Source organism: Agrococcus terreus (assembly GCF_014645235.1).
Lineage (GTDB): Bacteria > Actinomycetota > Actinomycetes > Actinomycetales > Microbacteriaceae > Agrococcus > Agrococcus terreus.
Window position 1 is genome coordinate 1231384 of the sequence record NZ_BMLM01000001.1, and the last position, 56145, is coordinate 1287528.

Annotated in this window: 58 protein-coding genes (2 of these 58 cut by a window edge); 40 read left to right on the top strand and 18 right to left on the bottom strand. The window is 72.6% G+C overall.

Going from position 1 to position 56145, the window contains the following annotated elements; genetic code table 11:
• A protein-coding gene (locus IEW90_RS05945; protein WP_188717023.1) for a class I SAM-dependent methyltransferase crosses the window boundary here: on the top strand, window positions 1-196 show its 3' portion. It extends 938 nt beyond the left edge of the window; only the last 196 of its 1134 coding nucleotides appear in the window; its start codon lies off the left edge, out of view; the stop codon is at window positions 194-196.
• 14 nt (window positions 197-210) lie between these two features.
• Here the strand turns inward: IEW90_RS05945 and IEW90_RS05950 are convergent, their stop codons facing one another.
• Window positions 211-1050: a DNA-3-methyladenine glycosylase family protein gene (locus IEW90_RS05950; protein ID WP_188717025.1), complete on the bottom strand. Its 840-nt coding sequence runs from the start codon at window positions 1048-1050 to the stop codon at window positions 211-213.
• A 4-nt stretch (window positions 1051-1054) separates the two neighbouring features.
• Window positions 1055-2341 (bottom strand): TerC family protein, encoded by a 1287-nt coding sequence (locus tag IEW90_RS05955; RefSeq protein WP_308421860.1) that lies wholly within the window; start codon window positions 2339-2341, stop codon window positions 1055-1057.
• A 175-nt stretch (window positions 2342-2516) separates the two neighbouring features.
• Between IEW90_RS05955 and ftsY the strand changes: the two genes are divergently transcribed.
• Window positions 2517-3386, top strand: a complete 870-nt coding sequence (gene ftsY / locus IEW90_RS05960) for a signal recognition particle-docking protein FtsY (protein ID WP_188717029.1) — start codon at window positions 2517-2519, stop codon at window positions 3384-3386.
• A 198-nt stretch (window positions 3387-3584) separates the two neighbouring features.
• Here the strand turns inward: ftsY and IEW90_RS05965 are convergent, their stop codons facing one another.
• The gene (locus IEW90_RS05965; protein WP_188717031.1) at window positions 3585-4751 is read right to left on the bottom strand and encodes an AMP-binding protein; all 1167 of its coding nucleotides are present in this window, start codon (window positions 4749-4751) and stop codon (window positions 3585-3587) included.
• Window positions 4752-4839: 88 nt separating this feature from the next.
• Here IEW90_RS05965 and ffh point away from each other — a divergent pair, with 88 nt between their 5' ends.
• The 6 genes from ffh to IEW90_RS05995 all read left to right on the top strand — a co-directional run bounded on the left by ffh (window position 4840) and on the right by IEW90_RS05995 (window position 11151).
• Window positions 4840-6381: a signal recognition particle protein gene (gene ffh, locus IEW90_RS05970; RefSeq protein WP_188717033.1), complete on the top strand. Its 1542-nt coding sequence runs from the start codon at window positions 4840-4842 to the stop codon at window positions 6379-6381.
• Window positions 6382-6553: 172 nt separating this feature from the next.
• On the top strand, window positions 6554-7534 hold the full coding sequence (locus tag IEW90_RS05975) for a siderophore ABC transporter substrate-binding protein (RefSeq protein WP_188717035.1): 981 nt from the start codon (window positions 6554-6556) through the stop codon (window positions 7532-7534).
• 132 nt (window positions 7535-7666) lie between these two features.
• Window positions 7667-8650 carry an ABC transporter permease gene (locus tag IEW90_RS05980; protein ID WP_188717037.1) on the top strand — a complete coding sequence of 328 codons (984 nt, stop codon included), beginning with the start codon at window positions 7667-7669 and terminating at the stop codon, window positions 8648-8650.
• Window positions 8643-9707, top strand: a complete 1065-nt coding sequence (locus tag IEW90_RS05985; protein ID WP_373284724.1) for an iron chelate uptake ABC transporter family permease subunit — start codon at window positions 8643-8645, stop codon at window positions 9705-9707. Before IEW90_RS05980 ends, IEW90_RS05985 begins: the two co-directional genes overlap by 8 nt.
• Window positions 9704-10459 (top strand): iron ABC transporter ATP-binding protein, encoded by a 756-nt coding sequence (locus IEW90_RS05990; RefSeq protein ID WP_188717039.1) that lies wholly within the window; start codon window positions 9704-9706, stop codon window positions 10457-10459. Before IEW90_RS05985 ends, IEW90_RS05990 begins: the two co-directional genes overlap by 4 nt.
• Before the next feature lie 26 nt (window positions 10460-10485).
• A complete protein-coding gene (locus tag IEW90_RS05995) occupies window positions 10486-11151 on the top strand; it encodes an NAD(P)H-binding protein (RefSeq protein ID WP_188717042.1) in 666 nt (221 codons plus the stop codon).
• 19 nt (window positions 11152-11170) lie between these two features.
• Here IEW90_RS05995 and IEW90_RS06000 read toward each other — a convergent pair whose 3' ends face one another.
• Entirely contained in the window at window positions 11171-12274 is a 1104-nt protein-coding gene (locus IEW90_RS06000; protein ID WP_188717044.1) for a GNAT family N-acetyltransferase, read from the bottom strand.
• A gap of 38 nt (window positions 12275-12312) precedes the next feature.
• Here IEW90_RS06000 and IEW90_RS06005 point away from each other — a divergent pair, with 38 nt between their 5' ends.
• Complete coding sequence (locus IEW90_RS06005; protein WP_188717046.1) at window positions 12313-13122, top strand: LLM class F420-dependent oxidoreductase; 810 nt, start codon at window positions 12313-12315, stop codon at window positions 13120-13122.
• 90 nt (window positions 13123-13212) lie between these two features.
• Here the strand turns inward: IEW90_RS06005 and IEW90_RS06010 are convergent, their stop codons facing one another.
• Window positions 13213-14307, bottom strand: coding sequence for a carboxylate-amine ligase (locus tag IEW90_RS06010; protein ID WP_188717048.1), 1095 nt, complete (start codon window positions 14305-14307; stop codon window positions 13213-13215).
• 180 nt (window positions 14308-14487) lie between these two features.
• Here IEW90_RS06010 and rpsP point away from each other — a divergent pair, with 180 nt between their 5' ends.
• The 9 genes from rpsP to IEW90_RS06055 all read left to right on the top strand — a co-directional run bounded on the left by rpsP (window position 14488) and on the right by IEW90_RS06055 (window position 19690).
• Complete coding sequence (rpsP, locus tag IEW90_RS06015) at window positions 14488-14919, top strand: 30S ribosomal protein S16 (protein WP_188717050.1); 432 nt, start codon at window positions 14488-14490, stop codon at window positions 14917-14919.
• 2 nt (window positions 14920-14921) lie between these two features.
• Window positions 14922-15158, top strand: a complete 237-nt coding sequence (locus IEW90_RS06020; protein ID WP_229679509.1) for an RNA-binding protein — start codon at window positions 14922-14924, stop codon at window positions 15156-15158.
• A 7-nt stretch (window positions 15159-15165) separates the two neighbouring features.
• Complete coding sequence (gene rimM / locus IEW90_RS06025; RefSeq protein WP_229679510.1) at window positions 15166-15792, top strand: ribosome maturation factor RimM; 627 nt, start codon at window positions 15166-15168, stop codon at window positions 15790-15792.
• A gap of 1 nt (window position 15793) precedes the next feature.
• Window positions 15794-16501, top strand: coding sequence for a tRNA (guanosine(37)-N1)-methyltransferase TrmD (gene trmD, locus IEW90_RS06030; protein WP_188717052.1), 708 nt, complete (start codon window positions 15794-15796; stop codon window positions 16499-16501).
• Window positions 16502-16584: 83 nt separating this feature from the next.
• Window positions 16585-17232 carry a hypothetical protein gene (locus IEW90_RS06035; RefSeq protein WP_188717055.1) on the top strand — a complete coding sequence of 216 codons (648 nt, stop codon included), beginning with the start codon at window positions 16585-16587 and terminating at the stop codon, window positions 17230-17232.
• Window positions 17233-17405: 173 nt separating this feature from the next.
• The gene (gene rplS / locus IEW90_RS06040; RefSeq protein WP_188717058.1) at window positions 17406-17756 is read left to right on the top strand and encodes a 50S ribosomal protein L19; all 351 of its coding nucleotides are present in this window, start codon (window positions 17406-17408) and stop codon (window positions 17754-17756) included.
• Between the two features lie 129 nt (window positions 17757-17885).
• A complete protein-coding gene (lepB, locus tag IEW90_RS06045; protein WP_188717060.1) occupies window positions 17886-18650 on the top strand; it encodes a signal peptidase I in 765 nt (254 codons plus the stop codon).
• Complete coding sequence (gene rnhB, locus IEW90_RS06050) at window positions 18650-19357, top strand: ribonuclease HII (protein WP_188717062.1); 708 nt, start codon at window positions 18650-18652, stop codon at window positions 19355-19357. Before lepB ends, rnhB begins: the two co-directional genes overlap by 1 nt.
• 9 nt (window positions 19358-19366) lie before the next feature.
• Window positions 19367-19690, top strand: coding sequence for a DUF2469 domain-containing protein (locus IEW90_RS06055; protein ID WP_188717063.1), 324 nt, complete (start codon window positions 19367-19369; stop codon window positions 19688-19690).
• A gap of 39 nt (window positions 19691-19729) precedes the next feature.
• On the opposite strand, the gene IEW90_RS06060 is transcribed toward IEW90_RS06055, so the two are convergent.
• Entirely contained in the window at window positions 19730-21946 is a 2217-nt protein-coding gene (locus IEW90_RS06060) for an LLM class flavin-dependent oxidoreductase (protein ID WP_188717065.1), read from the bottom strand.
• Window positions 21947-22019: 73 nt separating this feature from the next.
• Here IEW90_RS06060 and IEW90_RS06065 point away from each other — a divergent pair, with 73 nt between their 5' ends.
• The 5 genes from IEW90_RS06065 (at window position 22020) to IEW90_RS06085 (ending at window position 26549) form a co-directional block, all read left to right on the top strand.
• Window positions 22020-22559 (top strand): MarR family winged helix-turn-helix transcriptional regulator, encoded by a 540-nt coding sequence (locus IEW90_RS06065; protein WP_188717067.1) that lies wholly within the window; start codon window positions 22020-22022, stop codon window positions 22557-22559.
• A gap of 72 nt (window positions 22560-22631) precedes the next feature.
• Entirely contained in the window at window positions 22632-23000 is a 369-nt protein-coding gene (locus IEW90_RS06070; RefSeq protein WP_373284725.1) for a YraN family protein, read from the top strand.
• The gene (locus tag IEW90_RS06075) at window positions 22997-24511 is read left to right on the top strand and encodes a YifB family Mg chelatase-like AAA ATPase (protein ID WP_188717069.1); all 1515 of its coding nucleotides are present in this window, start codon (window positions 22997-22999) and stop codon (window positions 24509-24511) included. The genes IEW90_RS06070 and IEW90_RS06075 overlap by 4 nt, the downstream gene beginning before the upstream one ends.
• Entirely contained in the window at window positions 24508-25590 is a 1083-nt protein-coding gene (locus tag IEW90_RS06080) for a DNA-processing protein DprA (protein WP_188717071.1), read from the top strand. The genes IEW90_RS06075 and IEW90_RS06080 overlap by 4 nt, the downstream gene beginning before the upstream one ends.
• A 443-nt stretch (window positions 25591-26033) precedes the next feature.
• The gene (locus tag IEW90_RS06085; protein WP_188717074.1) at window positions 26034-26549 is read left to right on the top strand and encodes a hypothetical protein; all 516 of its coding nucleotides are present in this window, start codon (window positions 26034-26036) and stop codon (window positions 26547-26549) included.
• Between the two features lie 334 nt (window positions 26550-26883).
• Here the strand turns inward: IEW90_RS06085 and IEW90_RS06090 are convergent, their stop codons facing one another.
• Window positions 26884-27471 (bottom strand): recombinase family protein, encoded by a 588-nt coding sequence (locus IEW90_RS06090; protein ID WP_188717076.1) that lies wholly within the window; start codon window positions 27469-27471, stop codon window positions 26884-26886.
• Between the two features lie 306 nt (window positions 27472-27777).
• On the opposite strand from IEW90_RS06090, the gene IEW90_RS06095 reads away from it, so the two are divergent.
• The 3 genes from IEW90_RS06095 to IEW90_RS06105 all read left to right on the top strand — a co-directional run bounded on the left by IEW90_RS06095 (window position 27778) and on the right by IEW90_RS06105 (window position 29627).
• Window positions 27778-28206, top strand: coding sequence for a Panacea domain-containing protein (locus IEW90_RS06095; protein WP_229679511.1), 429 nt, complete (start codon window positions 27778-27780; stop codon window positions 28204-28206).
• A gap of 116 nt (window positions 28207-28322) precedes the next feature.
• On the top strand, window positions 28323-28718 hold the full coding sequence (locus IEW90_RS06100; RefSeq protein ID WP_188717079.1) for a hypothetical protein: 396 nt from the start codon (window positions 28323-28325) through the stop codon (window positions 28716-28718).
• A 9-nt stretch (window positions 28719-28727) separates the two neighbouring features.
• Window positions 28728-29627, top strand: coding sequence for a hypothetical protein (locus tag IEW90_RS06105; RefSeq protein WP_188717081.1), 900 nt, complete (start codon window positions 28728-28730; stop codon window positions 29625-29627).
• Here IEW90_RS06105 and IEW90_RS06110 read toward each other — a convergent pair.
• The 6 genes from IEW90_RS06110 to IEW90_RS06135 form a co-directional block, all read right to left on the bottom strand.
• A complete protein-coding gene (locus IEW90_RS06110; RefSeq protein WP_188717084.1) occupies window positions 29624-29809 on the bottom strand; it encodes a hypothetical protein in 186 nt (61 codons plus the stop codon). The two genes, IEW90_RS06105 and IEW90_RS06110, sit on opposite strands and share 4 nt — an antisense overlap.
• Before the next feature lie 243 nt (window positions 29810-30052).
• On the bottom strand, window positions 30053-30439 hold the full coding sequence (locus IEW90_RS06115) for a hypothetical protein (protein WP_188717086.1): 387 nt from the start codon (window positions 30437-30439) through the stop codon (window positions 30053-30055).
• Window positions 30436-31029, bottom strand: a complete 594-nt coding sequence (locus IEW90_RS06120; RefSeq protein ID WP_188717088.1) for a hypothetical protein — start codon at window positions 31027-31029, stop codon at window positions 30436-30438. The genes IEW90_RS06115 and IEW90_RS06120 overlap by 4 nt, the downstream gene beginning before the upstream one ends.
• Before the next feature lie 13 nt (window positions 31030-31042).
• Window positions 31043-31603 carry a hypothetical protein gene (locus IEW90_RS06125; RefSeq protein ID WP_188717090.1) on the bottom strand — a complete coding sequence of 187 codons (561 nt, stop codon included), beginning with the start codon at window positions 31601-31603 and terminating at the stop codon, window positions 31043-31045.
• A gap of 263 nt (window positions 31604-31866) precedes the next feature.
• Complete coding sequence (locus IEW90_RS06130) at window positions 31867-32862, bottom strand: protein rep (protein ID WP_188717092.1); 996 nt, start codon at window positions 32860-32862, stop codon at window positions 31867-31869.
• A gap of 158 nt (window positions 32863-33020) precedes the next feature.
• Window positions 33021-34415, bottom strand: a complete 1395-nt coding sequence (locus IEW90_RS06135; protein ID WP_188717093.1) for a recombinase family protein — start codon at window positions 34413-34415, stop codon at window positions 33021-33023.
• Window positions 34416-34442: 27 nt separating this feature from the next.
• Here IEW90_RS06135 and IEW90_RS06140 point away from each other — a divergent pair, with 27 nt between their 5' ends.
• From IEW90_RS06140 to IEW90_RS06150, 3 genes are all read left to right on the top strand, one after another.
• Window positions 34443-34907 carry a DNA-processing protein DprA gene (locus IEW90_RS06140; protein ID WP_188717095.1) on the top strand — a complete coding sequence of 155 codons (465 nt, stop codon included), beginning with the start codon at window positions 34443-34445 and terminating at the stop codon, window positions 34905-34907.
• Window positions 34908-34976: 69 nt separating this feature from the next.
• Window positions 34977-35867, top strand: coding sequence for a metallophosphoesterase (locus IEW90_RS06145; RefSeq protein WP_188717098.1), 891 nt, complete (start codon window positions 34977-34979; stop codon window positions 35865-35867).
• Between the two features lie 29 nt (window positions 35868-35896).
• Window positions 35897-36796 (top strand): tyrosine recombinase XerC, encoded by a 900-nt coding sequence (locus IEW90_RS06150; protein ID WP_188718042.1) that lies wholly within the window; start codon window positions 35897-35899, stop codon window positions 36794-36796.
• 29 nt (window positions 36797-36825) lie between these two features.
• Here the strand turns inward: IEW90_RS06150 and IEW90_RS06155 are convergent, their stop codons facing one another.
• A complete protein-coding gene (locus IEW90_RS06155) occupies window positions 36826-37296 on the bottom strand; it encodes a murein hydrolase activator EnvC family protein (RefSeq protein ID WP_229679512.1) in 471 nt (156 codons plus the stop codon).
• Window positions 37297-37561: 265 nt separating this feature from the next.
• On the opposite strand from IEW90_RS06155, the gene rpsB reads away from it, so the two are divergent.
• The 8 genes from rpsB (at window position 37562) to IEW90_RS06195 (ending at window position 43296) form a co-directional block, all read left to right on the top strand.
• Window positions 37562-38449 carry a 30S ribosomal protein S2 gene (gene rpsB, locus IEW90_RS06160; RefSeq protein WP_188717102.1) on the top strand — a complete coding sequence of 296 codons (888 nt, stop codon included), beginning with the start codon at window positions 37562-37564 and terminating at the stop codon, window positions 38447-38449.
• A gap of 11 nt (window positions 38450-38460) precedes the next feature.
• On the top strand, window positions 38461-39288 hold the full coding sequence (gene tsf / locus IEW90_RS06165) for a translation elongation factor Ts (RefSeq protein WP_188717104.1): 828 nt from the start codon (window positions 38461-38463) through the stop codon (window positions 39286-39288).
• Between the two features lie 172 nt (window positions 39289-39460).
• The gene (gene pyrH / locus IEW90_RS06170) at window positions 39461-40174 is read left to right on the top strand and encodes a UMP kinase (protein WP_188717106.1); all 714 of its coding nucleotides are present in this window, start codon (window positions 39461-39463) and stop codon (window positions 40172-40174) included.
• Between the two features lie 40 nt (window positions 40175-40214).
• Window positions 40215-40769, top strand: coding sequence for a ribosome recycling factor (gene frr / locus IEW90_RS06175; RefSeq protein WP_188717108.1), 555 nt, complete (start codon window positions 40215-40217; stop codon window positions 40767-40769).
• Window positions 40770-40794: 25 nt separating this feature from the next.
• Window positions 40795-41724, top strand: a complete 930-nt coding sequence (locus IEW90_RS06180) for a phosphatidate cytidylyltransferase (RefSeq protein ID WP_188717110.1) — start codon at window positions 40795-40797, stop codon at window positions 41722-41724.
• A gap of 30 nt (window positions 41725-41754) precedes the next feature.
• Window positions 41755-42303 (top strand): DivIVA domain-containing protein, encoded by a 549-nt coding sequence (locus tag IEW90_RS06185; RefSeq protein ID WP_188717113.1) that lies wholly within the window; start codon window positions 41755-41757, stop codon window positions 42301-42303.
• A 70-nt stretch (window positions 42304-42373) separates the two neighbouring features.
• The gene (locus IEW90_RS06190; protein ID WP_229679513.1) at window positions 42374-43012 is read left to right on the top strand and encodes an aggregation-promoting factor C-terminal-like domain-containing protein; all 639 of its coding nucleotides are present in this window, start codon (window positions 42374-42376) and stop codon (window positions 43010-43012) included.
• A gap of 38 nt (window positions 43013-43050) precedes the next feature.
• Complete coding sequence (locus IEW90_RS06195; protein WP_308421862.1) at window positions 43051-43296, top strand: Rv1322 family protein; 246 nt, start codon at window positions 43051-43053, stop codon at window positions 43294-43296.
• A 43-nt stretch (window positions 43297-43339) separates the two neighbouring features.
• On the opposite strand, the gene IEW90_RS06200 is transcribed toward IEW90_RS06195, so the two are convergent.
• Window positions 43340-44407, bottom strand: a complete 1068-nt coding sequence (locus IEW90_RS06200) for an AI-2E family transporter (protein ID WP_188717119.1) — start codon at window positions 44405-44407, stop codon at window positions 43340-43342.
• A 164-nt stretch (window positions 44408-44571) separates the two neighbouring features.
• On the opposite strand from IEW90_RS06200, the gene IEW90_RS06205 reads away from it, so the two are divergent.
• A complete protein-coding gene (locus IEW90_RS06205) occupies window positions 44572-46506 on the top strand; it encodes a DUF8094 domain-containing protein (RefSeq protein ID WP_229679514.1) in 1935 nt (644 codons plus the stop codon).
• Entirely contained in the window at window positions 46506-47489 is a 984-nt protein-coding gene (locus tag IEW90_RS06210) for a tetratricopeptide repeat protein (protein WP_188717122.1), read from the top strand. The genes IEW90_RS06205 and IEW90_RS06210 overlap by 1 nt, the downstream gene beginning before the upstream one ends.
• A gap of 85 nt (window positions 47490-47574) precedes the next feature.
• Here IEW90_RS06210 and glgB read toward each other — a convergent pair whose 3' ends face one another.
• Both glgB and IEW90_RS06220 read right to left on the bottom strand, forming a co-directional pair.
• Complete coding sequence (gene glgB, locus IEW90_RS06215) at window positions 47575-49731, bottom strand: 1,4-alpha-glucan branching protein GlgB (protein WP_188717124.1); 2157 nt, start codon at window positions 49729-49731, stop codon at window positions 47575-47577.
• Complete coding sequence (locus tag IEW90_RS06220; protein ID WP_373284726.1) at window positions 49728-51863, bottom strand: alpha-1,4-glucan--maltose-1-phosphate maltosyltransferase; 2136 nt, start codon at window positions 51861-51863, stop codon at window positions 49728-49730. Before IEW90_RS06220 ends, glgB begins: the two co-directional genes overlap by 4 nt.
• A gap of 60 nt (window positions 51864-51923) precedes the next feature.
• Between IEW90_RS06220 and glgP the strand changes: the two genes are divergently transcribed.
• Window positions 51924-54467 carry an alpha-glucan family phosphorylase gene (glgP, locus tag IEW90_RS06225; RefSeq protein WP_188717126.1) on the top strand — a complete coding sequence of 848 codons (2544 nt, stop codon included), beginning with the start codon at window positions 51924-51926 and terminating at the stop codon, window positions 54465-54467.
• Window positions 54468-54480: 13 nt separating this feature from the next.
• On the opposite strand, the gene glgX is transcribed toward glgP, so the two are convergent.
• Window positions 54481-56145, bottom strand: partial view of a glycogen debranching protein GlgX gene (glgX, locus tag IEW90_RS06230; protein WP_229679515.1) — the 3' portion only. The gene runs 477 nt beyond the window's last position; 1665 of the gene's 2142 nt are visible here — the last part of the coding sequence; the start codon falls outside the window, past its right edge; its stop codon occupies window positions 54481-54483.

Here is a 56145-nt window from a genome sequence, read left to right on the forward strand (position 1 = left end):
CATCGGCGCGGCGGTCCACACGGGCGCCGCCGAGCGCCTCATCGCCGACGCCGGCGGCGCGCTCGCGCCGGGCGGCGAGCTGTGGTGTGTGTGGAACGCGCACCTCGGCTACCGCCCGCTGCTGACGCGGATCGGCGAGACGCGGCAGCTGTCTCGCGACGCGAAGTTCATCGTCACGGCGACCCGCCGCCGCTGATTGGCGGCTGACCGTCAGTCGGTGCCAGGCCCAGCCGCGGCCGCCCAGCACCGCAGCATGAGGGCGGAGCGGTGGCCCGCGCAGCTCGCTGCGACCGCCGGCAGGTCGTCGACCCCGAGGCGCCGAGCGCCCTTCCGGACCGCGACGTCGCCGAGCAGCAGCACGTCCGGATCGCCGAGCCGGAGCGAGAGGTAGCCGACCGTCCACGGGCCGATGCCCTTGAGCGCCAGCAGCTCGGCGCGCATGCGCTCGAGGTCGCCGCCGGGGGCGACCTCGATCTCGCCGGAGGCGACCGCCTCCGAGGCGCGACGCACCGCCGCCGTCTTCGCCGCCGGACCCCGCAGCAGGTCGGCGCCCTCGACCACCTGCGCCATCGTCGGGAAGAGCCGGTGCACCGCGTCGTCGGCGAGCGCCGCGGGCAGCGGGTCGCCGGCCGCGGCAAGGAGGCCCAGCTGCAGCGTGGCCGCCGCGACGCTGATCTGCTGCCCGACGATCGCCCGCACGAGCATCTCGTGCGCGTCGGCGCAGCCGGGCTGCGCGAGCGCGGGGGAGGCGGCGATCGCGTCGGCCAGGGCCGGCGCGTCGTGGTCGGCGGCGGCGCGCAGGAGCACCGCGTCCGCCTCCAGCCGGGCCGCGCGGCCGCCGAGGTCGAAGGCGCGGGCGAGATCCGGATCCGTCGTCGTCGCGACGTCGTCGACGACCTCGGCGATCGCGACGCGAGGCCCGTCCGGCGCGCGCAGCGAGCGCCGGTACGCGACGAGGCCGCCCCGCTGCTGCGGGGCGGCCTCGATCGTCTCGATGCCCGGGACCGCTCGGGGCGCGAGCCAGGCGAGGATGCCGCTCGCGCCCGTCACGGCGTCAGGACTGGTGGCCGTCGCGGTCCGTGAGGTCGTGGCGCGCGTTCGCCTCGCCCTCGCGGATGCGGCGCCGCAGCTCCTCGAGCGCGGCCTCGTCCATGTCCTCGCGGGCGGCCTCGCGGAGGACGTCCTCCGAGAAGTCGCTCGCGGGCGCCTCCTTGCCCTCGGCGTCGACCACCGTCACCGTGCCGGTGTGGGAGGCCTCGACCGTGAGCGGGCGGCGGAACGTGTTGCCCGTCGCGTCGACGATGTGGAAGTGGCCGTCGGCACCCATCTCGGCCTCCGACGGTCCGAGGTGCAGCGAGGGGTCGCCGCCCTTGCGCGCGTCGATGCGGATCTTGATGAGCGAGGCGACGACCGCGATGACCATCGAGGCGAGGATGACGACGAGCGAGTGCCAGACCTCGATGTGGGGGACCCACTCGATCGGCTGGCCGCCGTTGATGAACGGCAGCTCGTTGGCCTCCATGGCGTGGAAGACGAGCTTGACGCCGATGAAGCCGAGGATCGCCGCGATGCCGTAGTGCAGGTAGACGAGGCGGTCGAGCAGGCCGCCGAGCAGGAAGTACAGCTGGCGGAGGCCCATGAGGGCGAAGATGTTGCACGCGAAGACGAGGAACGGATCCGTCGTCACCGAGAAGATCGCGGGGATCGAGTCGATCGCGAAGAGCAGGTCGGTCGTGCCGAGCGCGAGGATCACCATGAGGAACGGCGTCACGTACTTCACGCCGTCCTCGGTGAGCGTGGCCTTGCCGCCGTTCCAGCGGTCGGTCACGTTGACGCGCTTCTTCAGCATCCGGACGAGGAGGTTGTCCTTCTCGCCCGCGTCGTCCTCGCCGCCGAACGCCTGCTTGTAGGCGACGTAGACGAGGTAGGCGCCGAAGATGTAGAAGACCCACGAGAGCTGCTCGACGAGCTGCACGCCGACGAGGATGAAGATGCCTCGCAGCACGATCGCGATGAGGATGCCGATCATGAGCACCCGCTGCTGCATCTCCTTCGGCACCGCGAAGCGGCTCAGGATGATGATGAAGACGAACAGGTTGTCGATCGAGAGCGAGTACTCGAGGAGCCAGCCGGTGACGAACTCGCCCGCGTGCTGGGCATCGCCCATGAGCAGCAGGACGCCGGCGAACACGAGCGCGAGCGAGACGTAGAAGACGACCCAGCCGGTCGCCTCCTTCATCGACGGCACGTGCGGCCGCTTCACGACGATGAGCAAATCGAAGATCAGGATGGCGACGAGGATCGCGAGGGATGCGATCTCGAAGATCTGGTACGGGGTCAAGCGAGGAGCCTTCCGAGAGGTGCGCGAACGGGCGCGAACGTCTCTCCCGCGCGGATCACGCGCCGCCGCGACCGGGAGCCCAGCGCTGCGCTCCGTGATGACGATCGCGGCGAGATCGGGATACTCCCCTTCGCCAGGGGACGATCCTACCGCGCGCCCGCCTAGGCTGGGACGCATGGCAGCGAAGTGGTCCCTCACCGGCGCCCTCCGGGGCATGTTCACCAGGGAGACGATCACCGAGGAGACCTGGGACGACCTCGAGGCGGCGCTCATCACCGCCGACTTCGGCCCCGACATCACCGAGCAGCTCGTCGACGCGCTCCGCGCCGACGTCGAGCGCCTCGGCGTCGACGACCCGCAGGACCTGCGGCGGATGCTGCGGGAGCGGCTCGAGGAGCGCTTCGCCGCGTACGACCCGACCCTGTCGCTGCAGGAGCGGCCAGCGGTCATCCTCGTCGTCGGCGTCAACGGCGTCGGCAAGACGACCACGATCGGCAAGCTCGCCCGCTTCCTCGTGCGCAACGGCCAGTCGGTCGTCGTCGGCGCCGCCGACACGTTCCGCGCCGCCGCCGTCGAGCAGCTCGCGACGTGGGCGCAGCGCGCCGGCAGCGCGATCGTGCGACCGGAGCGCGAGGGGCAGGACCCCGCATCCGTCGCCTATCAGACCGTCGAGGCCGCGAAGGCGCACCAGCACTCGATGTGCATCATCGACACCGCCGGCCGGCTCCACACCAAGGGCGGGCTCATGGACGAGCTCGGCAAGATCAAGCGCGTCATCGAGAAGCAGTCGCCCGTCGCCGAGGTGCTGCTCGTGCTCGACGCGACCACAGGCCAGAACGGCGTCAACCAGGCGATGGCGTTCATCGAGCACGCCGGCATCACGGGGCTCGTCGTGACGAAGCTCGACGGCAGCGCCAAGGGCGGCTTCATCCTCGCGGTGCAGGAGCGTACGGGCATCCCCATCAAGCTCATCGGCCAGGGCGAGGGCATCGACGACCTGACGGGCTTCACGGCGCACGTCTTCGTACAGCAGCTCGTCGGCTAGGTTCACCGCCGCCGTCCAGCACTGCGCGGAGGTCCACTGGACCTCCGCGTCGAGCAGCTCGTCGGCTGAGGCTCGCTTCGCCCCCGAGTGGCGGCAGGTGGCGTCGAGTGGCGCCGATCGGCTGCCACTGGCGCCGAATGACGACCGAATCCCGCCACTCAGCGCCGGAACCCGCCGCTCAGGGCCGGATGTCGGGCGCTATTCCGCGCGGTCCGGCCGCGTGAGCGCGCCCGTGAGCGTCAGCCGCCCGTCGTGCACGCGGGCGCTGTCCTCGGTGATGACCGTGGCGTGCGCGCCGCGCACCCACAGCAGCCCGCGCGCGTCCCCGCGGCCGCGGTGGCCCACGATGCCGAAGTCGGTGCCGGGCAGCGGATGCCCGACGGTGCCCGGGTGCGAGGCGAGCACCTCGGGGGTCGCGACGGCCACGGTGCCCGTCTGCACCGTCCCGTAGGCGCTCAGCACGATCGGACCCCAGGTGTCCTGCACGCGCCGCACGAGCTCGGCGTCGAGGTCCTGGCCCGCGAGCAGGATGCGGCGCAGGCGCGGCGGCTCCTCGCCCGTGCGGTCGAGCTCGTCGAGGAGCGCGGCGAGCTGGCTGGGGGAGGCGGAGAGCACCGAGACGAAGCGGTGGCGGATGATCGCCAGCCGCTCGGCGGCCGGCGTGTGCGCGGCGCTCACGAGCGTCGCGCCGGTGAGCAGCGCCATGCCGAGCAGCTGCAGCCCCGTGCCGCGGTGGAGCGGCGCGCAGGCGAGCACGACGTCGGTGCCCACGACGCCGAGGCGGTCGTGCAGGCCCGCGAGCTGCCGCAGTCCCTGCACGCCCATCGCGCCCTGCACGTGGGTCGTGACGGTGCCGGAGGAGGTGATCGAGGGGAGCACGATGCGGGCGCGCCGGCGCGTGCGGCCGAGCCGGGCGCCGTCGGTCGCCGACCACTCGAGGATGCGCTCGGCCGGCACGGCGGGCCCGCGGTGCCACGCCGGGCGCTCGCGGTCGTGCACGAGCAGCGCCTCGCGCGGCACCGCGCGGGCGAGGTCGTCGCCGAGCGAGCGCGGGCTCAGCGGCATGACGTCGAGGCCGAGCCGGGAGGCGGCGAGCAGCGAGATGGGCATCGCGGGGCCGTCGCACGCGATGACGATCGGCCGGGGGCTCCGCCGCAGCGGCTCGAGGTAGAGCACGGCCGCCACGGACTCCGCCGCGCGCCAGAGCTCGCAGTAGGTGGCGCTCCAGCCGTCGACGACGAGGCCCGGCCGCTCGCCGTGCACGGTCGCCGCGTGCCGCGCGAGGGCGGTGATCGTGAAGCCGTGCGCGCGCACGCTGCGCCACAGCGACCTCGCCTCGGTCGGCGACATGCCGCGCAGTGCCATGCGAGCCCCCCTCGTGCGTCGGACGCCCCCAGCATGCCAGGCCCGTGCATCCGGCTCGCCGCGCCCCGGCGGTAGGATCGACCCCACCATGGCTGCGTTCGGATCCCTCTCCACCCGTCTCACCGAGACCCTCGCCAAGCTGCGCTCGAAGGGCAAGCTCACGGCGTCGGACGTCGACGGGACCGTCCGCGAGATCCGCCGCGCGCTGCTCGACGCCGACGTCGCCCTCGAGGTCGTGAAGTCGTTCACCGCGGCGATCCGCGAGCGCGCGCTCGGCGCGGAGGTGTCGGAGGCGCTCAACCCCGCGCAGCAGGTCGTGAAGATCGTCAACGACGAGCTCGTCGGCATCCTCGGCGGCGAGACGCGCCGCCTCGAGCTCGCGAAGCAGCCGCCGACCGTCATCATGCTCGCCGGCCTCCAGGGCGCCGGCAAGACGACGCTCGCCGGCAAGCTCGCGAAGCACCTCGCCGGCCAGGGCCACACGCCGCTGCTCGTCGCGAGCGACCTCCAGCGCCCGAACGCCGTCACGCAGCTCCAGGTCGTCGGCGGCCAGGCGGGCGTGCCCGTGTTCGCGCCCGAGCCCGGCAACGGCGTCGGCGATCCCGTGCGGGTCGCGCGCGACGGCGTCGCCGAGGCGCGCCGCCGCCAGCACGACGTCGTCATCGTCGACACCGCCGGACGCCTCGGCGTCGACGCCGAGATGATGCAGCAGGCGGCGAGCATCCGGAAGGCGGTGCAGCCCGACGAGGTGCTGTTCGTCATCGACGCGATGATCGGCCAGGACGCCGTCGCCACGGCGCGCGCCTTCCAGGAGGGCGTCGACTTCACCGGCGTCGTGCTCACGAAGCTCGACGGCGACGCGCGCGGCGGCGCCGCGCTCTCGATCCGCGGCGTCACGGGCAAGCCCATCCTCTTCGCCTCCACGGGCGAGGGCCTCGACGACTTCGAGGCGTTCCACCCCGACCGCATGGCGAGCCGCATCCTCGACCTCGGCGACATCCTCACCCTCATCGAGCAGGCGCAGAAGGCCTTCGACGAGGACGAGGCGATGCGCCTCGCCGAGGCGATGGCGACCGACCAGTTCACGCTCGAGGACTTCCTCAAGCAGATGCAGCAGCTGCGGAAGGCCGGCAACTTCAAGCAGATGCTCGGCATGCTGCCGGGCGCGAAGGGCATGCGTGAGGCGATCGACGGCTTCGACGAGAAGGAGCTCGTGCGCACGGAGGCGATCATCCAGTCGATGACGCCGCAGGAGCGCAAGCAGTCGAAGATCCTCAACGGCTCGCGGCGGCTCCGCATCGCGCGCGGCGCGGGCGTCACCGTGACCGACGTCAACCAGCTCGTCGCGCGCTTCGAGCAGGCGGCGAAGATGATGAAGACGGTCGCGAAGGGCGGCGTGCCGCAGATGCCCGGCATGGGCCCGATGCCCGGCATGCGCCCCAAGAAGCAGCAGAAGCCGCAGGGCAAGCAGCAGCGGCGCTCCGGCAACCCCGCGAAGCGCTCGGCGGAGCCCGCGCCGCAGCTGCAGCAGGGGGGCGTCTTCGGCCAGCCGCAGCAGCAGGGCGGCGCGTTCGGCGACCTGTCGGGCGACGACCAGGCGGCCCTGCAGCGCATGCTCGGCAACCGCTGACGCCGCTCGTCCCGAGAGGTCGGCCGGCCCGCGTTTGGCGTGCCCTCCGCGACCCACGGACGAGCGCGCGCACCCCTCCGATGTCAGATTGCGGACTCCGCAGAAGTAAGGTTAGGCTCACCTAAGTAGGCGTGACGCAGCGCCGAGCCTTCCCCCCTTCGAACGGAGCCCCATGTCCCGTGCCGTCCGCACCTCCCTGGCCGCCGCAGCCGCGGTCGTCCTCCTCGCCGGCTGCAGCGCCACGAGCGCCGCCCCCGAGGAGCCGACCGAGACCGCCTCGACCGTGACCGTCGAGGACAACGCCGGCTCGCAGACGATCGCGACGCCGCCGCAGTCGGTCGTCGCCCTCGACAACCGCACCTTCGAGACGCTCTCGGACTGGGGCGTCGAGCTCTCGGCCGCCGCCGTCGCGCTCATGCCCGACACGATCGCCTACACGGAGGACGCCTCGATCGTCGACATCGGCAACCACCGCGAGCCGAACCTCGAGCTCATCGTGGCGGCCGAGCCCGACCTCGTCATCAGCGGCCAGCGCTTCTCGGACCGCGACGCCGACATCGCGGCGCTCGTGCCCGACGCCACGATCCTCCAGCTCGAGCCGCGCGACGGCGAGCCCTTCGACGAGGAGCTCCGCCGCCAGGTGACGGTGCTCGGCGCGGTCTTCGGCAAGCAGGCCGAGGCGGAGCAGCTCGTCGCCGACCTCGACGCCGCCATCGAGCGCGCCGCGGCCGCGTACGACGAGTCGCAGGGCGTCATGGCCGTCACCACCACGGGCGGCGAGATCGGCTACCTCGCACCCTCGGTCGGCCGCACCCTCGGCCCGGTGTTCGACCTGCTCGGCCTCACGCCCGCGCTCGAGGTCGAGGGATCGACCGACGACCACCAGGGCGACGACATCTCCGTCGAGGCGATCGCCGACTCGAACCCCGACTGGATCCTCGTGATGGACCGCGACGCGGCGGTCGCGGCCGACGACCCCGCGTACGCGCCGGCCGCCGACATCCTCGAGGGCTCGGAGGCGCTCGCCGGCGTCACCGCGGTGCAGGAGGACCAGATCGTCTACATGCCCGCCGACACGTACACGAACGAGTCGATCCAGACGTACACCGAGTTCCTGAACGACCTGGCCGACGCCCTCGAGGCGCAGGCCTGATCCAGGCGCACCGCACCGCTGCGGCGGCGGAGGCCCCGGCCGGCAGGCCGGCAGCCCTCCGTCGCCGCGGCGCGCGGCCCCGCCACCGACGTCGATCCCACGCGACGACGCCCACCACCTGACGACGGCAGCATGACCACCACCGCCCCCACCGCCCGCCCCCCGCGCGGCCGGCTCCTCGACCCCCGGCTCGCCATCGGCGTCGCGATCGTGCTCGCGCTGCTCGCGGCGTCGCTCATGACCGGTGTCTACGACGTCGTCGGCGCCGCCGACGGCGCCGAGATGTTCGCCATCACCCGCATCCCGCGCACGGTCGCACTCGTGCTCGCCGGCGCGGCGATGGCGATGTCGGGCCTCGTGATGCAGCTGCTCACGCAGAACCGATTCGTCGAGCCGACGACCACCGGCACCACCGAGTGGGCCGGGCTCGGCCTCATGCTCGTCATGATCGCCGTGCCGACCGCCGGCATTCTGCCCCGGATGCTCGGGGCGATCGTCGCCGCCTTCGTCGGCACGATGCTCTTCTTCCTGCTGCTGCGACGGATCTCGTTGCGATCGTCGCTCGTCGTGCCGATCGTCGGCATCATGCTCGGCGCCGTCGTCTCGGCCGTCACGACGTTCATCGCCCTGCAGACCGACATGCTGCAGAGCCTCGGCGTGTGGTTCGCCGGCAGCTTCACGTCGGTGCTCCGCGGCCAGTACGAGCCGCTCTGGATCGTCGCGGTCGTCGCGGTGGCGATCTTCCTCGTGGCCGACCGCTTCACGATCGCGGGCCTCGGCGAGGAGGTCGCGACGAACGTCGGCCTCGACCACCGGAAGGTGGTGCTGCTCGGGGCGGGCCTCGTCGCGGTCGCGACGGGCGTCGTCACCGTCGTCGTCGGCAACCTGCCGTTCCTCGGCCTCGTCGTGCCGAACGTCGTCTCGATGCTCCGCGGCGACGACCTGCGCAGCAACCTGCCGTGGGTGTGCCTCGTGGGCATCGGCGTCGTCACGGCCTGCGACCTCCTGGGCCGCACGATCATCGCCCCGTTCGAGGTGCCCGTCTCGCTCATCCTGGGCGTGCTCGGCGCCATCGGCTTCGTGCTCCTCATCCTCCGGCAGCGCCGCCGTGGCTGAGCGCGCCGTGCTCGCCGGGACCACGGCGACCGGGGCCGCGGCGACCGAGGCCGAGGGACGCGCCTCCGGCCCGTTCCCCACCGCCCGCGCCCGCCGGCGCTACCGGCTCGTGGTGGCGGGGCTCGTCGCCGTCGCCGCGCTCATCGCCCTCGGCCTGCTCGCCTGGGACAACCCCATGCCGCTCGGCTCGGACGGCTTCTGGCGCATCGCCGAGCTGCGCATCACGAGCCTCGTCGTGATGGCGGTCGTGGCGGTCGCCCAGGGCGTCGCGACGGTGGCGTTCCAGACGGCCGCCGGCAACCGCATCCTCACGCCCTCGATCCTCGGCTTCGAGGCGCTCTACGTCGCCGTGCAGACCTCGGCGGTCTACTTCCTCGGCGCCGCCGGCATCTCGGCGGTGCAGGGCGTGCCGCAGTTCCTGCTGCAGGTCGCGCTCATGATGGGCCTCGCGACCGCGCTCTTCGGCTGGCTGCTGCGGGGCCGGCGGGGGAGCGTGCACGTGATGCTGCTCGTCGGCATCGTCATCGGCGGCGGGCTCGGCTCCGTCTCGGCGTTCATGCAGCGGCTGCTCACGCCCTCCGAGTTCGACGTGCTCTCGGCACGGCTCTTCGGCAGCGTCGCGAACGCCGACGCCGCCTACCTGCCCTTCGCGGTCCCGCTCGTCGCGCTCGGCGCGGTCGTGCTGTGGCTGCGCTCGCGCCGCCTCGACGCCCTCGCGCTCGGCCGCGACGTCGCGACGGGCCTCGGCGTCGACCACCGCCGCGAGACGATGCTCGTGCTGCTGCTCGTGTCGCTGCTCATCGCGGTCTCCACCGCGCTCGTGGGACCCATGGTGTTCCTCGGCTTCCTCGTCGCGACCCTCGCGTACCAGCTGAGCGGCACCTACGACCACCGGCGCATCCTCCCCGTCGCGGCGCTGCTCGGCTTCGTCGTGCTCGGCGGCGCGTCCTTCGTCATGCGCCACGTCTTCTCCGCGGAGGGCGTGGTGTCGATCATCATCGAGCTGGTCGGCGGCACCGTCTTCCTGCTCGTGCTCCTCAGGAAGGGCCGGCTGTGATCCAGCTCCAGGACGTCCGCAAGGACTACGGCGACGAGGTCTCGATCGGGCCCGTCGACCTCGCGATCCCGCGCGGCGGCATCACCGCGCTCGTCGGGCCCAACGGCGCCGGCAAGTCGACGCTGCTCACGATGGTCGGGCGCCTGCTCGGCCTCGACGGGGGCACGATCTCGATCGGCGGCCACGACGTCGCCCGCACGCCGTCGAAGGCGCTCGCCAAGGTCGTCTCGGTGCTGCGGCAGGAGAACCACTTCGTCACGCGGCTCACGGTGCGGCAGCTCGTCGGCTTCGGCCGCTTCCCGCACTCGAAGGGGCGGCTGACCGTCGACGACGAGGCGCGCATCAGCGAGGCGATCGACTTCCTCGACCTCGGCGCGCTCGAGGGCCGCTACCTCGACGAGCTCTCCGGTGGCCAGCGGCAGCGCGCCTACGTGGCCATGGTGCTCGCGCAGGAGACCGACTACGTGCTGCTCGACGAACCGCTCAACAACCTCGACATGCGGCACTCGGTGCAGATGATGCAGCACCTGCGGCGGGCGGCGGAGGAGCTCGACCGCACGATCGTGGTCGTGCTCCACGACATCAACTTCGCCGGCCGCTACGCCGACCGCATCTGCGCGGTGAAGGACGGCCGCGTCGTCGAGTTCGGGACCCCCGCGGAGATCCTCCGCGACGATGTGCTCTCGGCGGTGTTCGAGACGCCCGTGCGCGTGATCGAGGGGCCCGACGGGCCGCTCGCCGTGTACTACTGACAGGCGGCGCGCGTAGCGTGTGCCGCATGGCACGCATCCTCGTCATCGGCGCCCACGGCAAGATCGCCCTCCTCGCGCAACCCCTGCTCGCGCAGGCGGAGCACACCGTCCACGGCGCCATCCGCAACCCCGACCACGCCGACGACGTCGCCGCCACGGGCGCCGAGCCCGTCGTCGCCGACGTCGAGCAGCTCGACCAGGGCGGCGTCGACGCGCTCGTCGCCGGCTACGACGTCGTGGTCTGGTCAGCGGGCGCGGGCGGAGGCTCGGCCGAGCGCACGCGCGCGGTCGACCAGGACGCCGCGCTCCGCGTGCTCGACGCGGTCCAGCGCACGGGCGCCCGGCTCGTCATGGTCAGCTACTTCGGCGCGAGCCGCGACCACGGCGTCCCGGAGGACCACGCCTTCTTCGCGTACGCGGAGGCGAAGTCGATCGTCGACGAGGCCATCCGCGCCTCGGGCGCCGACTGGGTGATCCTCGCGCCCTCCACGCTCACGCTCGACGAGGAGGGCGGCATCGAGGTCGACGAGCCCGAGGGCTCCGTGGAGGCGGGCGAGATCCCGCGCGCGACCGTCGCGCGGCTCATCGCCGAGGTCGTCGCGCACCCGGGCCTCCGCGGCATCACCGTGCGCTGCAACGGCGGCTCGACGCCCGTCGCGCAGGCGCTCGGCGGCCTCCCCAACATGGGCTGAGGCCGCCGGCGCGCGGCGGCTACAGCTCGATCGACGCCATGTGCGAGCCCGACACCTTCACGTAGCCGAGGCTCGCGTAGAGGCCGTCGGCGCCCGTCGGGCTCGCGGTGTCGACGTCGAGCACCGCCGCCTCCATGCCGTCGGCCGCGAACGAGCGCATGCCCGCGGCCAGCAGCGCGAGCGCGATGCGCCGGCCGCGGTAGGCGCGGCGCACGCCGAGCAGGTCGGTGTAGCCGAACGAGTAGCCGCGGAGGGCGAAGTCGCCCTCGTAGCGGCTCGCCATCTGGTAGCCGACCACGAGCGGGGCGCCGGCCTCGAGCGCGGCGCGCGTCTCGGGATCCGTGTCGTCGGCCGCGAGCAGCGCCGCCGCGTCGGGCGCCTCGTCGACCACGAGCCACGACCACGTCGGGGCGAACTCGCTGCGCCCGCGCGTCCACTGCTCGGCCGCGATCGGCTCGCTGCCCCAGTGGTCGCGGAAGGCGTCGTTGTGCGCGAGGCGCGTCGCCTCGTCGAGCTCCTGGCTCCACGGCACCAGCCGCAGCGAGCCGGCGAGCTCGACCTCGCGGATCGGGTGCTCGTCGCCCAGCGGCCGCTTGAGGTCGGCGAACCAGCGGCGCAGCTCGAAGCCGCCCGCCTCGTGCAGGGCGAGCTTCGACGCGGGCGCGTCGTCCTCGGCGAAGGTCGCGATGCGGGCGGGCAGCTCCTTGCCGGAGGCGGCGAGCAGCTGGCGGCCGCGCGCGATGAGCCACGCCTGGAGCTGGGTGCCGATGCCCTCGCCGCGGCGGTCGGGGTGCACGTTGCCGAACACGAAGGCGCGCACGGTGCGGAGGTCGCCCGGACGCGTGTCGGCGAAGCCGGCGGCGACGAGGCGGCCGTCGGCGTCGTAGCCGAGCATCGAGTCGGTCTCCAGGTGCTTCCAGGGCGCGGTGAGGTCGTCGCGGACCTCCTCGAGCGTCTCGCGGTAGGGCTCGCGGTCGGCGTCGCCGATGACGTGCAGCAGCTCGGTGAGGGCGGGCGCGTCGTCGACGGTCGCCGGGCGCCAGGAGAGGCCTCCCGCGGTGAGCTCGGGCAGGGTCTCGGGCGCGGCGGCGCGCACGGCGATGGGGGCGAGGTCGTCGGTCACGGAGCAAGGCTACGAGGCGGCGCCCGTAGGGTCGATGCATGACGAACCGACCGACGAGGATCGGCGTGCAGCTCGCGCCGCAGCACGCGACGATGCAGGCCACGATCGATGCCGCCCGCCGGCTCGAGGAGATGGGCGTCGACGCCGTCTTCAACTGGGACCACTTCTTCCCGCTCTCCGGCGACCCGGACGGCGCGCACTACGAGGCCACGACGCAGCTCGCCGCGTGGGCGCAGGCGACCGAGCGCATCCAGCTCGGCCCGCTCGTGTTCTGCAACTCGTACCGCAACCCCGATCTGCTCGCCGACGTCGCGCGCACGATCGACCACATCTCCGGCGGCCGGTTCCTCCTCGGCATCGGCTCCGGATGGTTCGAGCGCGACTACGTCGAGTACGGCTACGAGTTCGGCACCGTGGGGTCGCGGCTGAACGACCTCGGCGCGGCGCTGCCGCGCATCCGTGCCCGGCTCGAGCGCCTGAACCCGGCGCCCGCGGGCCCGATGCCCATCCTGATCGGCGGCAAGGGGGAGCAGAAGACGCTGCCGCTCGTCGCCGAGCACGCGAGCATCTGGCACTCCTTCGTCGGCCCGGACGAGCTGCCGCACAAGCTCGACGTGCTGCGGCGCCACCTCGAGCGCTTCGGCCGCTCGCTCGACGACGTCGAGGTCTCGAACGGCGCGAGCATCCGCGACGGCGTCGGGGGCGTCGCCTTCGAGCGGCTCGACGCTCTGCACGAGCTCGGCACGCGCCTGTTCACGATCCCGCTCTCGGGCGACGACACCCCCGACGGGTTCGCGCTCGACCGCGTCCAGGCCTTCCTCGACTGGCGCGACCGGAGGAACGCGTAAGCGTTGCGGAGGGAGCGGGTCGAGCGGGTCGAGCGCGTCGGCCCTGCCGGCCGACGTCTGTCGAGACCAAGACCGGCGGAACAGCGTGCGCTAGGCCCGGAACGCCTCGATCAGCCCCTGCACGACCGCGTCGCCGCCGCCGCGCGCGAAGTCGGCGCGCTGCTGCGCCGCCGAGCCGCCGCGCTCGAGCACGCGCCCGGCCGCGGCGAGCGAGCGGGAGGCGCCGAGCTCGTCGGCGATCGGTGCGAGGCGCTCGATCGCCTCGCCGAGCGCGTCGCGCACGTGCTGGAGGGCGCACTCCTCGTCGGCGATGATCGTCGCGTCGAGGCCGTGGCGGGCCGTGCGCCACTTGTTCTCGCGCACGAGCCACGACGGCAGGTGCAGCTGCGGCCGCCCCTCGTCGAGCGCGCGCGACGCCTCTTCGATGAGGCAGTGGGTGAGGGCCGTGACGCCCGCGAGGTCGTCGATCGAGGGCGCGCCGTCGGCGATGCGCACCTCGAGCGTGCCCAGGTGCGGCGAGGGCCGGAGGTCCCAGCGCAGCTCGCCGAGGTCGGAGATCACGCCGGCCGCGAGCATCTCGTCGATCGCGCGGCGGTACTCGGCCCAATCGACGAACGCCGGGGGCAGGCCGCCCGTCGGCAGCTGCTGGAACAGCATCGTGCGGTGCGAGGCGAAGCCGGTGTCCTCGCCCTGCCAGAACGGGCTCGACGCCGAGAGCGCCAGGATGAGCGGCAGCCGGTCGAGCATGGTGCGCAGCAGCGGCACGACCTTCTGCGGGTGCTCGACGCCGACGTGGTTGTGCACCCCGAAGATGACGAGCCGGCGGCCCCAGTCGCGCGAGCGCTCCACGACGCGGCGGTACCGCGGATCGTCGGCCTGGTCCTGCTCGCGCCAGCGGCACGTCGGATGCGTGCCGGAGCCGATGAGCGCGAGCCCCAGGCGGTCCGCGGCGGTCGCGGCGAGGTCGCGCATCCCGCGCAGCTCGTCGACCGCGTCGTCGGTCGACCGGTGCACGCCCGTGATGAGCTCGATCATCCCGGCGAGGAACTCCTTGTCGAAGCGGCGGTCGCCGATGCCGGCGAGCAGCTCCTTGGCGCGGGGCACCATGGCGCCCGTCGTGGGGTCCACGACGGCGAGCTCCCACTCGACGCCGAGGGTCGAGCGGGCGGAGGACGCGAACTCCATGGGTCGAGCGTAGGGCCGCCGACCCGCGGGCGCGCACCACGCGACGGGATGTGACAGAATGAGGGGTCGAGCTCGCGCCCCGACCCTCTCTTCGGCGCGCCGAGCCAGCAAAGCTTTGCGAGCGGCGCATCCCCACATGCGCACGAGCGCGGTGCACTCAACCAGAACAGCAGGAGAACTGTGGCAGTCAAGATCCGTCTGAAGCGCTTCGGCAAGATGCGCGCCCCGTACTACCGCGTGGTCGTGGCCGACTCGCGCACGAAGCGCGATGGCCGCGTCATCGAGGAGATCGGCAAGTACCACCCGACGGAGCACCCGTCGCTCATCGAGATCGACAGCGAGCGCGCGCAGTACTGGCTCGGCGTCGGCGCGCAGCCGACCGAGCAGGTCGCCGCGCTCCTCAAGCTCACGGGCGACTGGGGCACGTTCACGGGCGAGGGCTCGACCGAGAACCAGGTCCAGCAGCCCGAGGGCCGCAAGGCCTTCGTCGCCGACGAGGCCAAGAAGCCGGTGCTCAAGCCCAAGGCCGAGAAGCCGGCAGAGGCGAAGGCCGACGAGACCGCGGAGGCGCCCGCCGAGGACGCCGCCGAGGCCGAGACGACCGAGTCCTGAGCATGCTGCGCGACGCGCTGGAGCACCTCGTCAAGGGCATCGTCGATCGCCCGGACGACGTGCGCGTGCGCGCGCGCGACACGCAGCGCGGCGAGGTCCTCGAGGTGCACGTGCACCCCGAGGACCTCGGCCGCGTCATCGGGCGCGGCGGCCGCACGGCCGGCGCCCTGCGCACCGTGATCGGTGCGCTCCCCGGAGGTCGCCGCGTCCGCGTGGACGTGGTGGACACCGATCGCTAGGCCCGCCGTGCCGGCCCGCACCCAGCTGCGCGTCGGCCGGCTCTCCAGGGCCCACGGGCTCAAGGGCGCGATCAAGGTCGAGCTCTACACCGACGACCCCGCGCGGCGCTTCGTGCCCGGGGCCCGGTTCGCGCTCCAGGTGCCCACCTCTTCGAAGTGGCACGGCAAGTCGATCGAGCTCGTCGAGCTGCGCGTCTACAACGGCAGTCCCGTGGCGTTCTTCGCCGGCGTCGACGACCGCACCGAGGCCGAGAGCCTCGTGAAGGCCGTGCTGTGGGTCGAGCAGGACCCGACGGAGCTCCCCGAGGAGCCTGACGCCTGGTACGTCCACCAGCTCGCGGGCCTCGAGGTCTGGCGCGACGGCGCCCGCATCGGGCGCGTCGTGCGCGTCGACGCCCTCCCCGCGCAGGACATGCTCATCGTCGAGCACGACGGCGCCGAGGTCATGGTCCCGTTCGTCTCGGCCATCGTGCCGGAGGTCGACCTCCGCGCGGGCCGCGTCGTCGTGACGCCGCCGCCCGGCCTCTTCGAGGAGCTCGAGGCGGAGGCCGACGAGGAGGCCGAGGCCGTCGCGGCAGCGGATGCCGACGAGGCAGGGCAGGCCGAGGCGCCCGCCGATCCCGCGAAGGACTGACGTGCGGATCGACATCGTCACGATCTTCCCGGAGTTCTTCGGGGTGCTCGACGTCTCGCTCCTCGGCCGCGCGCGCCGGGAGAGCCTGCTCGACCTCCACGTCCACGACCTCCGCGACTGGACCCACGACCGCCACCGCACGGTCGACGACACGCCCTACGGCGGCGGCGCCGGCATGGTCATGCGGCCCGAGCCCTGGGGCGAGGCGTTCGACGCGCTGCTCGGCGACGACGACGCGGATGCCGTGGTCGTCCTCCCGAGCCCCGCGGGCGTGCGCTTCACGCAGCCGCTCGCGCGCGAGCTCGCGCACGAGCGCCGGCTCGTGTTCGCGTGCGGCCGCTACGAGGGCATCGACGCGCGCGTCGCGCAGCACGTGGCGGGCCGGGCGCGCGTCATGGAGATCAGCCTCGGCGACTACGTCCTGAACGGCGGCGAGGTCGCGTCGATGGCGATGATCGAGGCGATCGGCCGGCTCGTGCCGGGCGTCGTCGGCAACCCCGAGAGCCTCGTCGAGGAGAGCCACGAGGCGGGCCTGCTCGAGCACCCCTCGTACACGAAGCCGCAGGTGTGGCGCGGCCTCGAGGTGCCCGAGGTGCTGCGCAGCGGCAACCACGCCGCCATCGCCTCCTGGCGCCGCGAGCAGGCCGTCGAGCGGACCCGCCGCGTCCGGCCCGACCTCCTGCCGCCCGACCTCGCCGACACCGTCTGAGGCTTCGCCGAGCGCCGCGCCGCGCCGCGCGCCCTCAGCGAACACCGTCCTCGCGCACGGCCCGCGCGGCTAGCCTCGAGGACATGGCAGCACCCCGGTCCGAGCCGACCCAGCGCGCGACGAGCGCGGGGGAGCGGCCCCGCGCGCTGCGGGTCGCGTTCTGGATCGCCGTCGGCTCCATCGTCGCGCTCCCCGCCTGGCTCATGTTCGGCCGCGCGCTCGCGGGCGCGCCGATCGGCGAGGCGCTGCTGCTGCAGGCCTTCCTCGGCCCGGGCCTCGCGCTGCTCATCGCCGTCGTCGTCGGCCTCACCGCGGCGCGCAAGGAGGTCCGCCGGCCGCGGGCGCTCACCTGGCGCGACGTGCGGCTCATCGGCCCGTGGCTGCTCGTCATCGCGCTCATGGGGCTCACGATCGTCGACACCTCGGGCACCGCGACCGGCTCGGCGCTCACCGCCTGGTTCGGCGACGGCTGGCTCACGGCGTCGCAGTCGTTCACCGCGATCGGCGTGCTCGCGACCCTCATCGGCGGCGCGGTGCTCGCCTGGCTGCAGGCGCTCGAGCTCGGCCGCGAGACGCGCCGCCGCGTCGAGCGGCTCGTCGACGAGATGCAGTCGCCGCTGCTCGAGCAGCGCGCGCGCCACGAGGACGCGAGCTTCGAGCGCCTCGACGGCCCGCAGTCGGGCCGCACCATCCGCCTCGAGGGGCAGCGCGAGGGCGACGACCGCGCCTGACCGGCGACGCCGCGTGGCGCAGCGCTGCCCGGATGTGGCAGGATAGGTCGTTGGTGCCGAACGCCGTCCCCGCCTCCGGGCGGGCCTCTGCCACAGGGGAGCAGACGCGGGCACCGCATCCACGAACATCCTGACGCGGTCGACCTGTGGCGGCCGCAGAGAGCGACACCGCCATGCACATCCTCGACAAGGTCGACGCAGCCAGCCTCCGCACCGACGTCCCCGACTTCCGCCCCGGCGACACCGTCAAGGTGCACGTCAACATCATCGAGGGCTCGCGCTCGCGCGTCCAGGTGTTCCAGGGCGTCGTCATCGGCCGCTCGGGCCACGGCGTCCGCGAGACCTTCACGGTCCGCAAGGTCTCGTTCCAGGTCGGCGTCGAGCGCACCTTCCCGGTGCACTCGCCGGTCATCGACCACATCGAGCTCGTCAGCCGCGGCGACGTCCGCCGCGCGAAGCTCTACTACCTGCGCAACCTCCGCGGCAAGGCCGCGAAGATCAAGGAGAAGCGCGACTTCTCCTGATCCACGAGCGACGGGGGCCGGCGATCGCCGGCCCCCGTCGTCGTTCCCGGATCGTGACCAGAATCGCCCGCGGACGGCGCGGGACGCGGGTGCGGCGCACCTAGACTTGCTGCGGTGGAAGGGCGGGCGATGACGAACGAGGTCGACACCGGCGAGGCCCGCCGGGCACCCGGGCGGGGGGTCCTGCTCTTCGTGCGCGACATCGTCGTGATCTTCCTCGTCGCGCTCCTCATCTCCTTCCTCGTGAAGACGTTCCTCATCCGGCCCTTCTGGATCCCGTCGGAGTCGATGAACGACACGCTGCAGGTCGACGACCGCATCATCGTGAGCCTCCTCACGCCCGCGCTCATCCCGATCGAGCACGGCGACGTCGTCGTCTTCGAGGACCCGGGTGGCTGGCTGCCCGAGCCGCCCCAGGAGGAGGAGACGGGGCTCGCGGGCGCCGTCGACGGCTTCCTGACGTTCGTGGGCCTCGCGCCCGAGGACGAGCACGGCTACCTCATCAAGCGCGTCATCGGCCTCCCGGGCGACCGGGTGGAGTGCTGCAACGACTTCGGGCAGCTGCTCGTGAACGGCCAGGCGATCGATGAGCCGTACCTGCGCCTCGACGCCGAGGGGCAGCCGGCGAGCTCGATGTCGTTCGACGTCACGGTGCCCGAGGGGCACCTGTGGGTGATGGGCGACAACCGCAACCACTCGGGCGACTCCCGCGCGCACATGGATGCGCCCGGCGGCGGCTTCGTGCCGATCCAGACCGTCGTCGGCCGCGCCCTCGTCGTGTCGTGGCCGCTCGAGCGCTGGGCGTGGCTCGACCGCCACGAGGAGACGTTCGTCGGCGTCGAGCCGCAGGGCTCCGCCGCCTGGCCCGTGCTCCCGAGCGGCGTGCCCGGCTGATGCCGATCGTCCCGACGCTCGAGCTCGAGCGGGAGCTGTGGGCGACCGCGGAGGTCGTCATCGGCATGGACGAGGTGGGCCGCGGCGCGCTCGCCGGGCCCGTGAGCGTCGGCGCGCTCGCGCTCCGCGCCGACTGCGAGGGCATGCCCGAGCACCTGCGCGACTCGAAGACCATGACGCAGCTGCGCCGCGAGGCGACGGCGCCGCTCGTGCGCGGCTGGGGCGTCGCGGCGGTCGGCCACGCCTCGAGCGAGGAGATCGACCGCCTCGGCATCCAGGTCGCGCTCGGCATCGCGGGGCGCCGCGCGCTCGTCGCGCTCCACGAGGCCGGCATCGCCGTGCCGGAGGCCACGATCCTGCTCGACGGCGCCCACGACTGGCTCGCGCCGGCCCTGCGCGCGCCCGTGCGCACGCGGCTGCGGACGAAGGCGGACCGCGACTGCGGCTCGGTCTCGGGCGCCGCGTGCGTCGCGAAGGTCGAGCGCGACGCCTGGATGGTCGAGGCCGATGGCCGGCATCCCGGCTACGGCTGGGCGTCGAACAAGGGCTACGGCTCGGCCGAGCACATGGCGGCGATCGCCGCGCTCGGCGCGACGGGGCTCCACCGGCGCACGTGGCTGCGGTCGACGCCGGCGCAGGAGGCGAGGCCCGCGCAGGCGGAGCCGTTGCCGGGCCGGCTGGACGCCAGGGCCGTCGCGGCGCCGTAGGATGGCCGGGTGGAACCCGAGGACATCGAGGACTACGACCGCGAGGTCGAGCTGGCGCTCTTCAAGGAGTACCGCGACGTCGTCGGCATGTTCAAGCACGTCGTCGAGACGGAGCGGCGCTTCTACCTCGCGAACGACGTCAAGCTGACGCGGCACGACGCCGGCACCGACTTCTACTTCGAGCTCGAGCTCACCGACGTGTGGGTGTGGGACATCTACCGCTCGGACCGCTTCATCAAGTCGGCGAAGATCCTCACGTTCAAGGACGTCAACGTCGAGGAGCTCGCGAGCCGCGACCTCGAGCTGCCGAAGGACCTCGCGATCGAGGAGTAGGCGCGCCGCGCCGGCGTGCGTGCCGGCGTCGACGGCCGCTCAGGCCGCCTTGGCCGCGCCGACCGCGAAGTTGTCGCGGAACAGCCCCGTCGGGTCGACCTCCGCCTTGATCGCGCGCAGCCGCGCGAGGGTCGCCGGCGGGAAGGCGCGCTCGAGCAGGTGCGGGTCGGTGCGCTGCTCGAAGCTGAGGTAGAGCCCCTCCATCCGCTCCTCGAGCTCGCCCCACAGCGCGTCGAACGCCGCCGAGGTGCCGATCGCCGTGACCGACCAGCGGGCGTCGCGGTGCGCGAAGGCCGTCGCGCCGGCCGGCACGTCCTCGGTCGCGCCGCCCATCGCGCGCAGCTGGAACCACGGGGATGCGCCGGAGTCGACGAGCGCAGCCGCGCGGTCGGCGAAGCCGGCGTCGAGCGTGCGCACGAGGCCGGAGCGGAACTGCGGCTCGCCGACGGCGGGCGCGCGGTCGCCCGGCGATGCCATGACGTCGGCGTAGGAGGCGAGCGCCACACGCTGCCCGACGAGCGGGCCGAGCGCCGCGAACGGCTGGAGGCGGTCGACGATCGTGTCGGGGTCGTCGCTCTCGACGACGCCGTAGAGGTGCGCGACGGCGTGGGCGGAGCCGCGCCCGGGGGAGAGCACGGCGAAGAGCGTCGTGTCGCGGGGCGTCGCCTCCATCGTCGTGCCGAATCCCTCGACGAAGGCGGAGACGTCGTCGATCTCGATCGCGAGCTGCGCGTGGCCGACCTGCCCGACCTCGGCGGCGCGCAGCTCGAAGGCGACGACGACGCCCACGTTGGCGCCGGCGCCGCGGATCGCCCACAGCAGCTCGGGCCGCTCGTCCTCGGTCGTGCGCACGACGCTGCCGTCGGCGAGCACGACCTCGGCCGCGACGAGGCTGTCGATCGTGAGGCCGTGCGCGCGGCCGAGCAGCCCGATGCCGCCGGCCGTCGCGAGGCCGCCCACGCCGACGCCGCCGTGGTCGCCGCTCGAGATCGCCCAGCCGCGCGGTGCGAGCGCCGCGGCGACCCGCGTCCAGGTGGCGCCCGGGCCGAGCCGCACGATCCGCTCGCGCTCGTCGAGCACCTCGATGCCGTCGAGCGCACCGACGTCGATGACGATGCCGCCGTCGTTCGTCGAGCGGCCGCTCACGCCGTGGCCGCCGGAGCGGATGCCGAGCGGCACCTCCGGGTGGGCGCGGGCGACGCCGACGGCGTCGACGACCTCCGCGATGGTGCGCGGCCGGAGCACGAGGCCCGGGCTGCCGCCGCGCATCGCGGTGGAGCGCACGGCGGCGTAGCCGAAGTCGCCCGGCTCGACCGCGCGGTCGCGGAGCGACTCGGGGAGGGCGTCGTAGGCGATGCCCTCCCGCCGCGCGGCGAGCGCTCGGGCGCCGCGGCCGGGCGCCTGCGTGCCGGTCGCGGCGCGCGCGGCGGTGACGGCCTCGCGCAGCGCGGCGCCCGTGCCCTCGGCGAAGCGGTGGATGGCGCCCTCGTCGTCGGCCATGACGATGAACGTCGAGACGCCGTCGTCGAGCGCGAGGCGCACGAGCTGCTCGAGCGGCTCGTCGCCGCGGATGTTGAGGAGGCGACGGATCTCGCACGGGTCGCGGCCGGCGCGCGCGGCGGCCTCGTCGATCCGCCGGTTGCCGTCGGCGAGGTCGCCGGGCTGCAGGTAGGGGAGCGAGGGCAGCCAGCCGTCGCCGAGCTCGCCCGTGAGGCGCAGCATCCGGGGCTTGTAGGCGCCGACGTGGATCGGGATGCGGTGCGCGGGCGCGGGCCCGCGCTTCGCGCCCGCGAGCGGGTAGTGCTCGCCGCCGCGGACGCCGCCGCGCACGTCGGTGTCCCACAGCTCGCGGATGACCCCGATGCCCTCGCGGAGCGCGTCGACCGACTGGCCCGGGGTGAGGCGCCGACCGCCCATCGCCTCGATCGCGTCCCAGAAGCCGCCGGCGCCGAGCCCGAGCTCGAGGCGGCCGCCCGAGAGCAGGTCGAGCGAGGCCGCAGCGCGCGCCGTGACCGGCGCGGGGCGGAGCGGCAGGTTGAGCACGTTGGGCGAGAGGAGCACGCGGTCGGTCTTGGCGGCGACGAACGACAGCAGCGTCCAGGTGTCGAGGAACGACGGCTGGTACGGGTGGTCCTGGAAGGTGACGAGCTCGTAGCCGGCCGCCTCGGACGCCTGCGCGAGCGCGACCACGCGGTCGGGGTGCGCCGCGCTCGGCGTGATGAAGGTGCCCAGCTGGAGCGGGTGGCCGTAGTCCACGGGATGCCTCCTCGGCGATTCGTGCTGTTGGACAACCTATCTGGCGCGCCGCCTATTCCAGTACGCTGGTGGCATGGCGGACGGCACGGTGGAGGCCTCGGAGGCGGCGCGGACGGACGACACGGAGCTGGGCTGGTCGCTCGGCGTGCTCTTCCGCGAGTGGCAGCGCCGCGCGCAGGCGGCGACGGCCGACCTCCCGCACGGGCCGCGCGGCTTCCAGATCCTCGCGACGCTCGACGGCGCGACGCCGCGGCAGGGTGCGCTCGCCGCGCACCTCGGCATCGACCGGACGGTGCTCACCTACGTCGTCGACGACCTCGAGGCCGCCGGCCTCGTCGCGCGCCGCGTCGACCCCGCGGATCGCCGCGCGCAGCTGCTGGCGCTCACCGAGGCGGGTGCCGCGCGGCTCGCCGCGCTGGGCGACGCGGTGGCCGCGAGCGAGCGCACGCTGCTCGAGGGGTTCGACGCCGACGACGCGGCCGCGCTCCAGGCGCTCGTGCGGCGTGCCGCGATGCGCCTCCACGCGGGCGAGGGCGAGCACGACGCGTGCCGCATCGTCGCCGATGTCGCGGCCGTGCTCGACGCGGGCGCGGCCCCCGCCGACCCGCGCTAGCCGAGCCCCGCTCTCCACAGGCTCGGCCGCGGGCACCGCGCGCGGAGCCCGGCGTGCGCTTCCCTGCGGCGCATGGAGACGAAGCGGATGCGGCCCAAGGACCGCCTGGGGCTCGACGGCGAGGCCGTGGCGAGCGTGCACCTCGAGCGGCAGGGGATGCGGATCCTCGACCGGCGCTGGCGGTGCGCCCACGGCGAGCTCGACATCGTCGCCGAGGACCGCGGCACGACGGTGTTCGTCGAGGTGAAGACGCGCCGCGGGCTGGCCTACGGGCACCCGTTCGAGGCGATCACCGAGGCGAAGGTGCGGCGGCTGCGTCTGCTCGCCGGCCTCTGGCTCGAGGCGCGCGGGCGCCGCGGGCCGATCCGCATGGACGCGGTGGGCGTCCTCGCGCGGCGCGAGGGCGCGTGGCGCGTCGAGCACCTGCGAGGGATCGCGTGAGCGGCTTCGGGCGCGCGGGCTCCGTCGCGCTGCAGGGTCTCGTCGGCGTGCCCGTGCAGATCGAGGTGCACTCGGCCCCCGGGCTGCCGCGCGTGCACGTCGTCGGGCTGCCGGACCGCGCGGTGCAGCAGGCGCAGCACCGCACCTGGAGCGCGATCGCCCGTGCGGGGCTCGAGGCGCCGAGCGGCAAGGTCGTCATCAACCTCACCCCCGCGTCGCTGCCGAAGGCCGGCACCCACTTCGACCTCGCGATGGCCATCGCCGTGCTGCGGGCGACGGGCGCGGTGCCCGCCGACGACGGCATGACGGCGCTGCTGGGCGAGCTCGGGCTCGACGGGCGGCTCCGGCCGGTGGCGGGCACCCTGCCGCTCGCGCGGGCCGCGGCCGCCGGCGGCGCCAGCCGCCTCGTCGTGCCGAGCGCCTCGGTCGACGAGGCGTCGCTCGTCGAAGGGCTGCGGGTGCAGGGCGCCGCGAGCCTCGCGCACGCCGCGGCGCTGCTCGGCGCGGAGCTCGACCCGGAGCCGGTCGACGCGGTCGAGGGGCCGCCGCCGGTCGAGCGCGCCCACGCCGACCTCGACCTGGCCGACGTCGTCGGCAACCGCGAGGCGCTCGACGCGCTCGAGGCCGCGGCGGCGGGCGCCCACCACCTGCTCATGATCGGCCCGCCCGGCGCGGGCAAGACGATGCTCGCGATGCGGCTGCCGGGCATCCTGCCGCCGATGCCGACGGCGGCCGCGCTCGAGGTCGCGTCGCTGCGCTCGCTCTCGGGCGAGCCGGTGCCGTCGACCCTCGAGACCCTGCCGCCCTTCGAGCATCCGCACCACTCGGCGACGGCCGTCTCGCTCATCGGCGGCGGCTCGGGCGTCATCCGGCCGGGCGCCGCGGCGCGGGCGACGAACGGCGTGCTGTTCCTCGACGAGGCGCCGGAGTTCCCCCGGGCGGTGCTCGACATGCTGCGGCAGCCGCTCGAGTCGGGCACGATCACGATCCACCGGGCTGCGGGCGTCGCGAGCTTCCCCGCGCGGTTCCAGCTGCTGCTCGCCGCGAACCCGTGCCCGTGCGGCCGCTTCGGCTCGGGCGACTGCGGGTGCCCGCCGCAGCAGCGGCGCCGCTACATGGCGCGGCTCTCGGGCCCGCTGCTCGATCGCGTCGACCTGCAGGTGCGCGTCGACCGCGTCGCGCCCGGCCTCGACGAGGGGCCGCGCCGCTCGAGCGCCGAGGTCGCCGCGCGCGTCGCCGAGGCGCGCGGCCGGGCGACGCACCGGCTCGCCGGCACGGGCTGGACGGCGATGGGCCACGTGCCGGGTCCGTGGCTCCGCCGCCACGTGCCGCTGGAGCGGACGATCCTCGAGCTGCTCGAGACGGCCGTGCAGCGCGGCGCGCTCACGATGCGCGGCATGGACCGGGCACTCCGGGTCGCCTGGACGCTCGCCGACCTCGACGCCGTCGCGTCGCCCACCCGCGCGCACATCGGCCGCGCGCTCGCCTTCCGGAAGGGGATCCCCGCATGACCGCGTTCCGCGTGCCCGCCGACCGCCTCCGCGCCGCCGTGGCGCCCGTGCTGCCCGAGGGCGCGACCGACGACGACGCCGCGCTCGCCGCCCGCTTCGCCGCCGGCGCCTGGACGGTGCTGCCCGAGCCGGGCGACGCCGCCGCGGGCGGGATGCGCGCGGCGCTCGGCGACGAGGGCGCCCTCGCGCTGCTCGTCGACGGAGCGAGCCCGGCCGCGTGGCTCGCCGCGCTCGACGACCCCGAGCTCGGCGCGCTCCTGCCCGCGGCGCTCCAGCGGTGGACGCCGCGGCTGAGCGCCGAGCGGATGCTGTCGGCCTTTGCGCAGGCGGCCGCGTTCGGGCAGCGCCTCGTCATGCCCGGCGACGCGCACTGGCCGGCGCAGCTCGATGACCTCGGCCCGCACGCGCCCGCGGCCCTGTGGGTGCGGGGCGACCCCGCGGCGCTCGCGCGCGCCGGGAGGTCGGCGGCGCTCGTCGGCTCGCGCGCCTCGTCGGGCTACGGCGAGCTCGTCGCCGCCCAGCTCGCGGGCGGCCTCGTCGATCGCGGCCTCGCCGTCGTCTCGGGCGGCGCGTACGGCATCGACGGCACGGCGCACCGCGCCGCGCTCGCCTCGGGCGGCACGACGATCGCCGTGCTCGCCGGCGGGCTCGACCGGCTCTACCCGGCGGGCAACGAGGCGCTCCTGCAGCGCGTGGTCGAGACGGCCTGCGCCGTGGCGGAGGCGCCGTGCGGCACGCCGCCGACGCGCTGGCGCTTCCTCGCGAGAAAACGCGCTTGTATGCGTCAGTCTGGTCGAGGGGTGATCGTGACCTGGGTGCCGAGGTGGGCCGCCAGAGCAAGAGCAGTGAGCTTCACCAAGCGGTCCATGAACGAGACGCATCCTTTTGCATCGGCCAGCCTGACCGATGGCTCCTTGATCCCGTCTAGTCGCACCGCCTCCAACGCGTCCACCTCGGGCAGTGTCTCGTGCCCGTGGGCGATGTGGTGCCTGATCTTCAGCCACTCGTTCAGACGTGTGTTGACCATGTTGCGAGACCAGTGTGCCCTTGGTCTGCCACGACCGGCCGAAATTGAATAGGTCCAGTGGGGCCATGGGTCGAATCCGGCCCCGACCATGAGCGCACGGACGTTGTCGCCGTTAGGCGTCGCGAATTTTCCGATGGCGCTTCGGACCGGGCCAACCGCGACTCCGTACTGAGCGCGCTCCGCTTGAGATACGTGTTTCGGTTCGCACTCGTCGAGTATCGCGGTGGTCATGTCTTGCACGGCGGCTTGCCAGGCAGCAACGGCCAGCACGATGACAGCACGATCTAGAGAGACCTCACGGATGCGTCTTCCAGTTCGCCCGCCGCCGTGATTCTGGTGGATGGCGATGATGTTGTCGCAATGGGTCATGGCCCGCCCGTAGTTGTCTACGGCCGTCTGAAGATCCACACTGCCCCCTTTGGTCTTGTCGCGACAGTAGCGTGGCTCTATCGTTTGGCACGCCGTTCGCGGAGGAGTTTCACCTACTGTGGCGAAGTGGACAATCAGCTCATCACTGGCCTACTGGGTGCGATCATCGGTGCCGTTGCGCTAGTCCTTGGTCAGGTGTTTGGACCCGTCTGGCTGGACAAGGTGCGGCGCAATCGAGACCGTCACGACGCTGACTACGCGGCTCGGAAGGCAGCGATCCAGGCGACGCAGGCGGCGGTGATGTCGGCGTGGATGGCCCGAACGAGCAGCACTACGAGTGCAGAAGAGCTGCGCAACACGACGAACGAGCTCATCAAGGGCGTCGTGAGCCTGCGAGTCGGACTAAGTGGAGATGACAGCGTCTCCTTTCAGAACGACCTTGTCATGGCCGTGGGCGCTGCCGTAGAAGCAAAGCTTCCTCTGGTGTGGCGATACACGTCGACCCAGTTTCAACGCCTAGATGAGCTCCTCGAAGAACCGACGAATGCCCCGGGTCTTGGCCGGGAGATCCGAGCCAGCGTCGAACGCTTCGCCGAAGCTCAGACGCCCTATAGCGGTCCATTTGAAAAGCCCGCCGAGTAGAAGCGGCCCTCTGGAAAAACGACCCCTCCGTCGCGGGGTCGATGTGCCGGGGGAAGTCTGGATCTAGACAAACGATTCACTAGTAGACGGCTGCCAAGCATCACGGATGCCGTAGTGCTCGGAGCTCGCGCAGCTACAGGACGACGAGCCCGCACTCCGGGCATGCGCTCGCCCTGCCCTCGGCGGTGGGTCTGCACAGGACGTGACAGCGCGGGCAACGGGGGTCGCCGATGCCAGCGAAGGGGTCGTCGTCCTGCTCCATGCTCAGAGCCTCTCAGGGGCCCGCAGGCGCGCGGAAGCCCCGACCACGCAGGCCGGGGCATCCTGGAGCGATCTAGCTCGCCAGAGCGCGGTAGACCGAAGCTCGGCTGGCGCCGGTCTGCGCGACGATGTCGGCGACGCTCAGACCGCGCTCCTTCATCTTCTTGATCTTCTTGACCGTGTCGGGCGCGGTAGCGGTTCGGGGTCGTCCGGCAACCTGCTCGCCCTTCTTGGCGCGGGCCGCGCGAGCCGCCCGAGCCTCGGCAACTCTCTCCGCGTTCATGTCCTTCTCCCACTCGGCCACGAGCGCCATGAGGCCCCGCATCATCTTCCCGGTGGGCCCGGTGAGGTTCTCGCCGTCCTTGAGCGACACGACGTTAATGCCGCGCTCCTCCAGGTCGGCGATGGTCTGCATGACGTGGAGAGCCGACCGGCCCAATCGATCGAGTGAGACGACCGTGATCGAGTCGCCGGAGCGCACCCGCGAAAGAAGATCATCGAGCCCGGGGCGGCTCTCGCGGGCACCACTGATCTTGTCGGAGAACATGTCCTTGGGGTCGATGCCCGCGGCGGTGAGGGCGTCGGTCTGCCGGTCGAGTGACTGCGCGACGGTGCTGACGCGGATGTACCCGAACGTGCGGGCGGTGCTCTGGTTGCTCATGCGGGAAGTCTATCTCAAAAGTTGGCAAGCGCACAACGTTTCTGAGACATGGGTTGTGAGGCACTCATCGGGCTCGGATCCTGTCACGGACCCAGTATTGAGACGGGCCACTCATCGCGTCTCAGATCCATGAGTGTGAGACGCCGAGCCCAGGGCCGTTGGAGGGCGCCAGGGGCGTACTACCCGACTCACCAGCGCGACACGCCGGGCATGCAGTAGACCGGTCTACTGTTGTCATGTGTCAACCCCCTGGGGCTGGGGGTGCGCTACTGAGACTTGGGAGGCATCATGGCGACCGTTCACGACGTGGCCGCGTACATCCTCCGCGAGCACGGGCGTCCCATGAGCACGATGAAGCTGCAGAAGCTCTGCTACTACTCGCAGGGCTGGTCGCTGGCGTGGGACTCGCGCCCGATGTTCGACGAGGAGATCCAGGCGTGGGCCAACGGCCCGGTCGTCTACGAGCTCTTCAAGCAGCACCGAGGCCGCTTCACGGTGGACGCTTGGCCCTCGGGCGATCCCGAGTCGCTGGAGCCGAATGAGCGCGAGACCGTGAACGCGGTTCTGGAGGGCTACGGCGACCTGAGCGGCCAAGAGCTGAGCGACCTGACACACACGGAGCGCCCGTGGCTCGAAGCTCGTGGCGGGCTGAGTGCCGGTGCCTGGTCGTCGAGGTCGGTCGACCTCGACGTGATGCAGGACTTCTTCGGCGGTCTGGACACCGACCGCGACTGATGGGGCGCTCTCGGAAGCGTGTGCCTTCAGACGCGACAGCTGCCGCACCCGACCCGAAGAAGTGGGTCGACCCTCGTGCGAAGAAGGCTGCGGGCGGTGGCAAGCGCGCCCCCGCGGTGCAGAAGATCGCAATCGACGAGCTTCGCTTCGAGTGGGACGGTTCCAGCGTTGACCACGACTACAGCGGTTCGTGGGACTGGGATCTGGAGCCGAAGGAGACCGCCGACCTTCTTGCGCTGCTCAGCAGCCTTCGCGCGCTGACGTGGCGAGAGATCAAGGAACAGAAGTTCAACTCGAAGCATTCGACGCGCCAGCTCCACCACTCCCAGGACGTGAGCACGCTCTGCAAGGAAGCGCAGGATCGCCTCACTGACATCGGCCGAGGTGACCAGGAGGCTCTGTTCAGGCTCCGTCACGGCAACCTGATCCGGGTATGGGGAGTCTTGGAGGGCCCGGTGCTGCGCCTGCTCTGGTTCGACCGTCTACACGAGGTGTGTCCGACCGAGTCCTAGCCTGAGGACATGAAGCAACTTCGAGGCTGGCTCGGTTCCATCTTCGTCCCGCTCCTCGCCGTTCTGTCGCTGCTGGTGGTTGCGGGCTCGGTGTACCTCGACATCCGACATGGCCTGCGCCTGCCTGGTGAGTACCCGGTGCTTTACGACTTGGCGATCGCCTTTCTGATGGGCGTGTTCTTTCAGTATCTGGTGGTCTACCTACCGCAGCAACGGCGCACGCGGCAGACCATAGAGGCCCACCGGGGCCGCCTGCGGATGGTCGCAAATACCGGCCCCGATCTGTTGCGCGAGCTGGAGTTCGTCGCACAGTGCCCGCCGCGCGAGCTGACGGACGAGCATCTGCGAAGGGTGCTGACCGCGACTAACGAGAACCGCCAGGTGCAGGCGCTCGTGCGCGACCGATTGAACATCGCGCACCAGCAGTACAGGAGCCTGCTGCCGTTCCTCTTCTCGCTTCCACACGATGTCGTCGTGGCGCTGGAGCGTGTCGAGCAGTCGCAACTCAACGTGTTCTTCCGGCATCGGTTTGACGCCCAAGGGGATCCGGTGCTCCAAGACCGGATCAGCCCCCTGCGAGAGCGCCGCGAGGTACTGAAGACAGACGAGGACGGCGGGCACTACTTCGAGCGAAAGACGCTCGTCGACTTCTTCGAGCTCTTTCAAGAGTTCCGGGATGCGTGCGCCCAGCTCGAGACCGCGATCCAGCCGCACCTGGACAAGCCATCTCGGTATCGCGCCTATGAACGGGTGACGCTGCTGAACTACGCGCGCCTAGAGAGTCCGGGCGAGCCTCACGACTATCCGGAGGAAGCGTTCTCCGTCGAGTGGGCCGGCGATCCGCCTCCGCTTCCTCCACACATGGAGGTGCAGTTCAAGAGGAGCCCGCCAGAGCGCCGTCCCGACTAGGGCGCAAGTTGCCGCAGCGTCCAGGAGAACGCCTGCGGGTCGTTGGCTGCCGTCGCGGCGTCGATGTAGGTCTGCAGAGCCGCCGCTGCTTCGGAGGCCGCTAGCGCGAGCTCCTCGTCGAGGACGATGTACGACAGCAACGTGAGGTTGTCGGCAAGGTCGTTGAGGTTCTCGCGCTTCATGGTCATCTCCAATTGATGAGGAGGAGGGCCCGGCGCCCAAGATCTCCGGGCCCTCCCGCGCCGGGTGACTAATCCGGCCCCCGGCCCCCGATGAGATCGGCCGGGAGTTGAGGTGGTCGGGGCCCAGGTGAACGACCAGGCCCCGACCGTGACCCACGGGATGAGCTGCCCGGGGATCTATTTGGTTGTGGCGGTGGTCGAGACCACACACCGGCCCACCGGGTCGACTCCCGGCAGGGGCTTCTAAAACTTCTTCGAGTTGCTGACGAGCCGCGCGAAGCCCTCCAGGCTGAGCGTGACGTACGCCTGCTCTGCACTGCGGCCGCGGTGTCGATGCACGACACCGCCGACCTTGGCACCGGTCGCTCGCGCTCGCCCCTCGGCCTCGGCCAAGTTCTCGGACACGCGCCCGCCCGATGCCGCGCTCGTGACGAGCACCACACCTGGCAGTCCGACGATGTCGGAGGCATCGGACGAGTCAGGCCATCGCACGGATGCCTCGACGCCCAGCTTGCAAAGGGTCGCGGCGACCAGCTCGCGCCACCGGAGGCCTTCGAAGACTGAGGCGAACCCGGCGGCATTGCCGGGCGCCTTCTTCTTCGGCGGCGGTGCCTCCCAGACCCCGCTCACTGCTGGCCCCGCTCGTGCTCGACACGCTCTCGGGTAATGCGCTCATGGAACTCTGCTGCACTTCGCGGATCGAACGTCGCGGGCCCATAGTAGTTCTCCAGCGCCTCGGACGCCTCTCGGCGCTCCTTGGGGTCGGTCAGGGTGCGGACACGTCGGACGGCGACCTGGCGAGCATCGTCCCAAGAGCGATCTCCGTACGTCCAGGGGCGAACCCATCCCGGCAGGGGGCCGAAGCCGACCTTGCCCTCATCGAGGTATCGGTCAAAGACGTTCCGATCCGGCCCGTCGAGCATGCTCTCCACGGTCAGTTGCTGAGGAGAGACCACGAGTTCGGCGCCGCGCTCGACGAACCGCGGGACGGGGCCCCAGGCATCGCGACCACGCTGCCCGAGCACGACATTGGCGCCCAGGACATGGACGAGGCGCGGCTCGGTCAGCGACTTCGGCGGAACGGGCTTCGGCTTCTCGACGGGCTTCGCCCTCTTGGCCTGGATCGCGGCGGCCTGCGCGAGCACCTTGGCCTCGTCGATCTCGTCGTCGAAGCTTCCGAACGGCAGTTCGTCGGCGGCGGGAGGGATCTTGTCGGTCATGGTGTGCTCCTTGTCAGAAGGGGAGGTCATCGCGGTCAGGCGGCAGGGGCTTCGCTGGCACCCATTCCGGGGCCTCCTGCGCGGGTTGCGCTTCGAGCTCCGCAGCTCGCTGCGCAGCGGCGGCGCTCGCCTGTGCCTGAGCGTCAGCGTGAAGAGCCGGGATGCGCCTGAGATCGGCTGCGAGCTCGTTGTGCCCGGCGCTCGCGACCTCGTCGGCGATCCGGATCACGAGCCCCGGGTCGACTCCGAGGACGGCGCGGAGGGCCACGGTCAGTGCGTCCATTTGTCGCTGCTGGTCGAGCTGGCTCAGGTCGCGTACGTCGAGGCGGTCGGCGAGGACGCTGAGGGCACGGACTTCGAGATCCGCGAGGCGAGCCGCCTCCCGGTACCGCCCGCCGTCCAAGAGCTTTGAGCGGGCCTCGGATGCGTCGTCGGCGATGTGGTGCAGGCGATCGGCGATGGCGAGGGCGCCAAGGCCCGTGGCGCTCGCGGCAGCCCGCTTGGTCTCGGGCGGCACATGTGCGAGGTGGCGGCTCAGGGAGTCCTTGCTCGTGTTTCGGTGCTGTCTCGCCACCGCGCGGAGGCTCATTCCAGCGAGAAGTTCCGCTTCGATTGCATCCCTCTCGGGGTGCGAGCAGATGGTGCATGCGTAAACCATGCCGACACCCCCGATTCGCTACTAGCGACGCGGAATGTGTCGCTAGTAACACTATCGGCCGGAGCTCGACGGAGTTCGGAACAGCTTCTCGATCGACCTCGAATTCTTGACATCGAGTTTGACAAAGGGAGGCGCGACAGCCGCGACGCTAAGCCCGAGTTGTCGCGGCACCGTCTCGATTAGTTCCCGAAGTGTTCTGGCTTCAGCTCTGGGTGCTCCAGCTGCTCCCGCACCTGATCGAGGATCGCGTCGGGGAAGTTGGCCCGGAGCCTGCCGACCTTCGCCGGGGAGTAGTACTTGGCCTGCTCTGCCTTCGTGCGGACACCGAGGAAGTTCAGGAGAGCGAACAGAGCGAGTTCCCCGCCCTGGTACACGGGAACCTTCTGATGACGCGCCTGAGAGGCGCTCACGGCCTCCTGCGGCTTGTTGAGCCCGGCGCTGCTGCGCCACCGGAGTCCGGGCGTCATCGCGATGAACTCTTCGAGCTCCGCCCAACGCTCGGCGGCGTCAGCATCTCCTCGTGCAGCCTCGCGGATGAGCCGCCCGATGCTGTTGGCGCCGGAGCCCAGCTTGGGCTTGTAGGCGTAGCTCGCCAGCTTCTCCGGGGTGCCGCTGTCGATGTGCTGGCCCTGTAGTCGAGCATCGAGCCCGAGATCCTGCGCGATCTCGACCCATGCCCTCGCGATCTCTTCGGCACGAGAGCGGAGATTTACTTCTTCAGCCCCGAAGAGCACAAGGTGCAGATGCGGATGCCATGAGCCCGCGGGAGCCGTGAGCTCGACGGAGCTGACCATGGCCGGGACGCCCCAGCTGCGGAGCCGAGTGCGGAGCCGTGCCTTCACGTCGAGAAACTTCTTCATGCCCACTGCTAGCTCTGGCGAGTCCGGGATCGTCAGCGTGACCATCACCGCCGCCGCGAACTTCTCCAGCTTCGGGAGAGTTGCTCCGATCAACCGCCTCGACTCCGCGCAACTACACGTAGGACACCACCGGTGCTTGCAGTGCGAGTTGGGAGAGCACGACTTCAGACGACTGGAGGAGCTGTAGTCGATGAGGTACTGGGCCTCTTCGCTCTGGGGGGTATCACCGTTCGAATATGTCGCTAGATAGTGAACATGCGAAGTGGCCCCACTGGACTGTTCGGAGGGTGCGGCGGCATCGTTTAGACTGGGCATTGGAATCTTCTTTCTCGACCCCCGCGCCCTGGCAGGCGTGGGGGTCTCTCCATTTTCCCACGGAGTAGGCACTGCTCGACACGGTGAGGTTTTTAGAAGTATTTCCGTTGAGGCTTTCTGTCACACGTTCATACGTGACCGGGCGTTGAGGAGTCCGGTCAGCTTTCGTCCTCAACGTTCAGTGCCGTGGCGACGAGGTGACGGACGGTGACACGATCCGCGGCGCGTCCCGGCGCCACCTCGACATCAACGAGAGCGCGGATGAGGGTGCGCTGCGTCTCTAGGTCGAGCGCCGACCACCGCGACCGGATCTCAGCCTTCACGGCAGCCGAGTCACTGAGTTTGATGGCCTCGCCTGGAACGACGCGGAGGTGCAGATCGAGAAGAAGCCGAGCGACCGCCGACTTCTCGCGGGCAGCGTCGAGAGCGGCCTCCACCGTGTCGCGGTCGGACTTCAGTGCAAGCAGACGCTGTCGTGTCACGGCGGGGCTCAGAAGCTCGTCTGCGCGGTAGGAGAGCACCTGGGCTGACAGCTCCTCCAACTTCGTGAGCTTCGCGGACAGGGCCGTGACGGAGGCCGCGTCGCTGTCGAGCTTCATCAGCGCGCCACCGCCGAGGAAGAGGGCATCGACGACCGCTCGCTCGACCACGGGCTCGATGCGGCCCTTGCGGATGCTCGGGTGCGTGGGGTCGGCGCGGCATCGGTAGTCCCGCATGAAGAACATCGACTCCCCGCACACCGCGCACCTAGCGATGCCCGACAGCTGGTGTCGCACGGCCGATCCGGGGGTAGTGCGACGAGCCTCGTCGGCAAGAACAGCGCGGACATGCGCGGCGAGTTCCGGGTCGACGACGGGCGTGATGAACGACGAGGACACCACCTCGCCGTCCCGCAGAAGCTCGCCGCCGTACGCCGGGTTGTTTAGGGTGTCCCGAACACGCCGAGTCGACCACTGCTTGCCCGTCGTGGGCTCGATCCCGTCACGCACCAGCCCGAGCGTGATCGAGCGGACGGAGGCCCCGTCTGCGAACGCCGCGAACATGTCCTGCACGACCTTTGCTTCCTCAGCCCGCGGCGTCACGCCGTCGCTCTCGTACCCGTAGCGCCGTCTCGTCGGGAGCGGCCTCGCCTGGGCCTTCCGGGCATCGTTCGCCCGGAGCTGCCGCTCGCGCTTGCGCCGGGTCTCGAATCTGGCGATCGACGCCAGCATCGCGGCTCTGAACTCGCCGTCCGCGGTCGTCGTATCGATCTCGCCGTCCACCGTGAGGACGCGGACGCCGAGCTTCTGAAGGTCGACGAGATCCTCCAGCGAGCGGAGCAAGCGGTCGACATCGACAGCGACCACAACATCGCCGGGCTCCATCACCGCGAGAAGCTCGACCCATTGCGTGCCGACGCCCCGGCGCTTGGTCGCACTCGTCGCGTTGTCGACGAACTCGGCTTCTACGGGCCAGTCCCTTGCGTCGCAAAGCATGCGGCAGCGGGCGAGCTGACGGTCGATGCCCTCCGCGTGGTCGATGCTTTGGCGCGCGTAAACGTAGAACCGGCTCATGGCGAGAGCATACGCATATAGCGAGGGTTGCGCGCCCGCAACCGGCTCATCGCGGCGCTCGCGAGCGCGACGGTCGTCGTCGAGGCCGGCGCCCGCTCCGGCTCGATCAACACCGCGGGCCACGCGGCGAGCATCGGCCGGCCGCTCGGCGCCGTCCCGGGCCCGGTCACCTCCGGCGGCAGCGCCGGCTGCCACCGGCTGCTGCGCGACTACGGCGCCGCGCCGATCGAGCGGGCGGAGGACGTCGTCGAGCTCGTCGACGGTCCCGCGGCGGACGGCGGCGGCCAGCCGGCGCTGTCGGCGACCGCCGAGGAGGAGCGCGTGCTCGACGCGCTGAGCGGGCGCGCGTCGCGCGGTATCGACGAGCTCGCCGTGCGCACGGGGCTCGCGCCGCGCGACGTCGAGGCGTCGCTCGCGCTCCTCGAGCTCGCCGGCCGCGTCGGCGCGCGGGGGAGCGGCTGGGTGCGGATCGCCGAGGCGCGGGCGGCCTGAGCCGGCGGCTGCGCGGCCGTCCGCGTGCGCCTGCCGCCCGCGCGGACGGCGCGGCGCTAGCCTGGCCGCGTGAACGGCCAGCACCCGGCCCCCGAGGTCGTCATCGCGCACCTCAGCGACACGCACCTGCTCGCGGGCGGCGCGCTGCTCGGCGGGCTCGTCGACACCGAGGGGCACCTGCGCGAGACCGCCGAGCGGCTCCGCGTCGCCGCGCACGACGCCGACGCGATCGTCGTCTCCGGCGACGTGACCGACCTCGGCGAGCCCGAGGCGTACGCGCTCGCCCGCGAGATCCTCGACCCCGTCGCCGCCGAGCTCGGCGCACCCATCGTCTGGACCGCCGGCAACCACGACGAGCGGCCCGCGATGCGCGCCGCGCTCGGGCTCGGCGGCGACCCCCTCGCGCCCGTCGACCACGTCGTCGACCTCGGACGGCTCCGCATCGTCGCCCTCGACTCGAGCCTGCCCGGCTGGCACCACGGAGGCTTCGACGACGGGCAGGCCGACTGGCTCGAGGCCGCCCTCGCCGACCCGCCGGAGCTCGGCACCGTGCTCGTCGTGCACCACCCACCGCTGCCGTACCGCTCGAGCCTCATGCGCCTGCTCGAGTTCCGCGACGAGGCGCGCCTCGCGGCCGTCGTCGAGGGGGCGGGCGTGCGCGTCATCCTCTCCGGCCACCTCCACGTCGGCGGCTCCGGCACCTTCGCGGGCATCCCGGTCGTGCTCGCGGGCGCGACCAGCTACGCCGACGACCTCGGCGGCCCGCCGCCCGCCATGCACGGGATCGACGCCGCCCAGTCGTTCAACCTCGTCGAGGTGTACGCCGACGCGATCGCGCACACGGCGGTGCCCGCGCTGCCGCATCCGTCCCGCGAGTCGATCCCGGCCCACCTCGCCGAGGAGCTCGCCGCCATGGAGCCCGAGGCGCGCGCGGAGCGCTTCAGCCGGAAGCGGCCGTGACCGACGGCTCCGCCCCGGCGGCGCCCGGCATGCCCGTCGACACGGCGGTCGACGGCTACCTCGTCCACCTCGAGCGCGAGCGCGGGCTCTCGCCCCACACCCTGCGCGCCTACCGCGGCGACCTCGCGAGCCTCGCGGCGCACTGCGAGGCCGCCGGGGTCGGCACGACCGAGGCGCTCGACGTCGATGTCGTGCGCGATTGGCTGTACGCGGCATCGGAGGCGGGCCTCGCGACGGCGACGATCGCGCGCCGCGGCGCGGCGGCGCGCGGCCTCGGCCGCTGGATCGCCGCGCACGGCGGCGGGGACGTCGCAGGCCGGCTCCGCTCGCCGAAGCGCGAGCGCACACTGCCGCGCGTGCTCGGCAGGTCGGCGATGGACGCGATGCTCGCCTCGCTCGCCGCCCAGGCGGCCGAGGGCGAGCCCGCCGCCCTCCGCGACCTCGCCGCGGTCGAGCTGCTGTACGCGAGCGCGCTCCGCGTCAGCGAGCTCGTCGGCCTCGACGTCGACGACGTCGACCTCGAGCGGCTCACCGCGCGCGTCACCGGCAAGGGCTCGAAGGAGCGGGTGGTGCCGTTCGGACGCCCCGCGCTCGACGCCGTCGTCGACTGGCTGCGGATCGGGCGGCCCGCGCTCGCGACGGCCGCGAGCGGGCCGGCGCTCCTGCTCGGCGCGCGCGGCGGCAGGCTGGGGCAGCGGCGCGTCCACGAGCTCGTCACGCGCCTGCTCGAGGAGGCCCCCGGCGGCGGGCCCCACGGCGCCCACGCGCTGCGCCACACGGCCGCCACGCACCTGCTCGACGGCGGTGCCGACCTCCGCGCCGTGCAGGAGCTGCTGGGCCACGCGAGCCTCGGCACGACGCAGATCTACACGCACGTCTCGCTCGACCGGCTCACGGAGGCGTACCGCACGGCCCATCCCAGGGCCTAGGGCATCCCGGGCCCCGGCCACCGGCGGGCCTAGGGTGCCGGCCCCGCCGCAGCCCGTTTCCGGTCGGGCTCGCCGAGCGGCAGCAGCACGGGCCGCTCGCGGCCGAGCAGCGGCAGCGGGTCGACGTACGCCCCGTGCAGGCGCGCCCCGAGGTGGAGCGCCGTGCCGCCGTCGTGGCCGGCGAGCAGCGTGCCGACGCGCTGCCCGCGCATCACGGCGTCGCCCGCGGCGACCGATGCCTCGACCGGCTCGAACGACGACACGAGGCCGCCCCCGTGCTCGATCGAGAGCACGGGCCGGCCCGCGACGGGCCCCGCGAAGCGCACGACGCCGTCGACCGGCGCGAGCACGGCGTCGCCGGGGGAGGCCGCCAGGTCGACGCCCCGGTGGCCAGGCCCGTAGGCGTGCGCCGGCGCCTCGAACGGCCGATCGACGGGCCCGGGCGGGACGGGCCAGAGCCAGGCGCCGGCGGCCAGCAGGAGGAGGGCGATCGTGCGCATGCGAGCAGGGTGCCGTGCGGGGCGCGGACGCCGCGCGCTGCGGCAACGCGCTGTGGAGAGCGGTCGCCCGCGGCGGGGCTGCGGCCGTGTAGCATGGCAGGGCATCGCGTCTGCGCGGTGACTTCGCGCGTCCGCAGCGACTGCGCTCCCACTCGGTCCAACCGCTCGAGCCCCGTGCTCGAGCGCTGGCGGGAGCGCGTCAGGACGCCAGGGGCCCAGACCACCCGGTCGGGCCGGCAACCGGAAACAGAAGAAGGAGGCGGCCATGGCCGTCGTCACGACTCGCCAGCTGCTCGACAGCGGCGTCCACTTCGGGCACCAGACCCGTCGTTGGAACCCCAAGATGAAGCGCTTCATCTTCACGGAGCGCTCGGGCATCTACATCATCGACCTCCAGCAGTCGCTCGCCTACATCGACAAGGCCTTCGACTTCGTCAAGGAGACCGTCGCCCACGGCGGCACCGTGCTGTTCGTCGGCACGAAGAAGCAGGCGCAGGAGTCGATCGCCGAGCAGGCGACGCGCGTGGGCCAGCCCTACGTCAACCAGCGCTGGCTCGGCGGCCTCCTCACGAACTTCAACACGGTCTCGAAGCGCCTGAGCCGCATGAAGGAGCTCGAGGAGCTCGACTTCGACGACACCACGCAGGGCTACACGAAGAAGGAGCTGCTGCTGAAGAAGCGCGAGCTCCTGAAGCTGCAGAAGTCGCTCGGCGGCATCCGCAACCTCCAGCGCACGCCCTCGGCGCTCTGGATCGTCGACACGAACAAGGAGCACCTCGCGGTCGACGAGGCGAAGAAGCTCGGCATCCCGATCATCGCCATCCTCGACACGAACTGCGACCCGGACGACGTCCAGTACCCGATCCCGGGCAACGACGACGCGATCCGCTCGGTCGCGCTGCTGACGAAGATCGTGGCCGACGCGGCCGCCGAGGGCCTCATGCAGCGCCACGGCGGCGGCGACGACGCCGAGGCCGAGCCGATGGCCGAGTGGGAGCGCGAGCTCCTCGCCCAGGCCGACGAGGCGCCCGCCGCGACCGAGGCCGCTCCGGCCGAGGCCGAGGCCCCCGCCGCCGAGACCGAGGCGCCCGCCGCCGAGGAGGCCCCGGCCGCCGAGACCACCGAGGACGCCGCGGCGTCCGACGCGAAGTAAGGGGAGCACGCATGGCATCCATCAGCATCGCCGACCTCAAGATGCTGCGCGAGCAGCTCGGCACGGGCATGAGCGACACCAAGGCTGCGCTCGAGGAGGCCGGCGGCGACGTCGAGAAGGCCACCGAGATCCTCCGCCTCAAGGGCGCCAAGGGCAACGCGAAGCGCGCCGACCGCTCGACGAGCGAGGGCCTCGTGGCCGTCGCCGAGGGCGACGGCGCCGTGACGCTCATCGCGCTCGGCTGCGAGACGGACTTCGTCGCGAAGAACGAGAAGTTCATCGCGCTCGCGGACCGCGTCGTCGCGGCGGTCGCCGCCGCCGGCGCGACCGATGTCGCCTCGGCCCTCGCGGCCCCGGCCGAGTCGGGCACCGTGCAGACCGTCATCGAGGAGCAGGCCGCCACCATCGGCGAGAAGGTCGAGCTCACGAAGGTCGCCCGCGTCGAGGGCGCCGAGCACGCCGTCTACCTGCACCGCACGTCGAAGGACCTGCCCCCGCAGGTCGGCGTCGTCGTCGCGTACGAGGGCTCGGACGCCGACACGGCCCGCGCCGTCGCGCAGCACATCGCGATGTTCGACCCGACCTACGTCACCCGCGACGAGGTCCCGGCCGACGCGATCGAGAAGGAGCGCGAGCTCGTGACCGAGATCGCCCGCGGCGAGGGCAAGCCCGAGGGCGCCCTGCCGAAGATCATCGAGGGCCGCCTCACCGGCTTCTTCAAGCAGATCGTCCTGCTCGACCAGGACTACGCGCGCGACAACAAGCAGTCCGTCGCCAAGGTGCTCGAGGCCGCAGGCCTCACGGTCACCGGCTTCGCCCGCTTCAAGGTCGGCGCGTAACCAGCCGCACCGCACGACGGAGGGCCCGGGGGAGACCCCGGGCCCTCCGTCGTGCCCGGGCGGCCCGGCGAGCCTCGGGCCGGTGCGTCCGCGACGGGAGGGCGGCGGCCGGCGACGCGGTAGGCTCGTCAGCGGCCCGCGCCCGGGTCGACACCCCTATCCAGGAGGATCCATGCCGACCACCCAGCGCCGCAGAGTCCTCCTGAAGCTCTCGGGCGAGGCGTTCGGCGGAGGCAGCCTCGGCGTCAACCCTGACGTGGTGCAGGGCATCGCCCGCCAGATCGCAGACGCCGCGGAGAGCGTCGAGATCGCCATCGTCGTCGGCGGCGGCAACTTCTTCCGCGGCGCGGAGCTCAGCCAGCGCGGCATGGAGCGCGGCCGCGCCGACTACATGGGCATGCTCGGCACGGTCATGAACGCCCTCGCGCTGCAGGACTTCCTCGAGCAGGCGGGCGCCGAGACGCGCGTCCAGTCGGCCATCCAGATGACCCAGGTCGCCGAGCCGTACATCCCTCGCCGCGCCGAGCGCCACCTCGAGAAGGGCCGCGTCGTCATCTTCGGCGCGGGCGCCGGCCTCCCGTACTTCTCGACCGACACCGTCGCGGCGCAGCGCGCCCTCGAGATCGACGCCGACCAGGTGCTCGTCGCCAAGAACGGCGTCGACGGCGTCTACTCGGCCGACCCGAAGGTCGACCCGGAGGCGACCCGCTTCGAGGAGGTCACCTACCAGGACGCCCTCGTGCGCGGCCTCAAGGTCGTCGACTCGACCGCCTTCAGCCTCTGCATGGACAACCGGATGCCGATGCGCGTGTTCGGCATGGACGGCGAGCGGCAGCTCACCCGCGCGATCCTCGGCGAGCCGGTCGGCACCCTCGTCCGGGCCTGAGCCGACCCCGACTAGACTCGACAGCGACGGAAGGAACCCTGTGATCAGCGACGTTCTGGCTTCGGCCAAGGAGAAGATGGCCCAGTCGATCGAGGTCGCCAAGGACGACTTCGCGACCGTGAGCGCCGGCCGGGCGAACCCCGCGCTGTTCCAGCGGCTCAACGTCGACTACTACGGCTCGCCGACGCCGCTCGTGCAGCTCGCGGGCTTCCAGCAGCCCGACGCGCGCACGCTCGTCATCACGCCGTTCGACAAGAGCGCCCTCAAGGAGATCGAGCGCGCGATCGTGAACGCGCCGCACCTGGGCGTCAGCCCGTCGAACGACGGCCAGATCGTGCGCGTCGTCATGCCGGAGCTCACCGAGGAGCGCCGCCGCGACTACGTCAAGATCGTGAAGGACAAGGCCGAGCAGGCGCGCGTCGCGATCCGCAACGTCCGCCGCCAGGCGATGACCGACCTCGACAAGCTCACCGGCGAGGTGGGCGACGATGAGATCGCGCGCGCCGAGAAGGAGCTCGAGGCCGAGACGAAGAAGGCCGTCGACGGCATCGACGACGCGCTGAAGAAGAAGGAAGCCGAGCTCCTCGAGGTCTGACCCGGGAGCGGGCTGGAGGCGACGGATGCGCAGGGAGCATCGCAGCGCCGCCGAGATCGAGGCGCAGATCCAGGCCCAGATCCTCGCCGCGCGCGAGCAGATCGAGGCGACGCGGGACCGCGTGAACCGCCGCACGGGGCGCGACCTCGCCGCGGCGGTGCTCATCGCGCTCGCGCTCGGCGGCGCGCTCATCGCCAGCCTCGTGTGGGTGAAGGCGCTGTTCATGGTCTTCGCGACCGCGCTCATCGGCTTCGCGCTGTACGAGCTGGCGAGCGCGCTGCGCTTCGCGGGCCGCGACGTGCCGCGCATCCCGCTCGTGCTGCTCGGCAGCGCCATCCTGCCGGTCACGTACTTCCTCGGTGCTGGCGGCCTGTGGTGGTCGACGCTCGGCGCCGTCGCGCTCGTCGCGATCGTGCGCATCGTGGAGCTCGTCGACCCGGCGACCCGGACCGGCGCCCGCGGCGTCCTCGCCGACATCGCCGGCGGCGCGCTCTGCATCGCCTACGTCGCCGTGCTGGGCGCCTTCGCCGTGCTGCTCACGGCGCAGGAGGGCGGCCAGTGGTGGACGCTCGCGATGATCATCATGACGACGGTGATCGACACCGGCGCGCTCGCCGCGGGCGTGTGGCTCGGCCGCACGAAGCTCGCGCCGCGCATCAGCCCGGGGAAGACCTGGGAGGGGCTCGCGGGCGGCGCGCTGCTCGCGACTGCCGCGGGCATCGCGCTCTCGGTGTGGATGCTCGGCCAGGAGTGGTGGTTCGGCTTCGTGCTCGCCGGCCTGCTCGTGGTGGCGGCGACGGTCGGCGACCTCGCGGAGTCGATCATCAAGCGCGACCTCGGCATCAAGGACATCGGCTCGTTCCTGCCCGGGCACGGCGGCTTCCTCGACCGGCTCGACTCGATCCTGCCGAGCGCGGTCGTCACGATGGCGCTCTTCCAGGTGGTCCACGCCTAGCCGCTCGCGCGCGCTGGCATGATGGTCCCGATGAGCACGTTCCCGAGAGCCCGCAGGTCGCAGCAGGGCTACGACATCGAGCAGGTCGAGGACTTCCTCGAGGATGCTCGTCGTGCATACGCGACCGACGTCCGGGCCGCGACGGCGATCGACTCGTCGTCGATCCGGCGGATGAGCTTCACGATGCAGAAGGGCGGCTACTCGCCCGCGCACGTCGATGCGGCGCTCGAGCGGCTCGAGGAGGCGTTCGCACGCCGGGAGCACGAGCGGGGCGTGCTCGAGCACGGCGAGGCCGCGTGGTTCGCGACGGTCCGCGAGCGGGCGCAGGAAGTGCTCGAGCAGCTCGGGCGCCCCGACCAGGAGCGGTTCCGCCGCGTGAGCCGCATCTCGCGCGGCTACCGCGTGGCCGAGGTCGACCGCTTCGCCGCGCGCATCGCCGACTACCTCGAGGACGGGCCCGACATGTCGACCCGCGAGGTGCGCACGGTGCAGTTCGACGCGCAGTTCGGCGGCTACGACGAGGACGAGGTGGACCGCCTCCTCGACACCGTCGTGAGCCTCATGCTCGCCGTGCGCTGAGCGCCCGGAGGGCGGTCGACCCCAGCTCGCCCCTGGGCGCCGTTACCGTTCCGTGATATCGTCGGCGATCGTGTTCACCCGTGCCTCCCACCGCTCCGCGCGCTCGACGCGCACCCGCGGCGTGCTGTCGGGCCTGTCGCTGCTGGCGGTGGCGGGCATCGCGCTCGTCTCGGTCGCCGCGAGCCCGAGCGCCGAGGTGATGGCCGAGCCCGGCTCGCTGCCCAGCGCGAACATCCCCGGCCAGGCCCTCGACGAGGTCTCGGGCGAGCAGGCGGCCTTCGTGCGCGACACCATCGTCGTGCACACGCCGACCCCGACGCCGACCCCCGAGCCGGAGCCGGCGGCGCCCGCCGCGGCGGCTGCGCCCGCCGCCTCCATCTCGATCCCGACGGTCGCCGCGCCCGATCCCGGCACCGCGCAGGCCATCGCCCGGGACATGGTGCACGCGCGCGGCTGGGGCGACGACCAGTACTCCTGCCTCTACAACCTGTGGCAGAAGGAGTCGAACTGGAACGTGTACGCGCAGAACGCCTCGAGCGGCGCGTACGGCATCCCGCAGGCGCTGCCGGGCTCGAAGATGGGCACGGTCGGCGGCGACTGGCAGACGAACCCCGTGACGCAGATCACCTGGGGCCTGGGCTACATCGGCGACCGGTACGGCACGCCGTGCGGCGCCTGGGGCCACTCGCAGTCCGTCGGCTGGTACTGATGCCGTCGCGGCGCCCCCGCCGGCGCGGCGGGGAGCACGTGCCGCTGGACGTCGAGCGCCTCATGCAGGGGGCGCTGCGCACCGAGCAGCGCGCCGGCGCGTCGTGGCACGTGCAGCCGCTCGCGGCGCGCTCGGCCGTGAAGGCCTACGCGTGCCCCGGCTGCGGCGGCACGATCCCCGAGGGGATGCCGCACGTGGTGGTGTGGCGCGCTGATTCGATCTTCGGCGAGCGCGCGGTCGAGGACCGGCGCCACTGGCACACGGGCTGCTGGCGCGCCGCCTGAGCGGCGCCCGCAGGAGCGCCGGACGGGCGCACGCCCGACCGGGCTACTTCGCGTCCTGCCTCGGGATGATGACCTCCTTGAGGATCAGCTGCACCGCGGCCGCGATCGGGATCGCGACGAGCGCGCCCAGGATGCCGAGCAGCGTGCCGCCGATGAGCGCGGAGAGCACGACGACGACGCCGGGCACCTTCACCGCGCGCTTCATGATCTGCGGGCTGATCGCGTAGGCCTCGAGCTGCATGTAGATGAGGTACCAGATCGCCACCGGCAGCGCGGTCTCCGGGCCGTCGAGCAGCAGCACGAGGAGCGAGATGACGACGGAGGCCGAGATCGTGCCGACGAGCGGGATGGTCGAGGCGATGAGCGCGATGAAGGCGTAGACGCCTGCGAGCTGCGAGCCCGCGATCGAGAGCACCGCGAACGACAGGATGCCGTTGAGGAGGCCGAGGCCGCCCTGGCCGAGCACGAAGCGCCCGACCGAGCGCATGATCTGCTCGGCGATCTCGATGAACTTCGGCCTCGAGGAGGCCGGCACGAGGCGGTACATGCCCGACTTCAGCGACGGCATCGAGCCCGTGAAGTACAGCATGAGGACGACGACGATGAGCACGCCGCCCATCGCGAACGCGACCTGGCCGATGCCCGCGACGATGCCGGAGGCGATGTTCGCGACCCACGGGGGCAGCGACGACCACGTGTTGGGGTCGGTGAGCGCGCCGCTCACCTGCTCGATCGCCGCGTCGATGTCGACGGCGGGGAAGGTCGTCTCGATCCAGTCGCGCACGTCGTCGAGGCGCCCGCTCTCGATCTCGCGCACGATGGACTGCACGAGGGTCGAGAACTGCGCGACGATCGTCGGCACGATGAGCCAGATCGCGCCCACGAGCACGCCGACGATGAGCACGAAGACGGTGAGCACGGCGGCCCAGCGCGGGAAGCGCCGCTTGATGAGCGCCTGCACGAGCGGCTCGATGCCGAGCGCGAGGAAGATGCCCGCGAACGCCCAGACCAGCACGGTGCCGATCTGCTGCACGGCGACGCCGATGGCGATGGCGAGCAGGACGCCGAGGCCGCCGACGAGGCCGAGCAGGAAGCCGTTCTTGATCTTCACAGTCCGCATCCTAGGGTCGGGGGATGCGGCGCCCGCCCAGGCTCGCGGGCCGCGGGGTTGGCAGGCGCCCCTGCGGCTCGGTACCCTGGAGGCTTGCCCGCCCTGCGCCGCCGCGCCCTCGCGACGACGGGGCAGCCCGCGAGCGTGAAAGGACCAGTGACCCAGTGCGATACATCCTCGCGGCCGTGAGCCTCGTGCTCTCGCTCGTCCTGCTCGGGCTCGGCGTCGCCCAGCGCACCATCTGGGCCCCGCCCGACACGATCGTCGCCGAGGCGCAGGAGCAGGTCGACGAGCCGCTCGTGCTCATCCCGGGCGAGGCGATGAACGCCCACGACGGCCGCCAGACGGTCGTCGTGCGGGGCGAGGGCGAGCTCACCGCGGTCGTCGGGCGCGCGCACGACGTGGAGGGCTGGATCGGGGAGTCCCCCCACGCGCTCGCCGAGGTCGCCGACTCCGGCGCCCTCGAGCTCGCTCCGCAGGCCGGCGCCGACACGGCCGAGCTGCCCGCGCTCGCCGGCAACGACATGTGGATCGAGGAGCACTCCGGCACGGGCGAGGTGCGGTTCTCGATCGACATGCCCGTCGGCTACGCCATCGCGGTCGCCGGCGAGCCCGGCGGCGCCGCGCCCACGGACGTGCGGATCGAGTGGCCGTTCGACGCGAAGACGCCGCTGTTCGGACCGCTCGTCACGGCGGGCCTCGCGATGCTCGCGCTCTCGCTGCTGCTCTTCCTGCTGGCGCTCCGCCGGCACCGCCGCCGCCGCGGTCCGCAGCGCCGCTCGCACCGCGAGCTCACCCGCGCCGAGCGGCGCGCCCTCGCGCGCGACGCGAAGGACGGCCTGCCGCGCGGCACCGCCGCGGTCGCGCCCGGCTCCGACCGGCCCGCGATCGAGGCGGCCGAGGCGCGAGAGCGCGATGCCCCCGCGGCCGCTCCCGAGGGCGCCGCTCCCGAGGGCGATGCTTCCGACGCCGCGCGCCCCGACGCGGCCGCCCCCGAGGGCGAGGCGCCTTCCGACGGCCGCCGCACCGAGCGCCGCGCCGCGGCCCCGCGCCGCCGAGGGCTGGGGCTCATCGCGCTGCCGGCGATCGCGGTCGTCGCGCTCACGGGCTGCGGGCCGCAGTACTGGCCGAGCGGCGCGCCCGAGCCGAGCGAGACCGGCGAGCCCACCCCGACGAGCCTCGAGGAGACCCTCCCGCCCGTCGCCGTGACCGAGCACCAGTTCGGACGCATCCTCGAGGACACGCGCGCGGTCGCCGCCGCGGCCGACGAGGCGCGCGACGCGGGCGCCGCCGAGGCGCGCTTCGCCGGGCCCGTGCTCGACGCCCGCCGCACGAACTACGAGGTGCGTTCCGCCGACGGCGAGCTGGCGGCCGTCACCGGTGTGCCGGACGGCGACATCGAGCTGCTGCTGCCGCAGCAGACCGAGTCGTGGCCGCGCACGGTGCTCGCGGTCGTGGGCTGGCAGGACGCGTCGCAGACGCAGGCGGCCATGGTCTTCCAGCAGGCCTCGCCCCGCGACGACTACCGCGTCGTCTACCAGACGGCGCTCGCCTCGGGCGTGCAGCTGCCGCCCGTCGCGAGCCCCACGATCGGCGCCGCGAGCCTGCCGCTCGACACGCCCCTGCTCCAGCGCCCGCCGCAGGAGATCACCGGCGCGTACGCCGACTTCATGCTGAACGGGGACGAGTCGGAGTTCGCGTCCTGGTTCACGCCCGACGACCCGCTCAACCAGAGCATCGGCCGGGCGACGAAGGACGAGACGGCGCAGCGCCCGGAGTTCGAGCTGACCGACCTGTCCTGGAGCGCGTCCGACGACGAGGCGGCGCCGGCGCTGCTCGTCACGAACGAGGGCGGCGCGCTCATGGCGACGTCGTGGATCGAGACGCAGCGCACGACCCCGCGCGAGGAGGGCGTGACCGTGACGGCCAACGACGCGGCCGGCGTGCTCTCGGGCGTCGACCAGTCGGAGTCGGGGCTCGAGATCTCGTACCTCGTGCAGGTGCTGTTCGCTGTGCCCGCCGCGGATGCGCCGGAGGGCACCCAGATCCAGGTGGTCGGCTACACGGAGTCGCTGCTCGACGCGAGGGAGATCGGCTGATGGCCGCACCGGACATGATGCCCGCTTCGATGGGGGGCGCCGTCGACCTGTCGGTGCTCGCCGCCCGCCACGCGCAGGAGGCGCAGGCCGCCGCGCGGCCGGCCGACGCCGCGGAGGGCTCGTCGCCCGACGGCGCCGGCGCCGCCGCGCCCGGCGCGCCCGTGCCCGGCGTGATCGTCGACGTCACGGACGCCGAGTTCGGCGCCGTCGTCGAGCTCTCGAGCAGCGTGCCCGTCATCGTGGACATCTGGGCCGAGTGGTGCGGGCCGTGCAAGCAGCTGACGCCGGTGCTCGAGCGCCTCGTGAGCGAGTACCAGGGCCGCCTCGTGCTCGCGAAGGTCGACGCCGACGCCAACCCGCAGCTCGTGCAGGCCTTCCAGGCGCAGTCGATCCCGACGGTCGCCGCCGTCATCGGCGGCCGCCCCGCGCCGCTGTTCACCGGCGCGATCCCCGAGGAGCAGGTGCGCGAGGTGCTCGAGCAGGTGCTCGCGTTCGCCGAGCAGCAGGGCATCACGGGCCGAGTGCCCGTCGAGGGCGCCGAGGCGCCCGCCGAGCCCGAGCCGGAGCCCGTGCCGCCGCTCCACCAGGAGGCGTACGACGCGCTCGAGGCGGGCGACCTCCCCACCGCGATCGCCGCGTTCGAGAAGGCGGTCGCGCAGAACCCGCGGGACGCCGAGGCGATCGCCGGCCTCGCCCAGGTCCGCCTGCTCTCGCGCCTGCAGGGCCGGGGCGCCGACGAGGTGCGTGCGGCGGCCGGCGGCGCGCCCGACGACATCGAGGCGCAGATGCTCGTCGCCGACCTCGACCTCTCGGGCGGCCACGTGGAGGACGCGTTCCTGCGACTCCTCGACCTCATGGCGACGCTCTCGGGCGACGCGAAGCAGGACGTGCGGCTGCGGCTGCTCGACCACTTCGAGATCGTCGGCCTCGACGACCCGCGCGTGGGCGCGGCCCGTCGCCGGCTCACGAGCCTGCTCTACTGAGCCGGCCGGACGGAGCCTCGCGGCCGTCGGCCGGCCCGCATGACGGAGGCCCCGCTCCAGCTGGAGCGGGGCCTCTCGTCGTCGGTCAGCGCTTCGGCCGCAGCAGCAGGCCCGCGAGCGGCGGCACCGTGATCGTCGCCGAGGCGGGCCGCCCGCCCCACGGCTCGTCCATGGCGCGGACGGCGCCGAGGTTGCCGACGCCCGAGCCGCCGAACTCGGACGCGTCCGAGTTCACGAGCTCCTCCCACTCGCCCGCGAACGGCAGGCCGAGCCGGTAGCCCTCGATCGGGCGTCCGGAGAAGTTGACGACCGCGGCGATCGGATCCGGCCCCTCGCCCCAGCGCAGGAACGCGATGAGGTTGTCGGAGGAGTTGCCGCCGTCGATCCACTCGAACCCGCCGGGCTCGTTGTCGCGCGCCCACAGGGCGTCGTGCTCGCGGTAGGTGCGGTTCAGCTGCGAGACGAGCGACATGAGGCCGCGGTGCACCGGCTGGTCGAGGATCCACCAGTCGAGCCCGCGCGCCTCGCTCCACTCGCTCGGCTGCCCGAACTCCTGGCCCATGAACAGCAGCTGCTTGCCCGGATGCGCCCACATGAACGTCAGGTACGCGCGCACCGAGGCGAGCTTCTGCCACTGGTCGCCCGGCATCTTGCCGAGCAGCGAGCCCTTGCCGTGCACGACCTCGTCGTGGCTGATCGGCAGCACGAACTGCTCCGAGAAGGCGTAGAGGAACGAGAACGTGATGTCGTGGTGGTGGTGCGAGCGGTACATCGGGTCGACCGCCATGTACTGGAGCGTGTCGTGCATCCAGCCCATGTTCCACTTCATGCCGAAGCCGAGCCCGCCCGCACTGGTCGGCTTCGAGACGCCGGGCCACGAGGTGGACTCCTCGGCGATCATGATGACGCCGGGGTGCCGGCGGTAGACCGTCGCGTTCGTCTCCTGCAGCAGCGCGATGGCCTCGAGGTGCTCGCGCCCGCCGTGCACGTTCGGCAGCCATTCGCCGTCCTTGCGCGAGTAGTCGAGGTAGAGCATCGAGGCGACGGCGTCGACCCGGAGGCCGTCGATGTGGAACTCCTCCATCCAGTAGATCGCGTTCGCGACGAGGAAGTTCTTCACCTCCGGGCGGCCGAAGTCGAACACGTGCGTGCCCCAGTCGGGCTGGTCGCCGCGGCGCGGATCCGGGTGCTCGTAGAGGGCGCGGCCGTCGAAGCGGGCGAGCGCCCACTCGTCCTTGGGGAAGTGGCCGGGCACCCAGTCCATGATCACGCCGTAGCCGGCGCGGTGGAGGCGGTCGATGAGGTACCGCAGGTCGTCGGGGTGCCCGAAGCGGCTCGTCGGCGCGTAGTAGCCGGTGACCTGGTAGCCCCACGAGCCGCCGAAGGGGTGCTCGGCGAGCGGCATGAACTCGACGTGCGTGAAGCCCGTCTCCTCGAGGTGCTCGATGAGCGCGTCGGCCATCTCGCGGTACGAGAGCCCCGGCCGCCACGAGCCGAAGTGCAGCTCGTAGATCGACATCGGCGCGTTGTGCGGGTCGCGCGCGGCGCGCGAGGCCATCCAGTCGTCGTCGCTCCACGCGAAGCGGCTCGTGCCGACCTTCGACGCGGTCGCAGGCGGCACCTCGGTGTAGCGGGCCATCGGGTCGGCGCGCGTCACCCAGCCGTGATCGGTGAGGATCTCGTACTTGTAGGCGCTGTGCTCCAGGTCGCCCGGCACGAAGAGCTCCCACACGCCCGAGCGGCCCATGGTGCGCATCGGGTGCGCGCGGCCGACCCAGTCGTTGAAGTCGCCGACGATCCGGACGGCGTAGGCGTTCGGGGCCCAGACGGCGAACGCCGCGCCCGCGACGCCCTCGTGCTCGCGCAGGCGCGAGCCGAGCACCTTCCAGAGCTGCTCGTGCCGGCCCTCGCTCCACAGGTGGAGGTCGAGCTCGCCGAGCGCCGGCGTGAAGCGGTACGGGTCGTCGGCCTCGTGGACGGCGCCGTCGTCGTACTCCGTGCGCAGCCGGTAGGGCGCGACCGGGCCGGCGACGCGCGCCTCCCAGAGCCCGTGGCCGACGTGCTCCATCGGGGTCTCTGCGGCGCCGACGACGGTGACGGCCCTGGCCAGGTGCCGGGTCGCCCGCACGACGTGACCGTCGCCATCGGGGAGGGAGGGGTCCGGGTGGGCGCCGAGCAGGTCGTGCGGCTGCGGGTCGGCGCCGCCCGTGAGGCGCTGGATGGCGTTCTCGTCGAGGGTCATGCGCTCGCCTTCCGCACGTGGATGATGTGCGCGGGCTCGACGAACGCGTCGAGCCGCACGAAGTCGTGGTCGCTCCAGGTCCAGGTCTGGCCGGTGATGAGGTCGTGCGCCTCGAACTGCTCGCCCGGCTGCAGGCCCAGCTTGGTCAGGTCGAGGTGCACGGTCGTCTCGCGCGCCGAGTGCGGGTCGACGTTCGCGACCACGAGGATGACGTCGTCCTCGCCGCTCTCGGTGAAGCGGCCCTCGACGCGCTTCGAGTAGACGAGCACGCTGTCGTCGTCCGACCAGTGCACGTCGAGCGCCCACAGCTGGCGGATCGCGGGGTGCTGGGCGCGGATCTCGTTGAGCCGCGCGATGTACGGCGCGATCGTCGTGCCGTTGCGGGCCGCCCGCTCCCAGTCGCGCGCCTTGTACTCGTACTTCTCGTTGTCGATGGCCTCCTCGGCCCCCGGCCGCGCGACGTCCTCGATGAGCTCGTAGCCGGCGTACATGCCCCACGTGGGCACGGCGGTCGCGGCGATCGCGGCGCGCACCTTGAACGCGGGCACGCCGCCGAACTGCAGGTACTCGGTGAGGATGTCGGGCGTGTTCACCCAGAAGGCGGGCTTGAACCACGCCGCCTGCGGGCCGGTGACCTCGCGCAGGTACTCCTCGAGCTCGGCCTTCGTGTTGCGCCACGCGAAGTACGTGTACGACTGCTGGAAGCCGACCTTGCCGAGCGCCTGCATCATCGCGGGGCGCGTGAACGCCTCGGCGAGGAAGACGATGTCGCCGTGGCGCGCGTTCGTCTCGCGGATCACGAGCTCCCAGAACCACAGCGGCTTGGTGTGCGGGTTGTCGACGCGGAAGATGCGCACGCCGCAGCCGATCCACTGGTCGAGGATGCGCAGCACCTCGGCGACGATGCCCTCGGGATCGTTGTCGAAGTTGACCGGGTAGATGTCCTGGTACTTCTTGGGCGGGTTCTCGGCGAACGCGATCGTGCCGTCCGGGAGGGTCGTGAACCACTCCGGGTGCTCGGTGACCCAGGGGTGGTCGGGCGCCGCCTGCAGCGCGAGGTCCATCGCGACCTCGAGGCCGAGCTCGCCCGCGCGGCCGACGAAGGCGCGGAAGTCGGCTACCGTGCCGAGGTCCGGGTGGATGGTGTCGTGGCCGCCGTGCTTCGAGCCGATCGCCCAGGGGCTGCCGGGGTCGCCGGGCTGCGGCGTGAGCGTGTTGTTGGGGCCCTTGCGGTTCACCTCGCCGATGGGGTGCACGGGCGGCAGGTAGACGACGTCGAAGCCCATCTCCTTGACGGCGGGGAGGCGCTCGGCGGCCGTGCGGAACGTGCCGGAGGTCCAGGTGCCGTCGTCGTTCCGGACGGCGCCCTCGGAGCGCGGGAAGAGCTCGTACCAGGCGCCGACGGCCGCGCGCGTGCGCTCGACGCGAAGGCGGAGGGTCTCGGAGGCCGTGACGAGCGAGCGGGGCCTGCGGCGGTCGACGGCGGCGAGCACGTCGGGCGCGTTCACCGCGGCCCAGCGCTCGAGCACGGGGGTGGAGCGGTCGGCGAGGCGCTCGGCGGCGCGGCGGAGGGTCGCGGCGTCGTCCGCGGCGGCGGGGTCGACGGCGGGCGCCGCGCTCGCGGCCGGGGCCGTGCTCCGGGCCGCGGTGCTCGCGCTCCGCGCGGGCTTCGGCGCGCCGCTGCGCGCGGGCGCGGCGGCCTGCGCGGAGGCGGGAGCCGGCGCCGTCTCGTCGGCGGCGCGCACGAGCAGCTGCGCGCCGATCGTGGCCATGAGCTCCGCGTCGATGTCGGCTGCGATCTTGATCTCGGCGTTGTGGTGCCACGTCGCCCACTCGTCGGCCCACGCCTCGACGTGCCACGTCCACTCGCCCTGCTCGTCGACCTGCGCGAGCGCGCGGTGCCGGTCGAAGCCGTCGCCGACGGGGGGCATCGAGTGCCGCTGCTCCTTCCCCGAGGGGGAGCGCAGCACGAGCGTGACCCCGATCCGGTCGTGCCCCTCGCGGAACGCGACGGCCGAGAACGGCACGACGTCGCCCACCACCGCCTTCGCGGGGAATCGGTCGCCCGGCTGCTGCGGAGCGAGGTCGAGCACCGGGATCCGGCCGGACAGGACATCCATCTGGGTCGCCACGGATCCGACCCTAGCGAGCGCTCCTGCGACCGGCCATCAGCCGCCGCTAGGCTCGGCCGCGTGAGAGCGATCCGCAAGTTCACCGTCCGAACCTCGCTGCCTGCCCCGCTGGCCCGGCTCGACGCCATCGCGTCGAACCTGCGCTGGTCGTGGCACGAGCCGACGCGCGACCTCTTCCGGGAGATCTCCCTCGAGGGCTGGCGCGCGACGGGCCACGATCCCGTCCAGCTGCTCGGCAGGGTCGGCCCCGAGCGGCTCGCCGAGCTCGCCGACGACGAGGCGTTCGTCGCGCGCGTCGATGCGCTCGCCGACGACCTCGACGACTACCTGTCGCAAGCGCGCTGGTACCAGTCGGTCGAGGGCGCGCCCGAGTCGATCGCGTACTTCTCTCCCGAGTTCGGCATCACGAGCGCGCTGCCGCAGTACTCCGGCGGCCTCGGCATCCTCGCCGGCGACCACCTGAAGGCCGCGAGCGACCTCGGCGTGCCCATCGTCGGCGTCGGGCTCTTCTACCAGGCGGGATACTTCCGCCAGGCGATCTCCCGCGAGGGCTGGCAGCAGGAGTCGTACCCGGTGCTCGACCCGGACGGCCTGCCGCTCACGATCCTACGCGAGGAGGACGGGCGCCACGCCACGGTCTCGCTCGCGCTGCCCGGCGGCCGCGAGCTGCACGCGCGCATCTGGCAGGCGACGATCGGCCGCGTGCCGCTGCTGCTGCTCGACACGAACATCCACGAGAACGACGACGACCTGCGCGGCGTCGCCGACCGCCTGTACGGCGGCACGGGGGAGCACCGCCTCCAGCAGGAGCTGCTGCTCGGCATCGGCGGCGTGCGCGCGCTCGCCAAGCGGGCCGAGCTCACCGGGGCGCCGGTGCCGCCCGTCTTCCACTCCAACGAGGGCCACGCCGGCTTCCTCGGCATCGAGCGGATCTCGCAGCTCATCGGCGAGGGGCTCTCGTTCGACGAGGCCCTACGGGTCGTGCGCGCGGGCACGGTGTTCACCACCCACACACCCGTGCCTGCCGGCATCGACCGCTTCGACGTCGAGCTCGTGCGCCGCCACCTCACGCACGAGCTCGTGCCGGGCGTCGACGTGGGCCGCGTGCTCGAGCTCGGCCGCGAGGACGACCCCGCCATCTTCAACATGGCGCAGCTCGGCTTCTCGATCGCGCAGCGCGCGAACGGCGTCTCGAAGCTCCACGGCGCGGTGAGCCGCTCGATGTTCCAGTCGCGCTGGCCGGGCTTCGACGTGGAGGAGGTGCCCATCACCTCCGTGACGAACGGCGTGCACGCGCCCACCTGGACGTCGCCGACCCTCAAGCGCCTCGCCGAGCGCGAGCTCGGCACGCAGGACACGACGCGCTGCGACTGGGCGTCCGAGACCGTCTCCGACGAGACGATCTGGGCCGCGCGGCGCGAGATGCGCGAGCACCTCGTGGCGGAGGCGCGCGAGCGCACGCGCCGCAAGCACGAGCGCAACGAGGGCGTGGCGCCCTCGTGGGTCGACGAGCTGCTCGACCCCGAGGTGCTCACGATCGGCTTCGCGCGCCGCGTGCCGACGTACAAGCGCCTCACCCTCATGCTCCACGACCGCGACCGCCTGCGGGCGATCCTCACGGACCCGGAGCGGCCGGTGCAGCTGGTCATCGCCGGCAAGTCGCACCCGGCCGACGAGGCGGGCAAGGCGCTCATCCAGGAGCTCGTGCGCTTCTCGCAGGAGCCGGAGGTCCGCGGTCGGCTCGTGTTCCTCGAGAACTACGACATCTCGATGGCGAAGTCGCTCTACCCGGGCTGCGACGTCTGGCTCAACAACCCCCTCCGCCCGCTCGAGGCGTGCGGCACGAGCGGCATGAAGGCGGCGCTCAACGGCTCGCTCAACCTGTCGATCCTCGATGGCTGGTGGGAGGAGTACTACGACGGCCAGAACGGCTGGGCGATCCCCTCGGCGCACGAGCACATGGACGCCGCCGAGCGCGACGCGTTCGAGGCGAACGCGCTGTACGAGCTCATCGAGCGGCAGGTCGCGCCGCGCTTCTACGAGCGCGACGAGCGCGGGCTGCCGACGGCGTGGATCGCGTCGATCCGGCACACGCTCGGCACGCTGAGCCCCGAGCTCTCGGCCGAGCGCATGCTCGCGGAGTACGTGACGCGCCTCTACGCGCCCGCGGCGGCGGCGGTCACGGCGGCCGCGGCGGACGACCGCGCCCCGGCGCGCGCCTTCGCCGCCTGGACGGGGCGCGTGCGCGACGGCTTCGGCGGCGTCGAGGTGCGCCACGTCGAGGTGCACGGCGTCGACGTGCCACCCGTCGTGGGCGACACGGTGCGCGTGCGCTCCTACGTAGCGCTCGGCGCGCTCGACCCGCGGGACGTGCGGGTCGAGGTCGTCGCCGGCGCCGTCTCGGAGGAGGGCGAGCTGCGCGGCACGCGCACCTACCCGCTCGCGCCGTCCGGCGCCGCGCCCGACGACGGCACGACCGCCTTCGAGGCCGACATCGCCGTGCCCCGCGCGGGCACCTTCGGCTACACGGTCCGCGTCGTGCCGACGCATCCGATGCTCGCCTCCCACGCCGAGCTCGGCCTCGTGGCGTATGCCCGCGCCTAGCGCTCGCTGAGGCTCACCGCTCCGAGCCCGCCGGCGGCGACGGCGGCGTCCGCACGACGCTGACCGTCGCCTCCGGCGCGCCCGCCGCGGGCATGCCGTGCACCGCGTAGACGCGCAGGCTCATCGCCGGCACCTGGATGCGCGCGCCGGGCGCGATGCGCTCGTGCGGGTGCTCGTCGTCGGCGGAGTCCCACAGCAGCTCGAGCTCGGTCGCGCCGTCGGGCACGGGGGTGGTGACGAGGGCGTCGCGCGGCGAGCCGTGCACGACGACGAGCACGCGCGAGTAGCCCTCCTCGACGGGCGTCGACTCGGCGACCATCTGCATCGTGCGGTCGCGGGAGTGGTCCCAGTCGTCGATCGTCATGCGCTCGCCCTGCGCGTTCCACCAGTCGAGGCGGCTCGATCCCGCCACCCGCTGGCCGGTGCGGCCGTACTCGAGCGGGCGCAGCGCGGGGTGCTCGCGGCGCAGCCGCAGCAGCCGCCGCGTCTGCACGAGGAACGCCTCCTGCCACGGCTTGCGGTGCCAGGGCATCCACGTGAGCGCCGAGTCCTGGCAGTAGGCGTTGTTGTTGCCGCGCTGCGTGCGGCCGAACTCGTCGCCCATCGTCAGCATCGGCGTGCCGGCCGAGACGAGCAGCGTGCCGAGCAGGTTGCGCATGGAGCGGCGGCGCTCGCGCTGGATCTCCGGGTCGTCGGTGCGGCCCTCGACGCCGTGGTTCCAGGATCGGTTGTCGTCGGCGCCGTCGCGGTTGTCCTCGCCGTTCGCCTCGTTGTGCTTGCGGTCGTAGCGCACGAGGTCGGTGAGCGTGAAGCCGTCGTGGGCGGTGATGAGGTTGACGCTCGCGAGCGGCCCGCGCTCGGCGGCGATGAGCCCCTCGGAGCCCGAGAGCGCGTGCGCGAGCGGGCCGACGCCCGTCGAGCCCTCGCCGCCGTGGCGGAACGCGCGGGCGTCGCTGAGCCAGAACTGCCGCACGGTGTCGCGGTAGCGGTCGTTCCACTCCCCGAAGCCGGCGGGGAAGCGGCCGGTCTGCCAGCCGTCGGGGCCGACGTCCCAGGGCTCGGCGATCATCGTGGCGCCCTGGAGCTCGGGGTCGTCGAGGATGCGGCGCAGCAGCGGGTGCTGCGGGTCGAAGCGGAGGTCGGCGCCGCGGCCGAGCACGGGCGCGAGGTCGAAGCGGAAGCCGTCGACCTGCATCTCGCGGTGCCAGTACCGGAGCGAGTCGACGACGAGGTCCTGCGCGGCGGGCAGCGCGTAGTCGATCGTGTTGCCGCACCCGGTGCAGTCGATCATCCGGCCCTCGTCGTCCTGCCGGTAGTACGAGGCGTCGTCGATGAGGCGGAGGCTCGAGGGCGGGCCGCCGCGGCCCTCCTCGGCGGTGTGGTTGTAGACGACGTCGAGCAGCACCTGGATGCCCGCCTCGTGGAGCAGCCGCACCATGCCCTTGAACTCGCGGAGCACGCCGCCCGTGCCGTCGAACTGCGCGCGGCGCGACGCGTAGGCGCTGTGGGGCGCGAAGAAGCTCAGGGTGTTGTAGCCCCAGTGGTTCACGCGGCCCTGGTGGATGAGCCGCTGCTCCGAGACGAACAGGTGCACGGGCAGCAGCTGCACGGCGGTGACGCCGAGCTCGCGCAGGTAGTCGATGGTGGCCGGATGCGCGAGCCCCGCGTAGGTGCCGCG

Excerpts from the sequence above, each read along its gene's own strand:
- IEW90_RS06110 (WP_188717084.1), bottom strand. The coding sequence starts at position 29,809 with ATGAAGCGCGAGAACCTCAACGACCTTGCCGACAACCTCACGTTGCTG.
- IEW90_RS06010 (WP_188717048.1), bottom strand. The coding sequence starts at position 14,307 with ATGGAGTTCGCGTCCTCCGCCCGCTCGACCCTCGGCGTCGAGTGGGAG.
- IEW90_RS06090 (WP_188717076.1), bottom strand. The coding sequence starts at position 27,471 with ATGAGCAACCAGAGCACCGCCCGCACGTTCGGGTACATCCGCGTCAGC.
- pyrH (WP_188717106.1), top strand. The coding sequence starts at position 39,461 with ATGCCGACCACCCAGCGCCGCAGAGTCCTCCTGAAGCTCTCGGGCGAG.
- IEW90_RS06080 (WP_188717071.1), top strand. The coding sequence starts at position 24,508 with ATGACCGCGTTCCGCGTGCCCGCCGACCGCCTCCGCGCCGCCGTGGCG.
- IEW90_RS06135 (WP_188717093.1), bottom strand. The coding sequence starts at position 34,415 with ATGAGCCGGTTCTACGTTTACGCGCGCCAAAGCATCGACCACGCGGAG.
- IEW90_RS06005 (WP_188717046.1), top strand. The coding sequence starts at position 12,313 with ATGACGAACCGACCGACGAGGATCGGCGTGCAGCTCGCGCCGCAGCAC.
- IEW90_RS05965 (WP_188717031.1), bottom strand. The coding sequence starts at position 4,751 with ATGGCACTGCGCGGCATGTCGCCGACCGAGGCGAGGTCGCTGTGGCGC.
- IEW90_RS06105 (WP_188717081.1), top strand. The coding sequence starts at position 28,728 with ATGAAGCAACTTCGAGGCTGGCTCGGTTCCATCTTCGTCCCGCTCCTC.
- IEW90_RS05980 (WP_188717037.1), top strand. The coding sequence starts at position 7,667 with ATGACCACCACCGCCCCCACCGCCCGCCCCCCGCGCGGCCGGCTCCTC.
- ffh (WP_188717033.1), top strand. The coding sequence starts at position 4,840 with ATGGCTGCGTTCGGATCCCTCTCCACCCGTCTCACCGAGACCCTCGCC.
- IEW90_RS06120 (WP_188717088.1), bottom strand. The coding sequence starts at position 31,029 with ATGACCGACAAGATCCCTCCCGCCGCCGACGAACTGCCGTTCGGAAGC.
- IEW90_RS06065 (WP_188717067.1), top strand. The coding sequence starts at position 22,020 with ATGGCGGACGGCACGGTGGAGGCCTCGGAGGCGGCGCGGACGGACGAC.
- IEW90_RS05995 (WP_188717042.1), top strand. The coding sequence starts at position 10,486 with ATGGCACGCATCCTCGTCATCGGCGCCCACGGCAAGATCGCCCTCCTC.
- tsf (WP_188717104.1), top strand. The coding sequence starts at position 38,461 with ATGGCATCCATCAGCATCGCCGACCTCAAGATGCTGCGCGAGCAGCTC.
- lepB (WP_188717060.1), top strand. The coding sequence starts at position 17,886 with ATGACGAACGAGGTCGACACCGGCGAGGCCCGCCGGGCACCCGGGCGG.
- rnhB (WP_188717062.1), top strand. The coding sequence starts at position 18,650 with ATGCCGATCGTCCCGACGCTCGAGCTCGAGCGGGAGCTGTGGGCGACC.
- IEW90_RS06035 (WP_188717055.1), top strand. The coding sequence starts at position 16,585 with ATGGCAGCACCCCGGTCCGAGCCGACCCAGCGCGCGACGAGCGCGGGG.
- IEW90_RS06070 (WP_373284725.1), top strand. The coding sequence starts at position 22,632 with ATGGAGACGAAGCGGATGCGGCCCAAGGACCGCCTGGGGCTCGACGGC.
- rpsB (WP_188717102.1), top strand. The coding sequence starts at position 37,562 with ATGGCCGTCGTCACGACTCGCCAGCTGCTCGACAGCGGCGTCCACTTC.
- ftsY (WP_188717029.1), top strand. The coding sequence starts at position 2,517 with ATGGCAGCGAAGTGGTCCCTCACCGGCGCCCTCCGGGGCATGTTCACC.
- IEW90_RS06210 (WP_188717122.1), top strand. The coding sequence starts at position 46,506 with ATGGCCGCACCGGACATGATGCCCGCTTCGATGGGGGGCGCCGTCGAC.
- IEW90_RS06130 (WP_188717092.1), bottom strand. The coding sequence starts at position 32,862 with ATGCCCAGTCTAAACGATGCCGCCGCACCCTCCGAACAGTCCAGTGGG.
- IEW90_RS06155 (WP_229679512.1), bottom strand. The coding sequence starts at position 37,296 with ATGCGCACGATCGCCCTCCTCCTGCTGGCCGCCGGCGCCTGGCTCTGG.
- IEW90_RS06185 (WP_188717113.1), top strand. The coding sequence starts at position 41,755 with ATGAGCACGTTCCCGAGAGCCCGCAGGTCGCAGCAGGGCTACGACATC.
- IEW90_RS06020 (WP_229679509.1), top strand. The coding sequence starts at position 14,922 with ATGCTGCGCGACGCGCTGGAGCACCTCGTCAAGGGCATCGTCGATCGC.
- rplS (WP_188717058.1), top strand. The coding sequence starts at position 17,406 with ATGCACATCCTCGACAAGGTCGACGCAGCCAGCCTCCGCACCGACGTC.
- IEW90_RS06180 (WP_188717110.1), top strand. The coding sequence starts at position 40,795 with ATGCGCAGGGAGCATCGCAGCGCCGCCGAGATCGAGGCGCAGATCCAG.
- glgB (WP_188717124.1), bottom strand. The coding sequence starts at position 49,731 with ATGACCCTCGACGAGAACGCCATCCAGCGCCTCACGGGCGGCGCCGAC.
- IEW90_RS06150 (WP_188718042.1), top strand. The coding sequence starts at position 35,897 with ATGCCCGTCGACACGGCGGTCGACGGCTACCTCGTCCACCTCGAGCGC.
- IEW90_RS05975 (WP_188717035.1), top strand. The coding sequence starts at position 6,554 with ATGTCCCGTGCCGTCCGCACCTCCCTGGCCGCCGCAGCCGCGGTCGTC.